Genomic DNA, 53,731 nt, shown 5'->3' with positions numbered 1-53,731 from the left:
GCGGTCCTCGGCCTTGTCGATGGCGTGGGCGTCGGCGCCGATCATCTCTACTTGGTAGCGCTCCAGCACGCCCATGCGGCGCAGCGACAGCGCGGTGTTGAGCGCAGTCTGGCCGCCCATGGTGGGCAGCAGCGCATCCGGGCGCTCCTTGGCGATGATCTTGGCCACCACTTCCGGCGTGATCGGCTCGATATAGGTGGCATCGGCCAGCTCCGGATCGGTCATGATGGTGGCCGGGTTGGAGTTGACCAGGATGACGCGGAAGCCTTCTTCTCGCAGCGCCTTGCAGGCCTGGGTGCCGGAATAGTCGAATTCGCAGGCCTGGCCGATGACGATGGGGCCGGCACCGATGATCAGGATGGATTTGATGTCGGTGCGTTTCGGCATGGGTAGGTTCCGTTCGTCTTTGGCTCTGCGCAAAACCCCGGCGCGGGAAGGACCGGCCGGTGCGCGAGCAAGATTCAACTGTCAGGCTAGGCGGGCCTTATAGGGGAGGAATCCGGGCGAGGGAACCCCCGCAATCGCGCTTTTGCGCGGTGAGAAGGCGTGGCGTTCATCCGCCCCTCGCGGGGAGGGTCGGCGAGCAATTGAAGCGAAGCGAAAATTGCGAGACGGGACGGGGGGCGGGAAGTTGCGGAAGCGACCCTCACCCAGCGTCCCAAAGAGCGCGTGCCGCGCCTTGCTCCGCGACCCTCCCCACGAGGGGGGAGGGTAAAGGCGGTGCCTCTTGCGCCGATCCGGCTTCGCTGTCTGGCTCGTTACCGGCTCGCTGCGCTCGTGACCTCGCCCCACGCATGGGCAAGAGGAAAGGTGTCGATCATTCTGCGGCTTTACCCTCCCCCTCGCGGGGAGGGTCGGCCAGCAATTGGAGCGAAGCGAAAATTGCGAGACGGGCGGGGGCGGGAAGTTGCGGAAGCGACCCTCACCCCGCGTCCCAAACCGCGCGTGCCGCGCGCCTTGTTCCGCGACCCTCCCCACGAGGGGGAGGGTAAGAGGCGATGCTGCCTATTTCAGCTTCCTGCGGCGCTCGATCTCGGCTTCGCTGGGCGTGTCCTGCCCGAACGAGCCGGTGCGGACCTCGCCGCCGCGCTCGTAGGTGGCGATGAGGGCCCCGGTCGAAGAGGTCTGCGATCTGGTCAGCTTGAGCCCGGCCGGCACGGTGCCGGAGCCGAACAGGCGTTTTCCCTTGCCCAGCGTCAGCGGGAAGATCATCAGGGTGATCTCGTCGATCAGGCCGGCGGGAAGCAATTGCTGGATCAGTTCGCTCGACCCCTGGATGACGAGATCGGGGCCATCCTCCTTCTTCATCTCGCGCAGGGTTGCGATCGGGTCCTTGCCCAGCCACTTGGTGTTGCGCCAATTCATCGTCTCCGGATCGTGCGTGGCGACATATTTGGTCACCGCGTTGAAGGATTTCGCGATCGGATGGTCCGCGGGCGCATAGGGCCAGTAGGCGGCGAAGATGTCGTAGGTGAAACGGCCGAGCAGCAGGTCGAACGGCTTGGCGAAGGTTTCGCCGATGGTGGCGCCTATGGTGTCGTCCGCATAGTGGAACATCCAGCCGCCATAGGCGAAGCCGCCGGTGGGGTCTTCCTCGGGGCCGCCCGGCGCCTGCATGACGCCGTCCAGGCTGACGAAGGTCGCCGCCTTGATCTTTCTCATCGTGTCCTCCGTGTAACCATGAAACACTCCAAGGACGTATGCCGAAGCGCGCGGCCGACAACGGGAGCGAAAAAAGCCGCGCGGCAATCAGGCGATGCCGACGAACGTGTCGTAGAGCAGCTTGAAGTTCAGCGACAGGATAAGGGCGGCCACGACCCAGGCCAGGATCGAGACGGCGCGCGGAATGGCGAAGGAGCCCATCTTCTTCCGGTCGGACACGAACTGCACCAGCGGGATGACGGCGAAGGGCAGTTGCATGGACAGGATGACCTGGCTGAGCACCAGCAGTTCCGCCGTGCCGCGCTCGCCATAGATGGCGGTGACGGCCACGACGGGCACGATGGCGATGCCGCGCGTGACCAGCCGGCGCGCCCATTGCGGCATGCGCAGGCGCAGGAAGCCTTCCATGACGATCTGGCCGGCCAGCGTGGCGGTGACGGTGGAGTTGAGGCCGGACGCCAGCAGCGCCACGGCGAACAGGGTCGAGGCGATGGACAGGCCGAGCAAGGGCGACAGCAGTTCGAAGGCCTGGCCGATCTCGGCCACGTTCCGGTGGCCGGTGCCGTGGAAGGCCACGGCGGCGACGATGAGGATGGCCGCGTTGACGAACAGCGCCAGCATCAGCGCCACGGTGGAATCGACCGTCGCCCATTTGATGGCGTCGCGGCGGCCCGCGTCGTTGCGCTCATAGGCGCGGGTCTGCACGATGGAGGAGTGCAGGTAGAGATTGTGCGGCATCACCGTCGCGCCGATGATGCCGATGGCGACATAGAGCATGGCCGGATTGGTGACGATTTCGGAAGACGGCACGAACATGGCGTGCAGGATCGAGCCGGCCGGCGGGGCGGCCACGAAGATCTGCACGGCGAAGCAGCCGAAAATGACGACCAGCAGGGCGATGACGAAGGCCTCGAGGAAGCGGAAGCCCTTGTTCATCAGAAGCAGCAGCAGGAACGCGTCCAGCGCCGTGATCAGCGCGCCGCCGATCAGCGGGATGCCGAACAGGAGCTGCAACGCGATCGCCGTGCCGATCACCTCGGCGAGGTCGCAGGCGATGATGGCCAGCTCGCAGGCGATCCAGAGCATGAAGGCGACGGGCTTCGGATAATAGGCGCGGCAGGCCTGGGCGAGATCGTGGCCGGTGACGATGCCGAGCCGGGCGGCGAGCGCCTGCAGCAGGATCGCCATCAGGTTCGACAGCATGATGATGAACAGCAGCGTGTAGCCGAACTGCGCGCCGCCGGCGAGGTCGGTCGCCCAGTTGCCGGGGTCCATGTAACCGACGGAGATCATGTAGCCGGGGCCGACGAAGGCCAGCAGGCGCCTGAACCAGACCGCGCCCTTGGGCACGGCGACCGAGGCGTGGACCTCCGGCAGGCTCGGCCGGCCGTCCTGCTGGACGCTGAGCAGGCGCCGGCCACGGGGACGGGTTATGGCTTCGGCGTCTGGCATGGAAACGTCCTGCTGGCTGGCTGCGGTTGCGTTTATTTATGCCTGTGCTCAACATTATGCAATAGGCTATATTTCATTGTCTCAGCTTTTTACGCTTGCGTCGGCGGGCGGCCTGTGGACGCAAAACAAAGCGGGTCGAAAAATCGAAGCCTGTGCTATGAATGTGAAATGCCGGTGCGATTTGCGCCGTTCCCGCATAGAGGAGACCAGCCCGTTGGCGCCCAGAAAGGCCCCCGTTCCGCGCGACCCGCTGCCCGACGCCGAAATCCATTCGGAAGGCTTCCGGCAGACGCGCGAGGCGCAGCGCAGCGCGTTGGCGGAGGACTATGTCGAACTGATCGCCGACCTGATCGAGGACGGCAACGAGGCGCGGCAGGTGGACATCGCCGCCAGGCTGGGCGTGGCGCAGCCCACGGTGGCCAAGATGCTGGCGCGGCTGGCCGCCGAAGGGCTGGTCTCGCGAAAACCCTATCGCGGCGTGTTCCTGACCGAAGCCGGCCGCAAGATGGCCGAGGAGGCGCGTGTGCGCCACCAGACGGTCGAGGCCTTCCTGCGCGCGCTCGGCGTCAGCGCCGAGACGGCGCGCATCGACGCCGAGGGCATAGAGCACCATGTCAGCGCCGAGACGCTGGAAGCTTTCCGCCGGGCGATGGCGAAATAAGGCTGGGGCGAAATAAGGCTGGGGGCGAAATAGGACCGGGACGAAATAAGGCTGGGTGAAATAGGGCCGGGGCCCGTCCTCCGGCCGGCTCGCGGGACTGATTCTCGGAACCATGTCGGAGGCTCCGCGTTGCCGCCTTTACCCCGCGCCGGGCCCCACGCCGGGCGGGGCGGTTTGTCGGGAGAGAACGGCCATGGGTATAGGGCAGGCACCTTCAGCGAAAGGAAAGCAGGCGGCGGCAGGGCTGAAGCGCGCGGCAGCGCGGGAGGAGCGGAAAACGGAGGCCGAGACGGGCCGTCCGCTCAAGAAGGGCGCCGAACGTTTCGAGGAACGCGCGAAAAGCTCGGACGGCAAGAGCGCCGGCACCAAGCAGAAATAGCTGGCGGATGCGCGCGGGTTGCGGCCGGACCGCGTTCGTGGTCGCTACCTGGCGTTGTCGCCCGGAAAAACCCTGTGACTTGGATAAGTCGTTGGGATAATTGTTGGGACAGTTGCCGGCTGCGCGGTGGCAGCCAAGGTATCGCGAGGGAAGAGACATGCTCTGGAGAGGCCGTCGCCAAAGCGACAATATCGAGGACGAGCGCGGCGACAGCGGCGGCTTCGGCGGCGGGCCCGGCCAGTTCCGCATCCCGGTCGGCGGGCGCCTCGGCGGCGGCGGCATTTCGGGCATCATCATCCTGATCGTGCTGTTCTTCGTGCTGAAGGCGATCGGCATCGACCCCTGGCAGGTGCTGGGCGACGGCGGCCTGGTGGACGAGGGCGGCGGGCAGGTGACCCAGTCGCAGCCGATGTCGCCTTCCGGCGACCAGTCCGGCACCAATGACGAGATGAAGCAGTTCGTGGCCACGGTGCTGGCCGAGACCGAGGACGTCTGGAGCGGCATCTTCAAGGCCAACGGCATGACCTATGAAGACCCGAAGCTGGTGCTGTTCTCGGGCCAGATCCGCTCGGCCTGCGGCTTCGCTTCCGCCGCATCGGGGCCGTTCTATTGCCCGAACGACCACAAGGTCTATCTGGACATGGCCTTCTTCCGCCAGCTCTCGCAGCAGTTCGGCGCCTCGGGCGACTTCGCCAACGCCTATGTGATCGCGCATGAGGTCGGCCATCACGTGCAGAACCTCACCGGCATCCTGCCTAAGTTCAACCAGATGCGCCAGAACATGAGCGAGGTGGACGCCAACCACATGTCGATGCAGGTGGAGTTGCAGGCGGACTGTTTCGCGGGGGTGTGGGGCCACTACACCGACCAGAAGGGCATCCTGGAAAAGGGCGACCTGCAGGACGCGCTGAACGCGGCCAAGCAGATCGGCGACGACACGCTGCAAAAGAAGATGCAGGGCTATGTGGTGCCCGAAAGCTTCAACCACGGCACCTCGGCGCAGCGCCAGAAATGGTTCGCCGCCGGCTTCAAGAGCGGCAAGCTGTCCGACTGCGATACCTTCAACAATCCGATCTGAGGCATGAAGAAAACGCGTGAGGGCGGGCTGCAAACGGCGGTTTCTGCGCTTCCGGTGCTCACGTACATAGACGTACGCTGCGCTCCGGTTCTCGAAACCACCATTTTCGCCTCGCCCTGACGCGTTTTCCCGGCCACCTCCGGCGGGAAAGTAGCCGCGCTCCCGTTTTCGACCGCGGTGCGTGCTCCATTGGCAAGGGGATCCGGGGCACAGGGGGATCCGGAAGGCGTTTCGCGCTGGCCCGGCAGCACATGTCAGCATGAAAACTATTGATGTGTTCGCCTATTGTTCCGCAGGGGCGATTCTTTTATAAGAGGCGTCCGCTTGGCGCCCCGGCGGAGAGGAAAGGGCAATCCGCCATCATGGACGCGACAATCGTCAGGCGCGGGCTCGCGCTCGTTTTCACCACGCTGCTGCTCGACGTCATCGGCTTCGGCATCATCATGCCGGTGCTGCCGGCCTATCTGGAGGAGCTTTCGGGCGTCGGCGTCAGCGAGGCGGCGATCGAGGGCGGCTGGCTGTTCTTCGTCTATGCCGCCATGCAGTTCCTGTTCGCGCCGCTGATCGGCAATCTGTCCGACCGTTTCGGACGCCGGCCGATCCTGCTGGCCTCGGTGTTCACCTTCGCCGTCGACAACTTGATCTGCGCCATCGCCTGGTCCTATCCGATGCTGTTCATTGGCCGGGTGCTCGCCGGCATCAGCGGCGCGTCCTATTCGACCGCCTCGGCCCTGATCGCCGACGTCAGCACCGACGAGAACCGGGCGAAGAATTTCGGCTTGCTCGGCATCGCCTTCGGCGTCGGCTTCATCATCGGTCCGGTGCTGGGCGGGCTGCTGGGCGAATTCGGGCCGCGCGTGCCGTTCTATTTCGCGGCCGCGCTCGCCTTCTGCAATTTCCTCGTCGGCTGGTTCCTGCTGCCCGAGACGCTGGCGCAGCGGCACCGCCGCCGCTTCGAATGGCGCCGCGCCAACCCGCTCGGCGCGCTGAGGCAGATGCGCAACTATCCCGGCATCGGCTGGATCGGGCTGGTGTTCTTCCTGATGACGCTCGGCCACATGGTCTATCCGGCGGTATGGTCCTTCGTCGGCAGCTACCGCTACGACTGGAGCCAGCGCCAGATCGGCCTGTCGCTCGGCCTGTTCGGCCTGTGCGCAGCCCTGGTCATGGCGTTCGTGCTGCCGCGCATCATTCCGCGCCTCGGCGAATGGCGCACGGCCGTCGTCGGCCTGTTCTTCACGGCGGTCGCGGCGTTCGGCTATGCCGCTTCGTGGCAGGGCTGGATGGTCTATGTCGTGATCGCGGCCACGTGCCTGGAGGCGCTGGCCGACCCGCCGCTGCGCAGCCTCGCCGCGGCCAAGGTGCCGCCCTCGGCGCAGGGCGAGTTGCAGGGGGCCATGACGAGCCTGTTCTCGATCACCTCGATCATCACGCCGCTGCTCTACACCGGCATCTTCGCCTGGTTCACCGGCCCGGACGCGCCGGTCGCCTTCGGCGGCGCGCCCTATGCGCTGGCCGGCGCCTTCATGGCGCTCGCCCTGGTGGTTCTGGTGCTGAAGGTCGGTCGGCCGGCGAAGGAAACGCCGCCCGCAGCCGCGCAGGAGGCGTGAAGGTTACGGACTAACCGTCGATCCAGTCCTTGGGCACCTGCAAAACGCCGGCCAGCTTCTCGACGGTTTCGGCGGAGGCCGTGCGGCGGCGGCTTTCCAGATCCGACAGGAAGCCCTGCGTCAGTCCCGCGCCGTCCGCCAACGCATCTTGGGTCATGCCGCGCCATTTGCGCAGAGCCCGCAGACGGCTTTCGCCCCGCAGCACGGCCAGCGAAAGCTCCGCCGGCAGCGGTTCGCCTTCCGACAATTCAGCCTTGCGCGCATCGTAGATGGCGACATCGGCCGCGTCCTCGGCGGCCTCTTCCGCCGCATGGAGAAGCGCTTCATAGTCGGCCTTCGACAGGACGACCAGTTCCTCGCCGCCGGGAGTTTTGATGATCTGAGGAGCGCCCATCTCGTCTTCTCCTTTCAGTTCCGGCGATAGGTCGTCGTTTCGCGCTTGCCGATATAGATCGCCAGGATCGTCGTCTTGTCTTCATCGAAGATGACGCGATAGCGGCCGATGCGCAGCCTGTAGCCATCGCGTCCGGCAAGGCGCTTCACATCCCCCTTGCCGTCGACGGCATAATCGATCAACGCCTCCGAAACCTGCCGACGCGGCTCCTCGGGAAGATTGTCGAGATCGCGAGCAGCCGAGGCGATCAGGACGATCGTCTTCACGGCGTGAATATAGCTATATTATAGCGGAAACTCAATGAGTATGATCAGCGCTCCGCCAGCGCCGGCTGACCCTTGCGCTCGCGCACCAGATTGGCGAAGCGGCGGAACAGGTAGTGCGAATCCTGCGGGCCGGGCGAGGCCTCGGGATGGTGCTGCACGGAGAACACGGCCTTGCCCGCCAGCGTGATGCCGCAGTTGGAGCCGTCGAACAGCGAAACGTGAGTCTCCTCAACACCTTCCGGCAGCGACTTGGAGTCGACGGCGAAGCCGTGGTTCATGGAGACGATCTCCACCTTGCCGGTGGTGTGGTCCTTGACCGGGTGGTTGGCGCCGTGATGGCCCTGGTGCATCTTCACCGTCTTGCCGCCGACGGCCAGCGCCAGCATCTGGTGGCCGAGGCAGATGCCGAAGAGGGGCAGGTCGGTCTTCAGAAGATCCCTGATGACCGGCACGGCGTATTCGCCGGTGGCGGCCGGGTCGCCGGGGCCGTTGGACAGGAAGATGCCGTCCGGCTTCATGGCGAGGATGTCTTGCGCCTTGCTCGTGGCCGGCACCACGGTGATCCTGGCGCCGAGCCCGGCCAGCAGGCGCAGGATGTTGCGCTTCACGCCGTAGTCCACGGCGACGATGTGCATGGTGGGTTCGTCCTGTTCGCCGTAGCCTTCGTTCCACACCCAGGGCGTTTCAGCCCACACGGACGACTGGCCCGAGGTGACTTCGCTGGCGAGGTCCAGTCCCACCAGCCCCGACCAGGCGGCGGCCTGCCGCTTCAGGTCCTCGACGTCGAACCTGCCGTCCGGCGCATGGGCGATCACGGCATTGGCCAGGCCCTTTTCGCGGATCAGCGCCGTCAGCGCGCGGGTGTCGATGCCGGCGAGCGCCACGATGCCGCGCCGCTTCAGCCATTCGTCCAGATGGCCGGCGGCGCGATAATTGGACGGGTTGGTGACGTCGGCCTTGAACACGGCGCCCACGGCTCCCGCGCGTGCGGCGGGGTGCAGGTCCTCGATGTCCTCGTCATTGGTGCCGACATTGCCGATATGGGGGAAGGTGAAGGTGACGATCTGGCCGGCATAGGAGGGATCGGTGAGGATCTCCTCGTAGCCGGTGAGCGCCGTGTTGAAGCACACTTCGGCGACCGCAGAGCCGGTGGCGCCGAGCCCTCGGCCCTCGATCACCGTTCCGTCTGCCAGCACCAGGAGCGCTGTTGGGACTTCGGTGGTCCAGGGGGCGGTGGCCATGGCGATGCTCCATCGGTTGCCGCGCCGGGCTGCGCATGCTGGCCCGTTCGCGCGGCAAAAGGCACGGTGCGGCGAAAGTCGCTGCCTCCGTGCACGATCAAAATTCAGTGCATGCAAGGCCCGCTTCATAAGTGAAGGCGTCCGGACGGTCAATTGCCGGGGCAAGGACATGCGGATATTTATCTTGCCTGGACAACGGGAACTGGCCGACAGGCAGGAGAATGCGATGCGCGACAGAATAGCCGACGACGTGAAGGCCGCGATGAAGGCGGGCGACAAGCCGCGCCTTTCGACGCTGAGGCTGATCCAGTCCGCGATCAAGGACCGCGACATCGCCAATCGCGGCACCGGCAAGGAGGCCGCGAGCGACGACGAGGTCGTGCAGCTGCTGGCCAAGATGGTGAAGCAGCGCGAGGAATCGGCCAAGGCCTTCGAGGATGGCGGCCGGCCGGAACTGGCGGACAAGGAGCGGGAGGAGATCGCCGTCATCCGCGAATTCCTGCCCAGGCAGATGGACGAGGCGCAGACGCAGGCGGCAATCCGCGCCGCGATCGCAGGGACGGGCGCGGCCGGCATCAAGGACATGGGCAAGGTGATGGCCGCCCTGCGGGAGCAATATGCCGGGCAGATGGATTTCGGCCGGGCAAGCGGCATGGTCAAGGCATTGCTGCAATAGCGGCCTTGTTCCGGCAGGGCGCGGACCCTGCCGGAACGGCAGACCGTGGATCAATAGCCTCCACCGGCGCCGGAGCTGCTGCCGCCGGCATTGCCGCCGGTGTTGTCCATCGGCGCCTGCGTCGTGTGCTTGACCTTGCGCTTGTGCGACGTCTTCCTGTGCTTCTTATGCTTTTTCACCACGGGCGCGGTCGTGGACATGCCCCCGGAAGCGGAGGAATCGCTCGAGGAGGACATGCCCGTGCCGTAACCGGCGGCGCTGGCGGTGCCGACGCCCGCTACCGGCATCGACACGGCGAAGGCGAACGCCATGGCGAGAGCGCTGAGGAGGGGCTTCTTCATGGGTCTTTCCTTTCGTTTCCCGGCCGGACGAGCGTTCCGGGCCGGATGCCCGGATCGCCATCGCGTGCCGCAGGCAATCGCCCCGTCTCGTGAAAACGAGGCGATTGCTGGAACTAACGGAAAAACGCGGCATATGTTTCCTGCCGCGCCCGCGGAGGGCGGCGACCGGCTGCGGATTTTTTTTGGGCGGCTCCTATCCGGCCGTGGCGGGCAGCGGCGGCTTGGCGCCGCTGCGCAGTTCCGCCATATAGGAGGCGATCGCGACCGCCACGGCCAGGACGATGGCCGCCGCGCCGAACAGCGGCAGGCTGCGATAGCCATAGCCGGCGTCGAGCACGGTTGCGCCGAGCGAGGCCGCCAGCGCGATGCCGACATTGAAGCCGGCGGGAATGAGCGAGGAGGCGAGGTTGGCGGCATCCGCCGTCCAGCCGAGGATGCGCGTCTGGACCGCCGTGCCGATCGAGAAGTTCAGCCCGCCCCATGCAAAGATCGCCGCGACCATCGGCAGCGGGTAGGGGGCGGCAAGGTAGAGCGCGGCAAGCATGAGGGCCTGCAGGGCGAGCATGACGGTGAGCGACGGCATCAGCTTCCAGTCCGACAGCCGGCCGCCGGCGAAGACGCCGGCGGTCGCGCCGACGCCGTTGAGCAGCAGCACCCACGGCACCCAGCGCGCGTCGAGCCCGGTGACCTGCTGCAGGAGCGGGGTGATGTAGGTGTAGGGGCCGAACTGGCCGATCATCAGCATCAGCATGACGATCAGCGAGGTCCAGACCTGCTGGCGGCCCAGCACCCGGACCTCCCCGGCAAAGCCGGCGGGATTGCGCGGCGCGCCGACCCTGCGCGGCAGCAGCGCCGCCATGGCGACGGCCGACAGGACACCCAGCGCGCCCATCACCCAGAAGGTGGCGCGCCAGCCGAAGGCGTTGCCGATAGCCGTGCCCGCCGGCACGCCGATGATATTGGATACGGTCAGTCCCGACAGGATCAACGCGATGGCGCGGCCGCGCTGGTTTTCCGCGACGAGCGAGACCGCCACCACCATGGCGACGCCGAAGAAAGTGCCGTGGGCCACCGCCACCGCCACGCGCAGCGCCAGCATGGCCGCGAAATCGGGCGCCAGCGCGCAGGCGACCTGGCCGACGGTGAACACCGTCACGAGGCCGAGCAGCAATGTCTTGCGCGTGAGCTTCGGGGTGGCGAGCGTCAGCAGCGGGCCGCCGATGGCGATGCCCAGCGCATAGCCGGAAACCAGATAGCCGGCGGTCGGGATGGTGACGCCGAGGCCGTCCGCCACTTCCGGCAGCACGCCGGCGATAACGAATTCCGTCGTGCCGAAGGCGAAGGCAGCCAGGAAGAGAGCGATGAGCGGAAGCGGCATGATTTGCGACCGGCGGCGAAACGGAACTGGCGTCAAACCACGGGTTCGGTTTCCAGGCAATCGAGAAATCGTGCAGGTGGATTCAGCTTTGCTGCATCGCTGCCGCCGGCTGCGCCCGGCCGGGCATGACGGCCTTGCGTTGGGACCGGCCACCGGGATTGAGCCCGGCCAAAAGCCAGGCAACCGGTGGCGAAAAGACGCTCAGCTCGCCTTCAGCCGCGTGCCGGAAAGCAGGCCCTGCTCCTCCAGCACCGGATAGGCGATGGAGGCCAGCAGCGAGTTGATCTGCTTGAGGTCGCGGATGGTGTCGAGGTGGATCGAACTGGTCTCGATCGATTGCGGCGTGCCGTCGCGCAGGCGCAGGAAATGGCTCTGGCTGGTTTCCTTCTCGCGGTCGCGCAGCAGGTCCTTCTCCAGCACGATCTGGCGCGCGGTTTCGGGATCGCGCGAGACCAGCACGTTGAAGGCCATGCGGGCATTGGCGAGCACCGAAGCGTGGAAGGCGGCCAGTTCGCGCCAGCCCTCGGGCGTGAACTCCAGCCCGTGCTCGAGCTTCTTGCGCACCTGGACGAGCATGTTGCGCACGATGATGTCGCCGACCTGTTCCAGCTTCACGCAGGCGCCGAGCAGTTCCTGGCAGCGCAGCGCCTCGGCTTCCGTCAGCGGGTTCCTGGTGATCTTGGCGAGATAGAGCTTCACCGCCGCGTGCTTGGCGTCGACGCGGTCGTCCAGCGCGGCCAGCGCCTTGATCCTGTCCTCGTCGGCGTCCTCGTAAAGCTCGATGATGCGCTTCAGCATGATCTCGACCGTCTCGCAGATGCGCACCACCTCGCGGGTGGCGTTGCCCAGCGCCTGCGTGGGCGTGTCGAGGGCCGATTCGTTGAGCGCCGAAAGCTCCGTCACCTGCAACGCGTCGGGCTTGTCCTGATTGCCCAGCGCCACGATGGTCTCGGAGGCGCGATAGACAAGGCCGGCCAGCGGCAGGCCGGCAAGCAGGATGATGACGTTGAACAGGATGTGGGCGTTGACGATCTGGTCGGAAGCGGTGGCGCCGATGAAGGCGACGTTCGGCTTGAAGGTCATGAACAGGATGAGCATGACCACCGAACCCGCGCCCCGCATCAGGAGGTTGCCGATGGGCACGATGCGGACCGCTGCGTCGGCCGTGCGCGTCAGCATCGGCGCGATGATCGAGGAGCCCAGATTGACGCCGAGCACCAGCACCACGCCGAGCTCGGGCGTGATCAGGCCGCGCCCGGCCAGGGTCGCCATCAGGAGCACGGCGGCGATGGACGACTGGAACAGCCAGGTGATGACCGCCGCCAGCAGGAAGGCGGTGACGGGATCGCCCGAGAAATAGTTGATGATGACCGGCATCAACTCGCTTTCGCGCAGCGGCTCGGACGCCTGGCCGATCATCTCCAGGGACAGGATCAGCAGGCCGACGCCGACGAGGATGCGGCCGATCTGGCGCCAGTCGCGCCGCTCGGTGGCCATGAACATGAAGGTGCCGGCGATCAGGCACAGCGGCACCAGCAGGGTGAGGTCGAAGGTGAGCAGCTTGGTGACGATGGCCGAGCCGATCTCGGCGCCGCGCACGGCGAGCTGGCCGGCCGCGCCGGAGACGATACCCGAGCCGGCGAAGGAGCCGACCAGCAGCGTGACGGCCGTCGAGCTTTGCAGGGCGATGGCGAGGCCGGTGCCGGTGAGCACGGCCATGATCGGATTGCGCATGGTGGCGCGCAGGCGATGGCGCAGCACGTCGCCATAGGCGCGCTCGACGCCGGTCTTGACCATGCGGGTCGCGAACAGCATCAGCGCGACCGCGCCGGCGAGGTGGATGAGGACGATGGAACCGCTGCCGCTCATGCCCCGCACCCCGGCGCCCGTGAGCCCGTCCCCAGCCCCCTGGACGATAGCCGGCTAAGGCCGCGCGCCGCGGAAAACGGCGAGGCGCAATGGTTGGGGAGGATACGAATCATTTGCAGGTACTGGCTTTCAGGCTCGCAGAACAGATTAGCCGGGAAATTGTTCCTGTCCAGTTTACGGGACATTTTTCACCGGGCGGACGGGCCTAACGGAAACGGCGCCGCGATGCAATGGCCGGCTGCCGCAGCGGCAGCCTTCCGGAACCGCGCGCAACGACGCCTTTTCAGCGTCCAGAGGCGCGGCGTACATTAATCAGCAGCCTCAAATATAGGGAATCATTACGAATTTGTAAGGGAGGCGTTCAGTTTCGGTTCATTCATCGGGCCTTATCCCTCGGGTCATCGACAACCGAGGAGTACCACTCATGAAACGTCTTGCCCTAGTCGCCGTCGCCGCTTCGATGCTGGCCATGCCGGTCATGCAGGCCGAGGCGGCCCCGCTGGCGCAGCCGACGATGCCGCAGTCGCACCTCGCCCAGGTCGACTGGAAGAAGTCCGACCATCGCGATTACCGCTCCGACAGGCGCGTCGTGGTCAAGAAGAAGGTGGTGACGCGCTCGCATTGGCAGCGCGGCCAGAAATATCGCGACTGGCGCCGCTACAAGGCCGTGCGCGACTACAACCGCTACGGCCTGCGCCGCCCCGGCCCCGGCCAGCACTGGATCCGCGTCGGCAACGACTACCTGCTGGTCAGCGCGCTGACGGGCATCATCGCCGGCATCACCGCCGCGCACTGATCGCAAGCCCTCCAGTCAGACGGGAAGGCGGCCCTCCCTGCGGGCCGCCTTCTCTTTTGTCGGGATACCCTGTGAAAACCGGGCATGGCCGGCGGGCGCATCGCTTTAGGAGTCGTGCTGGCGGCGCGGGGCGACTATATGGGTTCAAAAGAGTTGCCCATGCGCTTTCCGCCCGCCTTTCTCGACGAGATCCGCGACCGCGTGCCGATTTCGGCCGTCATCGGCACGCGCGTGTCCTGGGACCGCAAGAAGACCAACGCGTCCAAGGGCGATTTCTGGGGCTGCTGCCCGTTCCACGGCGAGAAGACGCCGAGCTTCCATTGCGAGGACCGCAAGGGCCGCTACCATTGCTTCGGCTGCAGCGTTTCGGGCGACCATTTCAAGTTCCTGACCGAACTGGACGGCCTGAGCTTCCCCGAGGCGGTGGAGCGCATCGCGGACATGGCCGGCGTGCCGATGCCGGCGCGCGACGTGGCCGAGGAGCGGCGCGAGCGCGAACGCGCCAGCCTGACCGACGTGATGGAAATGGCGACCGGCTTCTTCCAGGAGCGGCTGCAATCGGCCGACGGCGCCAAGGCGCGCGCCTATCTGCGCGACAGGGGGCTGACCCCGGCCACCCAGCAGTCGTTCCGGCTGGGCTATGCGCCCGACAGCCGCAACGCGCTGAAGGAGTTCCTGGCTTCGAAGGGCGTCGAGAAGACCCAGATCGAGGCCTGCGGGCTGGTCGTGTTCGGCACCGACGTGCCGGTCTCCTACGACCGTTTCCGCGACCGCATCATGTTCCCGATCCCGGATTCGCGTGGGCGTATCATCGCCTTCGGCGGACGGGCCATGTCGCCGGAGGTTTCGGCCAAGTACCTCAACTCGCCGGAGACGGAGCTCTTCCACAAGGGCAACGTGCTCTACAATTTCGCCCGCGCCCGCAAGGCGGTGGCGCGCGGCGGCCCGAACGGCGCGGGAACCGTCATCGCCGTCGAAGGCTATATGGACGTGATCGCGCTGGCGCAGGCCGGTTTCGAGAACGTGGTGGCGCCGCTGGGCACCGCGCTTACCGAAAACCAGATGGAGTTGCTGTGGCGCATGGCCGGCGAGCCGGTGCTGTGTTTCGACGGCGACGGCGCCGGGCTGAAAGCCGCATGGCGCGCGGCCGACCTCGTGCTGCCCGCGGTCCAGCCGGGCCGCACCGCGCGCTTCGCGCTGCTGCCGGAGGGCAAGGACCCCGACGACCTGGTCAAGGCCGAGGGGCCGGACGCCTTCCGCGCCGTGCTTTCGGAGGCGCGGCCGCTGGCCGATCTCCTGTGGATGCGCGAGACGTCGGGCGGCGTGTTCGACACGCCCGAGCGACGGGCGGAACTGGAGAAGACGCTGCGCGAGCTGACCGGGCGCATCCAGGACGAGAGCGTGCGCTTCCACTACAATCAGGAAATGCGCGAGCGCGTGCAGAGCTTCTTCGGCGCGCAGCGCAACGGCGGCCGCCAAGGCCAGAACGGCCGGGGGCAGGGCTTCGGCGACAAGCGGCAGGGCGGCGGCCAACGGGGCGGCCAATGGGGCGGGCAGTGGGCGCGCGGCGGCGCAGCGCACCGCAGCCCCATCACCGAAAGCCTCGGCCGCTCGGCGCTGGTCAAGCGCGCGGGGGAGGCGATGTCGGTGCGCGAGGCCTCCATCCTGGTGGCGCTGGTCAACCACCCGGCGCTGATCGACGAGAATTTCGAATATGTCGAGTTCCTCGATCTCGCCAACAGCGATCTCAGGAAGCTGCATGCGGTGCTGCTCGATGCGCTGGCGCACGACATGGCCGGCGACCGGGCGGCCGTGGTCGAGGCCATCGACCGGGCCGGCTGCCGCGACATCTGGGAACGGGCCGTGGCGCTGATGCACCGGGCGCGGCAGTGGCCGGCTCTGGAGGGCGCGGCGATCGAGGACGCGCGCGACGCCTTCGCCCAGGCGCTCCACTTGCACCGCAGCGCCCGCACCTTACATAGGGAGCTGAAACAGGCCGAGGCCGCGCTGGCCAGCGATCCGACCGACGAGAATTATCGTCATCTGGTCGAAGTCCAGGCGCAGTTCCGCGACGTGCAGGCCACCGAGGCGCTCATCGAGGGCTTCGGCGTGTCGTCGGGGCGCACGGGCCGAAGCTAGACCGATAGTCAGTGAATTGCCGATTCACGGCGGAGAGGGCAATTGATTCGCTTTTTTGGGGCGAATCATGCCAGAGGCGCTTGACCTTGCGCCAGATTGGCGGAATCAGGACGATTCGAGATTGTTGATAGCGGCATTGATTGCATCGACCGACGAGACGATGGACAACGCCGGCACTGGACGGGACGCGATGCCCGCCACAGATATCAGGGTTAATCTGGACTTAAGTGAGATGCGGTTAGTGGGCTGACAGGCGCGTTTTATGGCGAGCGAATGTGATTCGCCTGATCGGCAGCGAAGCGGCCCGGATGGATAGGCCGCCTGGAGAAGATAAAGAATGGCGACGAAGGAAAAGGAAGAGGTCGAGAACGAACGCGAGGGCACGACCGACGGCCCATTGCTCGACCTTTCCGACGATGCTGTCAAGAAGATGATCAAGGCCGCGAAGAAACGCGGCTATGTCACCATGGACGAACTGAACTCGGTTCTGCCCTCGGAGGAGGTGACCTCCGAGCAGATCGAGGACACCATGGCCATGCTTTCCGACATGGGCATCAACGTCGTCGAGGACGACGAGCAGGGCGAGGAAGCCGAAGGCGACAGCAACGACGGCGAGGAAGAAGCCAACGAGCTTGCCGAGCAGACCGGCACCGCGGTCGCGGCCGTCGCCAAGAAGGAGCCGACCGACCGCACCGACGACCCCGTGCGCATGTATCTGCGCGAGATGGGTTCGGTGGAGCTTCTGTCGCGCGAAGGCGAAATCGCCATCGCCAAGCGCATCGAGGCCGGCCGCGAGACCATGATCGCGGGCCTGTGCGAGAGCCCGCTGACCTTCCAGGCCATCATCATCTGGCGCGACGAGCTCAACGAAGCCAAGATCCTGCTGCGCGAGATCATCGACCTCGAAGCCACCTATGCCGGACCGGAAGCCAAGCAGGCGCCGGTGGTGGAGCGCGTCGAGGAAGACGCCAAGCCCAAGGCCGACGAAAAGCCGCGCCGCGCCTCTCGCGACGACGACGACATCACAAATGTCGGCGGCGACAACCGCGCGGAGGAGGAAGAAGAGGACGAGGACGAGGCCAACCTGTCGCTGGCGGCCATGGAAGCCGAGCTTCGCCCGCAGGTGATGGAGACGCTGGACGTCATCGCCGACACCTACAAGAAGCTGCGCAAGCTGCAGGACCAGCAGGTGGAAAACCGGCTGGCGGCCGCCGGCACGCTGTCGCCCAGCCAGGACCGCCGCCTCAAGGAGCTGAAGGACCAACTCATCAAGGCGGTGAAGTCGCTGTCGCTCAACCAGGCCCGCATCGAGGCGCTGGTCGAGCAGCTCTACGACATCAACAAGCGGCTGGTGCAGAACGAGGGCAAGCTGCTGCGGCTGGCCGAAAGCTACGGCGTGCGCCGCGAGGAGTTCCTGAGGGAATACCAGGGCTCCGAGCTCGACCCGAACTGGACGCGCTCCATCGCCAACCTGACCTCGCGCGGCTGGAAGGAATTCCACCAGAACGAGAAGGAGACGATCAAGGAGATCCGCTCCGAGATCCAGAACCTCGCAACCGAGACCGCGATCTCGATCCTGGAATTCCGCAGGATCGTGAACCAGGTGCAGAAGGGCGAGCGCGAGGCGGCCATCGCCAAGAAGGAGATGGTGGAGGCGAACCTGCGCCTCGTCATCTCCATCGCCAAGAAATACACCAATCGCGGCCTGCAGTTCCTGGACCTGATCCAGGAAGGCAATATCGGCCTGATGAAGGCGGTGGACAAGTTCGAGTACCGGCGCGGCTACAAGTTCTCGACCTACGCGACATGGTGGATCCGGCAGGCGATCACCCGTTCGATCGCCGACCAGGCCCGCACCATCCGCATCCCGGTGCACATGATCGAGACGATCAATAAGATCGTGCGCACCTCGCGCCAGATGCTGCACGAGATCGGCCGCGAGCCGACGCCGGAGGAACTGGCCGAGAAGCTCGCCATGCCGCTCGAAAAGGTGCGCAAGGTGCTGAAGATCGCCAAGGAGCCGATCAGCCTCGAGACGCCGGTGGGCGACGAGGAGGATTCGCACCTCGGCGATTTCATCGAGGACAAGGGCGCGATCCTGCCGATCGACGCGGCGATCCAGGCCAACCTGCGCGAGACCACCACGCGCGTGCTCGCCTCGCTGACGCCGCGCGAGGAGCGCGTGCTGCGCATGCGCTTCGGCATCGGCATGAACACCGACCACACGCTGGAGGAAGTCGGCCAGCAGTTCTCGGTGACGCGCGAGCGCATCCGCCAGATCGAGGCCAAGGCGCTCAGGAAGCTCAAGCATCCGAGCCGTTCGCGCAAGCTGCGCAGCTTCCTGGACAGCTGAGGCTTTACAGGAAAAGACAATCGCAAAGCCCGGCCTCGGCCGGGCTTTTCTTTTGCGCGGCCTTGCCGGTGGTTCTGCCCCGCCGGTGTCGTCTTCACCGTTCCGGCATGGATCCCGGCTCGCGCCTTCGCTTCGCTCATGATTGGCCGGGATGACGGGTCGGGACGGTGCTGGTCCGTGCATCCAAGCGTCAGCGTTGGAGAATGCGGTGGTGCTCCCTCCCGTCGACCTCGAAGCAAGCGTAGCGAACGCAGAGTGCCGGGAATCCATGCCGGAACGGAGAAGCTGCAACACGGCCACCGATGCAGTCTGCAACAGGCGGGTGATGGCGCTCGCGGCCCGACAGGTCCATAATCACCGGGTGCGAGGGGTGCTAGGACCGGCGCCGCGCAGGCGGCCTCATCCGCGTCACGGCACCGGAGGGAGGTGAGACGTGACAACCTACATCATGCTTCTGAACTGGACGGATATGGGCGTGAAGAACGTGCGCGAATCGCCCAGGCGGCTGGACGCCGTCCGCAAGCAGCTCGCCGAGATGGGCGGGGCCTTCAAGGAGTTCTACCTGACCATGGGAGAGTACGACATGGTGGCGGTGTGCGAGGCGCCCGACGATGCGGTGGCGGCGCGCTTCGCGCTGCAGATCGGCGCCGGCGGCAATGTGCGCTCGCATACGCTGAAGGCGTTCCCCGAAGGCGCCTACCGGGAAATCATCGCCTCGCTCGGCTGAGACATGATGGCGGCGCGCTGGCAAAGAGAGTCAACGCGCCGCCTTATGCTGTTGATCCTGAACGGTCCTGCCCGTTTCGGCAGCGGCGGCGTTGCGGCATTGCGCGCCGCTGTCTCGCCGGATAGGCTTGCCGGGCCGGGCGGTCCCGTTCGCAAGGACCGGACGGTCTCATTCGCAAGGGCCGCCATGTCGATCGAGTTCCTGCTGACCACGCTGATCATCGTCGCCTCGCCGGGCACCGGCGTCGTCTACACGCTGGCGGCGGGGCTGTCGCGCGGGGCGCGGGCCAGCGTGCTTGCCGCCTTTGCCTGCACGCTGGGCATCGTGCCGCATCTGGTCGCCGCGCTCACCGGCCTGGCAGCCCTGCTGCATGCCAGCGCGGTGGCCTTCGAGGTCGTGAAATATGCCGGCGTCGCCTATCTCCTCTACATGGCGTGGCAGAGCCTGCGCCAGCACGGCGCGCTGAAGATCGAGGACAGGCCAGATGCCCGCAGCGCCCGGCAGGTGGTGACCGACGGCATCCTCATCAACCTGCTCAACCCGAAGCTGTCGATCTTCTTCGTCGCCTTCCTGCCGCAGTTCATCGCACCGGGCGAGCCGCAGGTCCTGGCGCGCATGCTGGAACTGTCCGGCGTATTCATGCTGGCCACCTTCGTCATTTTTTCGATCTACGGGTTCTGCGCGGCCGCCATGCGCGACCGGGTCGTGGGCAGCCCGCGCGTCATGGCCTGGATGCGGCGCAGCTTCGCCGCGGCCTTCGTCGCGCTCGGCGCGCGGCTCGCCTTGCAGCAGCGCTGACGGGGAGGCGAAGCTGGCCGGCCTGCAGACGCTCCTCGCGCTGGCGACGGACGGGGCCGGGCTCTACGAGTTCACCGACCGGGCGGAGCGGTTCGTCGGCGGGGCGGGCATTGAAACGGGCCTGCTGACCGCCTTTGTGCGCCACACTTCCTGTTCCCTGCTGATCCAGGAAAACGCCGATCCTGACGTGAAACGCGACCTTGACGCCTTCTTCCGCCGGCTGGTGCCGCCGGCCGACGACCCGGCCATGGACTATCTCGTGCACAGGCTGGAAGGGCCGGACGACATGCCGGCCCATATCAAGGCGGCCCTGACGGCGACCTCGCTGTCGGTGCCGGTCACGGGCGGGCGACTGGCGCTCGGCACGTGGCAGGGCCTCTATCTGTTCGAGCACAGGCAGCATCCGCACCGGCGCGAGATCGTGCTGCATCTCGCTTGAGGGCCGCGGAAAGCTTTCCCCCTTCCGGGTGCCCCGCCATTTTCCGATTTCCGTGCGGATCGTTATTGCTGGCGTAGCTAAACAGCATTTCGATGCATCGTAAGATATATCTTGACTCCAGTCGCGGGCGAGCTTATTTGCGATATATCTTACGACATAACGAAAGGAGAATCGCATGCATGGACGACATCACTTCGCGGAGCATGGCGCGCGCGCTTTCTGGCTGATGGCCGGACGCGGCGGGCGAGGCGGGCCGTTCGGCGGGCCGGGCATGCGCGGCGGCGGTCGCGGCGGCCCCTTCGACCGGCTGCGCGCCGGGCGCATGCTGGGAGACGGCGACCTGAAGCTCATCGCGCTCTATCTGCTCGACGAGGCGCCGCGCCACGGCTACGACATCATCAAGGCGCTGGAGGAGCGCTCCAGCGGCATCTACAGCCCCAGTCCCGGCGTGGTCTATCCGACGCTCACCTTCCTCGAGGAAGCCGGTTACGCCTCGTCCTCGGCCGAGGGGGCCAAGAAGGTCTTTTCCATTACGGCAGAAGGGAAGGCGTATCTCGCCGAAAACCGCGAACTGGTGGAGCGCGTGCTCGCCCATCTGGAGCGCTTCGGCCGCAAGATGGCCGCCGCGCGCGAATGGTTCGGCTGGGACGATGCCGAGGAGCATCGCGGCCGCGGCGACAAGCGCAACCCCGAGCTTCGCGACCTGCGCCGCCGCCTGCGCGCCGCGCTGGCCGAAATCCTCGACGGGCCGGCCGAGCGGCAGGCGGAAGCGGCCGACATATTGCGGCACGCGGCCGAGGCGCTCGAGGCGCTTTCGCAGGACTGACGGCCGGAACGCGCGGTGCGACGATGGAGCGCCGCTCCGCCTCCCGGCCTTGCCGGAGCGCGAAAGGACCGGTACTGACAACCGTCCCGCCCTATATGTCATGGGAAGGGGCGGTTGCAGTCGCCCGAGGAGGTCGCCATGTCATTCCTGAAACGTCTTTTCGGCGGCGGTTCGTCCGAGGCAGCCGAGGCCGGTGCGTCCGCGCCCGCCAAGGCCGCAAAGCAGGTCGAGCACAAGGGCTTCACCATCGCCGCCACGCCCTACAAGGAAGAAGGGCAGTACCAGACCTGCGGCGTCGTCTCCAAGGAGATCGACGGCGAGGTCAAGGAGCACCGCTTCGTCCGCGCCGACCGTTTCGCCGGGCTGGACGATGCCGTGGAAGTTTCGATCCGCAAGGGCATCCAACTCGTGGACGAGCAGGGCGAGCAGATTTTCGGCGGCTGACCCGTTTCCAGGGCGGGGCCGGCCCGGCAGGGGCCTAGCCGTTCCTCGCCGTCGGCATCACCGTGATCTGGCTGACGCCGGTGCGGCGCAGCACCTTGCAGGCGGTTTCGCGGCCTATGCGCCCGGCATCGAGCAGCCGCACGAGGTCGTCCACGCCGGTGATCGCATGGCCGTCCATGGCGGCGATGATGTCGCCTTCCTTCAGGCCGGCCTGGGCTGCCGGTCCTTCCGGTTCGACGCTGCGCAGCCGCACGGCGCTCCTGCTGGAAACCTGCGCCAGCAGCGCGGCACGGCGCGGCAGCGCGACCGTATCGGCCGAAACGCCGATGAAGGCGCGGCGCACGCGGCCGAAGCGGATGATCTCCGAAATGACGAAATTGGTGGTGTTGGAGGCGACGGCAAAGGCGATCCCTTGAGCGCCCCGGATCATGGCGGTGTTGACGCCGATGACCTCGCCGCCCGAGGACACCAGCGGGCCGCCGGAATTGCCGGGATTGAGCGGCGCGTCGGTCTGGATCACGTCGTCGATCAGGCGGCCGGTCGCGGCGCGCATGGAGCGGCCGATGGCGGAGACGACGCCGGCGGTCACCGTCCATTCGAAGCCGAGCGGATTGCCGATGGCGATGGTGATCTGGCCGCGGCGCAGCAGCTTGGAATCGCCGAGCGGCGCGATGTCGGTGAAAGCGCCGTCGGCACGCACCAGCGCGATGTCCGTGTCCGGATCGCTGCCGAGCACGCGGCCCTCGCAGGACGAGCCGTCCGGCATGGCGACACGCACGGCGCGCGCGTCGCCCACGACATGGGAATTGGTGACGATCAGCCCGTCCGGCGAGATGACGAAGCCGGAACCCTGGCCGCCTGCCTGCCGCGCGCTGGCTGCGGGCGCGATACGCTCGATGCGGCAGACGGCCGGGCCGATGCGGTCGACCGCGTCGGCCACCGTCGCCGAATAGGCGTCCAGCAGCAAGGCATCGTCGGGGCGGGTGTCGGGGGCTGGCAGGGCCATGGCGGTCATCCCATGTCGAAAGAGGACAAGATGCCTATATGTGCGGAGCGCGCATGGGGGCTGCGACCTGACCGGATGGCCAGTTTCGGCCCGAACTGGCCGTCCGGCGAGTAGGAAGCGCCGCATCGCCGCGCAATATCCGGGTCATGACAGGACCCAGGAGACGATCATGAAAGATTTCAACCTTGCTGCCTTTTCCAATGCCGTGGCCGACCTTGCGGAGAAAGTTGGGCCCCTTACCGCCAGCCTGCCCATCCATCACGGCCGAACGGCGAGCGCCTTCCACTGGGGCGACGGCCTGTTCGTCGCCGCAGAGGAGGTCATCGACCCCGACGAGGAGATCGAACTGACCCTGGCGTCCGGCGAGACCGTGAAAGCGGAACTGCTCGGCCGCGACCCCTCCACCGGCGTGGCGCTGCTGAAGCCGGCGACGGGCGCGGCGGCATTGCCCTCGTTGCAGAAAGCGGGAGCGGTGCGTCCGGGCCACCTGGTGATTGCCGCAGGCCGCGACGGCGCAGCGCCGCTGGCGGTTTCCGGCACCGTCGGGGAGGTCGGGCCGGAATGGCATTCGCTACGCGGCGGCCGGATCGACCGGCGCATTCATCTGGCGCTGCCGGCGGGCGGCCGTTTCGAGGGCGGCCCGGTGCTCGATGCGGAAGGCAAGCTGGTCGGCATGCTGCTGTTCGGGCCGCGCCGGCGGGCGCTGGTCATGCCCTATGAGACGATCGAGCGGGCGGTGGCGACGCTGCGCGAAAAGGGGCATGTGGCGCGCGGCTATCTCGGCGCGGGGCTGCATCCCGTCCGCCAGGCCGATGTGGCCGGCGCGATGGTGATGAGCCTGGACGAGAACGGTCCGGCAAAGGCGGCCGGCCTCGCCCTCGGCGACATCATCACCGCCTGGAACGGCGAGGCGGTGAACGGCCCGCGCGGCCTGATCCGCCGACTGGGTCCCGACAGCGCGGGCGCCGCGGTGACGCTGGGCGTCGTGCGGGGGGGCGAGACGCGGGACGTCGCGGTGACCATCGGCGAGAAGCCGCTGAGCTGAGGTGCGGATGGCGCAAGGCGGGCAACTGACGGTGCTGATCGCGCTCGGCGATGCCGGGCGCGCCGAGCGGCTGGCCGCGGCGCTGGCCGAGGCAGGCGACTTCGTGGCCATCCCGGCGGGGAAAGGCGACGGCGGCCTTGTCGACGTCGTCGTCACCGACGGCGGCGTTCTCGACGCATCGACGCCGCATGTGCTGCTGTCGTCACGCTCCGGTTCGGCGGGAGGGGCGGCGGTCCTGGCGGTCTTGCCCTCGAATGCCGACGAGGCGTTGATCGCCGCGGCGATAAGACTGGCGGCGGCAGGTTACCGGGTTTCGCGCGACGCCGGCGCGCCGTCCGAAGTGCATGGCCGCTTGCTGGGGGACGATGCACCCGGCGGCGACGAACGGCACCAGGATCCTGCGCCTTCACCGAAACTGTCGGTGCGGGAGCAGGAGGTGTTGGCATTGCTGGCCGAAGGCGCGCCCAACAAGGTGATCGCGCGGCGGCTGGACATTTCGGTGCACACGGCGAAGTTCCATGTCGCCGCGATCCTGACGAAACTGGGCGCTGCCAACCGCACGGACGCCATCGCCATCGCCATGCGGCAGGGGCTGGTGCTGGTGTAGCCACGAAACGCGCCGGGGCCCGGCCGGCCGCGCGACCAGCAAATTTATCTTTACGTAAACGTCAATAAGCCTTGCGCTCGGCTTGCGCGGCGGGCAAGCTTGCCGGAGATCAAAATTCGGGAAGGCTGCGATGTCGCTTCAGGGAAAAACGCTGTTCATCTCGGGCGGATCGCGCGGCATCGGGCTTGCGATCGCGCTGCGCGCCGCGCGCGACGGAGCCAACATCACCATCGCGGCCAAGACGGCCGAGCCGCATCCGAAACTGCCCGGCACCATCTATACGGCCGCGGAGGAGATCGAGCGGGCGGGCGGCAGGGCGCTGCCTGTGGTCTGCGATATCCGCGACGAGGAGCAGGTCGGCAAGGCGGTCGCCGCCACGGCGGAAAAGTTCGGCGGCATCGACATCTGCGTCAACAATGCCAGCGCCATCCAGCTCACCGGCACGCTGGAAACCGACATGAAGCGCTACGACCTGATGCAGCAGATCAACGCGCGCGGCACCTTCCTCGTGTCCAAAACGTGCATTCCGCACCTGAAGTCGGCTGCAAACCCTCATATATTGAATCTTTCGCCGCCGCTGGACATGAAGGCCAAGTGGTTCAGGAACCACGTCGCCTACACCATGGCCAAGTTCGGCATGTCGATGTGCACGCTCGGCATGAGCGCGGAATTCGCCAGGGACGGCATCGCCGTCAATTCGCTCTGGCCGCTGACCACCATCGACACGGCCGCCGTGCGCAACCTTCTGGGTGGCGAGAGCGTGGCGGCGCAGAGCCGCTCGCCCGAGATCATGGCCGACGCGGCGCATGCCGTCTTCTGCCGCCCCGCGCGCGAGACCACCGGCAACTTCTTCATCGACGAGGAGGTGCTGCGCGCCGAGGGCGTGACCGATTTCTCCCGCTACGCCTTAGCCGAAGGCGCGCTTATCTCGGACTTCTTCGTGCCGGACGAGGTGTTCGAGCGCACGTCCACCGAGGTCAAGCGGGTGTTCTGAGCGCCGGGGCCGCCCATGACGCGGTCGACAGAGGCCGGCACCAGCGCCGGGACGACCAAGGCGAGGCGGAGGATGGTCGGCCACATGAGCCGGTCGGTGGAATAGGACGCGCGGTCCAGGAACAGTTCCAGCAGGCGGGAAGGATCGAAAAAAAGCCCGACCGGGGAAAACCTCGGCCGGGCCTCTTGTCCCGCTGGAGACGGGACGGGGCAGGGAACCCCGATTTCATTAGACACCGGGATCGTGGCGACCCCGTGGCGTGGACGGGGACCCGAACCGGGCCCCCGTGCCGTGGTCAGTTGGCGCTGACGGCCGGCGCCACCAGCGGCGTGATGCGGCGGATGGCGACGCGCCTGTTCTGGCGCTCCGGACCCTGCGTGTTCACCTTGAGATAGCGCTCGCCGTAGCCCTGCGTGGTCAGGTTCTCCGGCGGGATCTCGAACATGTTGCTGAGCGCTTCGGCGACCGCCTCGGCGCGCTGGTCCGACAGCGCCAGATTGGCGGTGTCCGAGCCGACGGCGTCGGTATGGCCCTCGATCAGGAAGGTTTCGGCCGGGTTCTTCTTCAGCAGGCGCTGCATGGCTTCGGCGACGCCTTCCAGCTTCTGCGCCTCGCTATCGGAGATGCTCGCCGAGCCGAAGTCGAAGTTCAGCGTGTCGAGGTCGATGCGGCGGGCGATGTCGCGCACGCGGGCGGAACGCTTCACCTCGTCGATCGAATAGAGGCGCTGCACCCGTTCGACCGGCGGCTGCTCGAGGAACTCGTAATAGTCGTCCGGCCCCTGCACGGATTCCGAATCCAGGATGTAGCGTTCGCGCGGGATGTCGAGTTGCAGCGGCGGCAGGTCGTCGCCCGGATCGCGCCAGTCGCGCACGTCCTGATAATGCTGCTCGTCAACGTAGTTCAGCACATATTCGCGCCCATCCGGCGTGACGCGCGAGCGACGGATCACATCGCCGTTGCGGTTGCGGATGGTGACGATCTGCACGCCGTTGTCGCGCACGATGGTCTCGCGGGTCTGGCCGCGCGGCAGGTCCTCGTAATAGACGTCCTTCGAACCGTGCCGCATGCGCGGACGTTCGTCGCTCTCGACCATCGTCTCGTTGTTGAACTGGATGATGACGCGGTCGCCGAACGACTTCAGCACGTCCGCGCCTTCGGGACGCGGACGTTCCCGGATGTCCCGGTTGGGTTCGCGGTCGATGCGCTTGCCCTTCAGCTCGGTCACCGGCTCGATCTTTTCGGGCCGGATGGCCTGCTGGGCAGCCTTGTCGTCGGCCGGCGGCGGTCCCTGATCGACGGGAGCGGGCCGTTGCGCCTCCTGGCCACCGGCCTGCGTTCCGGTCTGCGCGCCGCCTTCGGTGCCGGTCTCGCCGGGCTTCCTGCCGTTGCGGTCGCGCCGGTTCTTGGTGCCTTCACCGGCCGGCTGCTGCGCGTCCTTCTGGCTGTCCAGGATAGGCGCGGTCTTGCCCGACGCTTCGCCCTGCTGGGTCTGCTCGCCGCCGGCAGGCGCCTTCTGCTCGCCTGACTGTTCGGTGGCGGGCTGCTCGGGCTGCGCCTGCGCCGGCTGCTCGGCCGCCGGCTTCTTGCGGGTCGGCTGCGCTTCTTCCTGCTGCGGCTCGGCCTTCTTTTCGGGCACGGGCGCGCTTTCGGGAGCGGTCGTCTGCTCGCTCTCGGCCGGCTTGCGATGCTTGCCTTCCTTCGTCTTCTGTTCGGGCTGGGCGGCGGGCTTTTCAGCCTGCGTCGGCTTCATCCCGTTCTCGGCGGGAGCGTTCTCCGCAGGAGCCTTCTCGGCGGGCGCGGCCTCGTTCTGCTGCTCCTGCGCCTTGCGGCGCTCCTTGCGCAGCTTCTGTGCGGGCTCCTGCGCCGGCTGCTCGGCCTGCGCGGGGGCGGCTTCGGCGGGCGCGGCCTCGTTCTGCTGTTCCTGCGCCTTGCGGCGTTCCTTGCGCAGCTTCTGTGCGGGCTCCTGCGCCGGCTGCTCGGCCTGCGCGGGGGCGGCTTCGGCGGGCGCGGCCTCGTTCTGCTGCTCCTGCGCCTTGCGGCGCTCCTTGCGCAGCTTCTGTGCGGGCTCCTGCGCCGGCTGCTCGGCCTGCGCGGGGGCGGCTTCGGCGGGCGCGGCCTCGTTCTGCTGCTCCTGCGCCTTGCGGCGTTCCTTACGCGGCTTCTGTTCCGGTTCCTGAGACTGCTGCTCGGTCGGGGCGGATTCCTCCACCGCCTTGCGTTTGGGGGCTGCTTCGCCGGCAGGGGCTTTTTCGCCCTGCTGCTCTTCCTGCTTTTTGCGGCGCTCCTTGCGCGGCGCCTGTTCGTCCTGCGCGGGTGCGGCGCAGTCCTCGCCCTGGCAATCGGTCTGCGCCAGAATCATGGGCTTCGAGGCGATCGCCTCCTGCGCCTGCGCGATGCCCGTGAATGAAAAAGCGCCCAACGGCGCGGATGCCATCAGCAAGCCAAGCGCAGTGCCGGCAAGAATCCGTGGTTGGCGTTTCATGCGATCTCTCCTTTTCGCGTCCCTCGCGCTCCAATCCAAAACCTTGAAATTGGTTCCGGAATTGGTGCGATAGCCGTGCCGCGGGGCGATTGGCGGGCGGGGGACGGGCTATTCACGGGCAATTCGATGGCGAGATCGTGTCTGCCAAGTCGCCGCGGAACGGGTCCAACCGCTTGACCTGTGCCGGTCCGCGGGCCACATCGCAGCCATGGATGCACCGTTCTGGAAAACGAAGACGCTGGAGCAAATGAGCGCCGCCGAGTGGGAATCGCTCTGCGACGGCTGCGGCAAGTGCTGCCTGTCCAAGCTCGAGGACGAAGACACCGGCGACATCTACTGGACCAGCGTGGCCTGCCGCCTGTTCGACGCGGGCACCTGCCGCTGTTCGGACTATGCCAACCGGCTGTCGCGGGTCTCGGACTGCGTGGGGCTGACGCCGCAGAACGTGCCGACCATCGGCTGGCTGCCCAGCACCTGCGCCTACCGGCTGGTTGCGGAGGGGCGCGACCTCTACTGGTGGCACAGGCTGGTCTCCGGCAGCGCGGAAACCGTGCATGAGGCCGGCATTTCCGTGCGTGGGCGCGTACGCGCCAGCGAGGCCGACCTGGCCGAGCCGGAAGACTATTTCGACTATGTGCTCGACGACGAGCCCTGAGCGGAACCCGCATGGCGGCCTGGCGTTTGGCGAGCATGGTTAGCCGGCGCGATTCTGTCCTGTCGGGGCGACATCGGGCCTGAACCGCACATGAACGGGCAATTCCCGAACGGTTCATCGGCGCCGCGCTAGGTTGGCGTCATCGCTTCGGCGACAAGTTCAACGAGCCGCGCCATGCGGCCCAAGGAGAGAAGACCATGTTCAAGACGATCAGGACCGCCGCTCTGTCCGCCCTTGTCGGCCTCGGCGCGCTTGCCGCCATTCCCGCCGTGGCGCAGGCGGACGGCATCTATCTCAACTACGGCACCCGGCCCGATACCCGCCTCGGCGTCTATGTCGGCGACCGCGACGCACGCGATTGGGGCCGTGACCGCGACGCGCGCGGTTGGGGTCGCGACCGTGACCGGTACGGCGACCGCGACTGGCGCCGCTCCTGCTCGCCCGACCGCGCGCTCGACAAGGCCGAGCGCATGGGATTGCGGCGCGCCCGGGTCGTGGACATGAGCCGCCACACCATCAGGGTCGCCGGCTTCAAGTACAATTCGCGGGTGACGGTCGTGTTCGGCCGCGACCGCGGCTGCCCGATCGCCTATCGCTGATCCGCGCGTGCGGCCCGGCCGCAGAACAGGCCGCACATAAAACCGCGCGGGCCGCTCCTGAAAAAGCCCCGGAGGATGATCCTCCGGGGCTTTTTCAATTATGCGAGCCGCCGTTGCCGGCGGGACGAGACGAGGCTCATTTCAGCTCGAAGGTCACGTTGACCTGCACATGGTAGGCGTTCTCGCCGGGTTGCACCGGCACCTTGGCGGCGGACGCGTCGAAGCTTCTGGCGCTCATCGGCATGGGCACGGGCCGGGTGGCCTGATCGCTGATCTCCAGCACCTTGCCGATATTGCCGCCCGCCGCTTCCGCCAGCGTCTTGGCCTTGGCGATGGCGTTGGCCACGGCCTTCTTGCGCGCTTCGGTCATGGCGCTTTCCGGGTTCTGGTTCGTGAAGGCGATGCCGCCGCCCTGGTTCACGCCCAGCGAGACGGCCTTGTCGAGGATATCGCCGGCCTTGTCGAGGTTGCGCACGCGCACGGACAGGGTGTTGGTGACCTGGTAGGCGACCAGCCGGGCTTCCTGGCTGCCGTCGGGCTTGTTGTTGTAATCGTAGCGGGGGCTGATCTGGATGCCGTCTGTCTGCAGGTCGTTCTCGGCGATGCCGGCGGACTTCATTGCGGAGATGACGGCGGCCATGGCGTCGTTGTTGGCGTCGAGCGCCTCGCGGGCGGTCTTTGCCTCGCGCATCACCGACAACGAAAGCATGGCGACGTCCGGGGCCATGGTCGCCTCGCCTTCGCCCGAGACGACGATGCGCGGCGGGCGAGGGGTCTCGGCGGCCGAGGCCATGGCGGGAAGGGCGATTGCGGCGGCAGCTGCTGCAAGCGTGACAAGATGTTTGGTCATGAAAAACTCCGTGTGTGGTCCCGTCAGGTTTCGCCTATGGCGCGAATATGGGCTGATTTGGGCGATCTTGTCTCGCCCTGCGGGAAAGCCTTGTGCGGGCAGAAGAAAAACACTATCCAGCCCGCGTGGGGCCTGTAGCTCAATGGTTAGAGCCGGCGGCTCATAACCGCTTGGTTGGGGGTTCGAGTCCCTCCGGGCCCACCATCGCACAAGGCTTTGTGAGACGACAAATCAGCGCTGACGCTTGCCACAATCTCGACTGACGCAGCTTTGGCAGAATTTAACGATAAGCCCTTGTGATAATTGAGAACATAAAAATTTTCTCTGGCGTTGAATCCGCGTCTGCCCCGAAAAAGCCATAGAATTGCCGCTGTCGCACTCGCTGATTCACAACTCATCTTGATTCATTCACAACTCACGCTGATTCCCGAGCGAAACCCTTCTGTCGGCGGACAGAATCAGGGTTCTTAACGAGAATGGGCCAGCTGGGAGTCTCGGCTTAGGCGCGAAGTCGACTAGACTGAACCGCCGAAGGACTGATCGAATGCTGGTTACTGCATGACATTCCGCCTCACTAAGTTCGCGCCGGCGATGCAGCAGATCCGTGTCGGCGACTTAGTCCGCGGAAATCTGGAATCCGATCTTCTTGACGACGTTCTTGCCGACCCGCATCGACGGGCCGTGCGATTTGGTCTCGGGGAGGAATTCGACGCCGAACTCCTCCAGCGCTTTCTGCACCCTCAGGCTGATTTCCAGGCCGACAGGTTCGCGCGCTTCTATGCGGACGATCGATCGCTTGCTCACCTTGGCCTTTTCGGCGAGTTGCGCCGGGGTGATGTCCAGGAGGGCGCGTGCGGCGCGCAGAAAGTCGTAGGATGCCTGCATGGGAATGTTCTAGCCGGAGCGATGGGGGAACGCCAGCCTTCAGGTAATGAGGCGTCGCGACGCCTGTAATGACCTGTGGACGCCCGATGCCCGACGCCGTATGCCTGTCCTGCTGATTCCAGCGAATCGCAAGGATCCAACTGCAACGGATCCTTTGCCGGACAGACGGAGGCTTGCAGATGCTGCTGTTCAACGAGGGATGCGGAGCCGGAGAACAGCTTGCCGCGGAAACCGCGCGAATCGGGGCACTGCTCTCCGACATGGAGCGAATCCTGGAAGGTGTGCTTCCGGATACGCTCGTCAACGAGGAGCCGCCGCTTCTCGACCGCTGGCTTCTCGGGAATGTGTTGACACCGGCTTTGGTGGGACTGTCGACGGGGCATCCGGCACTTCCGGGGACCAACCGTCCGATCGCCACGTCTCAGGTCTTTTTGATGTCGGCCGACATGAGCTGGGCGCGGACTCTGTCCCGCTGGTATCGACTTGGCCGCCCGGCCGAGCGCTCCGGCCTGGACGCGTGAGTGGTTGCGGCGATGACCATCTCCGGCAAGGATTCACGCGGCGGTCGGGACCGGCACTTCGAACGCCATCTCAAGGCGGCTCAGGCGGGAGTGCACCTGCCGACGGAGATCGAACTGCTTCGAGGCATGCCGTTCCTGTTCGACGACATGGCGAGCGACATCAGGGAGTTCGGCGAGCGTCTGTCGCGCAGGCTGAAGCACAAGCCGAAGTTCGATATCGCTCCCCTGGTCGCATCCCTTGATGACCTCGCGGTTGACCAGAGCGACGAGGCGCTGCGCTGTGTCGAAGCGGCGATGGAAGCCGCAGGCGGCTTCAATACGATATTCGCCTTCGATGCCAGGCTGCGTGTCAAATTCTATCTTGCGTCGCTCGGCGATCCGGACGCGGTCGCCGTGATTGCGGGCAGGATGGCATCCGTTGCGCTCGGTGACGTTCGTGATTCCTGTGACTTCAGCCTTCTGCCACGGGCACTCGCCTGGTCCGTATTGGCGAATGACTATGGCCACATGCGCGACAACGGGATTGTCGGCATTCCCCGAGGCCGGGTGAGCCGCGATTTGCGCATCCATGCGCGGGAGTTCGAAGCGGCGATCCAGCTACCGGAACGGGAGACAAAACAGCCGGAAGACGAAACTCCTTCTGCCTGTAGGGTTGAGGATGTTGCGAGGGTTACCGCGACAGAGCCTCCCCCAGTCGCCAAGCCGAAAGGCACCGTCGTCGTCTTCACCTCGATCGGCAACGACAGCACCTCCGAAGGCAAGCGGGTCGTCAAGGAGTTCGAGAAGCTTCTCAACATTGCCTTGCCGCTGCCGCTAGTCCCCGATCTCTCCCTGGTACGAGAGCGGCTGGTCGAAGAATTCCCCTATGCGGTGGCCGTCGTCGACGAATTGCTGAACCGCCTCGTCGGCCGGGATCATGTCCATATCCGGCCGACTGTCCTGGTCGGCACGCCCGGCTGCGGCAAGACAAGGCTGGCGCGACGGTTGTGCGAAGAACTCGCCGTTCCTTTTGAACTGGTATCGTGTGGCGGGCTGAACGACAGCTCGATCGGCGGGACGGCCAGGCGCTGGTCGTCGGGCGAGCCGAGCATCGCCGTGCTGTCGATCCGCCGCCATCGCTGCGCCGGTCCCGTCATTATCCTGGACGAGATCGAGAAAGTCGGCACCTCGCGGCACAACGGCAATGTCCATGATGTGCTGGTCGGCCTGTTCGAACGGGAGACCTCGCAACGCTGGTTTGACCCCTATGTCGAATCCCCCTGCGACCTGTCCCACGTCTCCTGGCTGATGACGGCGAATACGCTAACCACCGTTCCTTCGGTGCTGCTGGATCGCTGCCGGGTCATCGCCTTTCCGGAACCAGGGCCGGAACAGCTCGAGGTGCTGGCCCCGCGTCTCGTTGAACGGATCTATGTCGATGCCGGGCACGATCCGCGCTGGGCGTCGCCGCTCGAACGGTTTGAGCTTGCGGTACTCGCCGACCATTGGCGTGGCGGTTCCATCCGCAGGCTCCAGCAACTCGTGGAAACGCTGGTCGAGGCACGCGAGCGGCACAGGGTGAGGCAATGAACGGGAGCCACCGATGAAACGCCGGAAGAAACGGAGTCGTCATGTTCAGCCCGAGCAACACGACCAGGCAGGAAGCGGCATGAACGAGCGGCTCGCACGTCATCTCCTCGATCGGCTGCGGCGCAAGGCGGCGGCGCTTGCGCTTGCGGATGCCGTCGAAGCGGGAATCCTTTGCCAGGAGGATGTCGAGAGCCATGGCCGGGTGGTGTCCGTTTATCGCCGCCATCCAGATGCCGTCCGTGCGATGTCGCCGTCTCAGGCCGTCGCCATGCTGTCGCGTCACCGGCGCAGGCTCCCCGACGAAACGACGCATCCAATCCTTGGGTCGGACGAGTTTGCCTTCGATACGGAAATGGACACGACACCAACAGCAGAGGCTCAGATGGCGATCCCCGGCGATCCTCTTTCCTCCGAACAGGCACGATGCGGTGACCTCGCTTTGGTGAAGGCGATACGCGGGGCGGCGGAACCGCCGTCCGCCGCCGACGTCGCCGTCATGCTTCTTCTGGCGCAGGCCGTTCCAGACGATGAGGCCGCCCTTGCCGACGTCCTGCAGGCGCTCAGGCTGCGGCGACCTATCGTGACCTTGCTCGGCGAGACCAAAGGATTTGAGCGGACCTTTCTGGAACTCCTGAAGCGCGGTCATATCCTGCCTGGCGCGGTCGAGCGCTCGAACGGCTATGACATACGCTACGAGAACGTGCGTTTCGAGCATGTCGCCGCCGCCCGTCGGCGCGTTGTCGTCTTTGTCGGGAGCGACCGTGGCGAGGAGGAGGATGACCGGCAATACGGTGCGGCAGCCATCAGTCCCTATCCGATCCTTGCCGTCGCCGAGCGAAAGGAAGCGCTCGCGCCAAAGCTGGTCCAGGCATCGCAACTCAATGTCGCCTGCGGCACGCTGACAGTCGACATCGTCCGCCGCACCATCGAGACGGTTCTCGGCGCGTCGCCCTCGGTCGGTAAACTGGAAGGAATAATCTTCGAGCGGCTGGGCCTCGGCGACATCGCGATCGCCGTCCGTCCCGGTGTCGCCGCCGACATGGCCGCCGACAGCCTGCGCCGGTTGGCGGAAGCGGCCGTCGATGCCGAAGGCGGCGAGAAGGACGACTGTGGTAGAAAGGCCCTGAAGGGAAACTCCCGATCGTCAGACACGCCGTCGTCCCGCCGGAATGCCGACCCCGGCTCCGGCAGCGACATCATCCAGCCGGAAGCACCTGCTGAAGCCAGCGCTGGTCGCCCTCCGCCGACCATCGAGACCCTGTCCGGCTATGGCGATGCCAGGGATTGGGCCTTGCAGATCCGGGACGTACTGCCGCTCTGGCGTGCCGGCGATCTTGCCTGGATCGACATGAGCACCAAGGTCCTGCTGTCCGGCCCGCCGGGAGTCGGCAAGACGCATTTTGCCCGCGCGCTTTGCAACACCCTGCAGATTCCTTTGCTCGCGACATCGGTCGCGCGCTGGCTAGAGCCTTCCCATCTCGGCGACGTGCTGAAGCGCATGAAGCGGTCGTTCGAAGAGGCGGAGACGCAAAAGCCCTGCATTCTGTTCGTCGACGAGTTCGACGGCATCGGCCGTCGCGTCGATCTTTCCAGGGACTACGCCGACTACTGGAACTCGGTGGTCAACTGCTGCCTGGAACTTCTGGACGGGGTAGCTCGCACCAGCGGTGTCGTCGTGGTCTGTGCCACCAACAACCCATCCGTCATCGATCCGGCATTGCTGCGCTCCGGTCGGATCGACAGGCAGATCGAGATCCCCTTGCCCGATGCCGAGGCGCGGCTGGCGATCCTGCGCCATCACCTTGGCAAGGACATCGAGACGGTCACGGCCAGCGTCTCAAAGGCCGTCCTGGTCGAGAACGACCTTCGGAAAGTCCTGGAGGAAGGATTCGAGATGATGTCGGACAAACCCTATGCCGGGCTGGTGCAGGCCGCCATTCCAATCCGAACTGAGGCTCCTCGGCCATGACGATCGCGCAATCCATGGCATCGTCAGGACAGACATTGGCTTCCACCGCCCTGAAGGCGCTTGCCCGCAGAGCGCAAGGCATGACGGGCGCCGACATCGAGCGATGGGTGCGGGAGGCAAGGCAGAGTGCCCGACGTGACCGCCGTCCGCTCTCCTACACCGATCTCGAAACCCAGCTTGGCGGGACAAGACCGTCGCGCTCGACGGCATTGCGACTGCGCATCGCCACGCATGAGGCGGGTCATGCCGTCGCCCGCATGCTGGTTGGCTTCGGCCCCATTGCCGAAATCACAGTCGACGCCAAGGCTGGCGGTGGCTTCGTGATCGGAAGCACAGGTCAGGACGAAATGACCGAGAGCTGGCTTACTGCCGTCCTCGTCGAAACGCTCGCGGGACGCGCGGCCGAGGAAATCATGCTGGAGACTTTTTCGGCGAATAGCGGCGGCGTGGATCATAGCGATTTGGCGTCAGCCACGAAGCTTGCGGTCGAGATGGAAACGATCCTTGGCCTCGGCGGCAGATGGCCCCTGATCTACCGCAAGGCGACCGACATCGCCGCCACGCTTGCCGCCAATCCGGAACTCGCCGCCCGCGTCAACGAGCGGCTCGAGCGGGCCTACCAGGCAGCCTGCACCATCGTGCGCGAACAAACCGACGCCATCGACTTCCTGGCCGAGCAACTGTTCGATGCCGGAACGCTCGACGGTCCGGAACTCGACGCCGTCCTGACCGAAACCCGAAAACGCATCCGCGAGCGCCCCGGCTGAGCCGGAAACGCGCCCAGACAAGCATTCAATCCTTCAGCCGGGGCCCAAACCCCGGCCGGACAGGCACGCCCATACGCCACCCAAAGGATTCAACCCCATGAAACTCTGGCTGTTCTCCGACCTGCATCTCGAAGTCGCCGATCTTCGAGCGCCGCTCGCCATTCCCGATGCCGACGTCTGTGTCGTCGCCGGCGATCTCTGCCGAGCGCCCGCCAACGGCGTCCATTGGCTGGCGGAAAACATCGCGCATGCGATGCCCTGCGTCTATGTCGCCGGCAATCACGAATTCTACAAGGGCGGAATCCGAGAAGGACTCGAGGATGGCAGGGCAGCGGCCGCACGCTTCCCCGTCGTTCATTTCCTCGAAAACCAGTCGGTCGTCATCGATGGCGTCCGCTTCCTCGGCACCACGCTCTGGACCGACTACCGGATCGAAGGCTCTCCGGAACTGGCGATGCGTTACGCGCGCGAGCGCATGAACGACTACCGCCAGATCGCCGCCCAGAGAAATCCCTGGCAGCGCTTCCTTCCGCAGACAGCCTACCGAATGCACCAGGATTCACGGCGCTTCATTGAAACGGCCCTGAAATCCGACCCGATCCCCACCGTCGTCGTCACCCATCACCTGCCGCATGCGCGTTCCGTTCCGGCAAGGTTCAAGGGTGATTTGCTGAATGCCGCCTATGCGTCGGACCTGTCGCAGATAATTGAACAGCAGCAACCGGCGCTATGGATTCATGGGCACACGCACGACAGCTGCGATTACTATGTCGGCGCCACGCGGGTTGTGTGCAATCCGAGAGGGTATGAGGATGAAAACGCGTTGTTCGATCCGGGGCTGGTGGTAGCCGTGAATGATCACGCAATCTAGCAGTCGCTGAACGGCTGCTTCGCGCCCTCAACCTGGTCGTTCAGCTTGCCGCTATGCAATCCTGAAAGCTGCCGTCCGACGAATAATGCGTCTACCATGCTCGCCTTTCCATGCAATCGGGCGTAGGTTGCGCGATGGACGTCAAAAAATTTCGAGTTCCCGTGGTCGTCTATATCGCCGGTCCACTGGGGTTCGTGCTCATTGAATCCATGCAACAGGCCTCGGATTTTCTGTTTGACCATTGGCCTGGAAACGACAGCCTGGCCTGGACCGACGCGATGAGGTGCTGCGCCGAAGAGGGTGCTGCCGATGATGCGAGTGCCGCATTCCTCTCCGCACTAAAGGGTGCTGGGATCAGTTACGATCGCACGGTCGAAATTTACTGACGACGGCCGCTCACAACCGCAGGCTGAATTGCATGCGCTGGCGAGACCGGAACCCGCCGTTTCAATTTCTGCGGACATTCGCCTGATGAAGCATACCATCTATCCGAACGGAGAGCTCGAATGGCGATGAAGCCGAACTATCGATACGAGCGTAGTCAACGGGACAAAGCCAAGGCGGCCAAGAAAGAAGCGAAGCTTGCCGCGAAAGTGGCAAAGGAGAAACCTTCATCCACGGAGCAGGAAGAAGCGCGGGAGCCCGCTGCTGGCGAAAGCTGAGGCGGCCTGGAATGGTCTCGGAGTTGCCATGACAAAGCGCGAGACGGACGACTTCGAAATCGATGTGGAATGCCCCCGTTGCCATCATCAGGCAAAGACGCGCGTCGGCTGGATTCGTACGCACACCCAGATGGAGTGCCTGAACTGTGGCGATATCATCGACATCGAGAGCAAGAATTTCAGGTCGCACGAGCAGCGCTAGACTATCGCAAGGACGCCCGCCTTTTTCGAGCCTCTGATAGAAAGCCTTGCACAGGATCAAGGACCAGCCGATCCCGTGCCGTGACCGCTCCCGGAGCCGGATCGCCGGTCTTTTTCCTCGATCGTCGATTAAGCCGGCCTGTCTTTTGAAAAAAGATGGATCGATACCTGCCTTGAGGCGTTCCGCACTATCTTCCTCAAGCGGCCAGACCAGATCGGTCATTTGCAATGGATGTCCGGACCGCCGTTCTGGTCGTCGAGGACGAGACACTCGTTCGTTTCGATATTGTCGATCATCTGGCCAATGAAGGCTTTGTTGTTCGCGAGGCCGCCAACGCTGACGAAGCGATCGCCATCCTGGAGACCGACCCGGATATCCGGTTGCTGTTCACCGATATCGACATGCCAGGCAGTATGGACGGACTGAAACTATCGGTCGCGGTGCGCGATCGATGGCCGCCGGTCAAGATTATCATTACATCCGGACACCGATCCGTCCGGTCGTCAGCCCTTCCGGACGGAGCGCGTTTCTTTTCCAAACCTTACAAGCACGCAGACATCGTGGACTCCATGCGCAAACTTCTGGCAGGGTAGATGATGAGGCTGAGACATCAGCGCAAGTCGCGGATCGTTATGACGTAGTTCGTTTGGCGGCCGCGCGAATAGAGCTTGCGGGCAACCTCGTAAATCGAGGAGCGCGCCCGATCGAACGCGGCAAGACAGGCCGCCTCCGTTACCTCTGTCCTGCTTGTCCTGGCGCGGGTTCCTGCCAGCGCATCGGCTTCGACAAAGAAGCGGACCTCGAACATGCCGTCGTGGCCGATAAAGCGAACCGCATTGCGTACTTCGTCGAAACTGCGGCTCGGATTGGGGAAGTCGAGCGTCACGGCTGACAAGCCGAGCCCTCCTGGCCGGGCAACCGGCGGGCCAGCGACCTACCGTGCTCACGCCGACGGGCCTCGTTGCGACGATTGAGGTAAAGCATGCCTTCGGTGGCCCGACCAAGGCTCATGCCGGTCATGACAAGGCCCTGGATTTTCGCCGGGATCCCCGTGAAGACGTGATAGATGCTCCAGGAACCGTCCCGTTCGACCCGACGGCCATACTGGTAGTCGATGGTGTCATGGCAGGCCGCTTCGCTCCTGTTTTCCTGCCGGGAATCTGCCGGGGCGTGCTGTCCGATCTCGTGAGCATTCATGATAACGTCCTTTCTTCGTGTCTGCGGCGCTGCACCGGCAGAAAGCCATCGGGCATAGGAGGTCGATTGGAACCCGAAGGCCGGGACCCGATCCCCACGGCTCATCAGTTCCTGGCTTTACCGCTCGACGTGTTGGCGGCGAGCCTGAGCTGGCTGCCCAAAGGGTTATCAGCGTTTGTCGGCGCTTTTGCCTGTTTCGGTTTCCGAATCTCGCGATTGCGGCGTTTTTGTCCCTTGGCCATGGCCGAACGTCCTTTCGAGCAGGGTTGCGTTTTCGCTTTCCGACGATTGCCGTACCAGGTCGAGGCTGTCCTGTGTGGTCACCCTCTCGTGCCGCTCTTGGTCGTTGCGGATGCGGTATTGCGGTGAGTCACCCCTCGCAGGGAGCATGCCGGTGATGTGGTAGATTTCCGCTGTCTTCGGGAATGTGCCGAAGTTGCCCTTCAACCTGACGGCCTGTCCTACGGCATAAAGGTGGGTTGCGACCTCGCGGCGGAGCGGACGCGGATTGCGGTGCACGAAGCTTGTCGTGGTCATGATTGTCTTTGGTCCCGTTCCAGCGCGGCTTCGAGGAAAGCCGGGTCGATCGGCACCATCTGCTGGGTGGTTGCCCTTATCGAGATGGCCGGCAGATGGATGAAGGTTGCAACACGTCGCCAAGCGAGGCTTGAACCGCTCTCGATAGGCTCTTCGTCTTGGTCGACGAGATAGTCGCCCGGCGGCTGCGGCGCATCAAACCCCGGCAGCGAAAACGCCGACAGGAAGCGAACGACCTTCTGCGTGGTGCGGTTGTCCATGACTGCCACCCTTTCGGAGATGCCGCTGCCCGAACCGCAGATGAAGTTCCGCCTGTCAGATCCATGCGCTGTCGGCGCGGCGTTCGTTTCCAGGCTTCGAGCAGACGCGGCCGGTTGCGCCCGGTCGACACAACCATATCGTTATCGAAAATTCGGAATAAACTGGCGGGTCTCTGATACCGCGCAAGCCAAATCGGCCAAATCAACGAGGTCTATCTATGCGCCTTAATTGAGTTGCAAACAAGGCGTTCCCGTTTTTGTTTTTCTCTTGAAGAGAATTCGTGGCTCGGCGGCCAAGGAAGACTTCAAGCATAGACACTTCGACATCGAGACCACTCGGAGGGCAGAGCCGCCGCTTGCGGGCGAGGCTTCGATCTGGTCCCCTGCTTATGGCGGGTGTTGTCCTGATTCGCAGCGCGTGGCGCCGGTCCCGGACCGGCAAGCGAGCCTCTGGGAGGAAGACGGCAATGAACGCCAGACCGGCAATCACCGAGATGAAGCCGAAGATCACCGTGATCGGCGTAGGCGGTGGCGGCGGCAATGCCGTCAACAACATGATCGCCGCCGGGTTGCAGGGCGCGGAATTCCTTGTCGCCAACACGGATGCACAGGCCCTTGCCATGTCGAAGGCATCGAAGCTGATCCAGCTTGGTGCCGGCGTCACCGAAGGACTTGGGGCCGGCTCGATACCGGATGTCGGTCACGCGGCCGCGCAGGAGTCGATCGATGAGATCATGGACCACCTTGCGGGAACGCATATGTGTTTCGTGACGGCCGGCATGGGCGGCGGAACGGGGACGGGCGCCGCTCCCGTCATCGCGCATGCAGCGCGGCAGGCCGGCATGCTGACGGTTGCCGTCGTCACCAAGCCGTTCGTCTTCGAGGGCAAACGCCGCATGCAGTCGGCCGAGGAAGGCATCGCGCGGCTGCGCGAATGCGCGGACACGGTGATCGTCATCCCGAACCAGAACCTCTTCAGGGTCGCCGATACCAGGACGACATTCGCCGATGCCTTCGCCATGGCCGATCGTGTCCTCTACGCGGGCGTCGGTTGCATCACCGACCTCATCGTGAAGGAAGGATTGATCAATCTCGACTTCGCCGACGTGCGCGCGGTGATGCGCGACATGGGCCGGGCGATGATGGGGACGGGCGAGGCCTCGGGCGAAGGCCGGGCCAAGGCGGCCGCCGAAGCGGCGATCGCGAACCCGCTCCTGGACGAGGCGTCGATGGGTGGGGCGAGAGGCGTGCTCGTCTCGATCTCCGGCGGACCGGACATGACGCTGTTCGAGGTCGACGAGGCGGCAACGCGCATCCGCGAGGAAGTCGATGCCGACGCCGACATCATCGTCGGCGCCATATTCGATGCCGCGTTGGAAGGAAAATTCAGGGTATCCGTCGTCGCCACGGGCCTGCGGCAGAAGACGCAGGTGATCGAATTCGAGCAGAGACTGGGCTAAGGAACTGCGATGCCATCCGAACCCCGCTCGCCGCGCCTTGCCATTCTCATTGATGCCGACAATGCTTCGGCCAAGATAGCCGACGGCCTGTTCGAGGAGATCGCCAAGATCGGCGAGGCCAGCGTCCGGCGCATTTATGGCGATTTTTCCAGCTCACGCTCGAAGGCTTGGGCCGACGTGCTGTCGAGGCACGCGATCATTCCGCAGCAGCAGTTCGCCTATACGACAGGTAAGAACGCCTCCGACATTACGCTCGTGATCGACGCGATGGATCTTCTTCACAGTGGTCGTTTCGACGGTTTCTGTCTGGTTTCCTCTGACAGCGATTTTACCCGTCTTGCCGCCCGCATCCGCGAGCAGGGCATCGATGTGTTCGGCTTTGGCGAGCAGAAGACGCCCGAGAGTTTTCGGCAGGCTTGCCGCAGGTTCGTCTATACGGAGAACCTGCTTGCGTCCGCTCCGGCGAACGAACCGGAGGCTGCACCGAGCGCAAAGCCGTTGCAGTCGCCCTCCGCCGCCGTGCCGATCATCCGCAAGGTGATCGCCCAGATGGAAAGCGAGGACGGCTGGGTTCCGCTCGGCGCGGTCGGCACGCAGCTTGCCAATCTGGCTTCCGATTTCGATCCCCGCACCTTCGGCTTTCGCAAGCTGAGCGATCTCGTACGCAAGACCAACGCCTTCGAGATCGACCATCCTGAAGGAGGGATGCTGCGGATAAGGATCAAACCGGAGGCCGCGAGAAAGGGACGGCGGAGGGCGTGAGGGCCTGCAAAGACGTAGCAGTCCTCCCTCCGGCCGAGACGATCCGTTCTGAGCCGGAAAGATTTATCCCCGACCTTGCCTTGTTTCGAACACCGAATAGGCCTACGTTCTAAATATCGATCTTGGCTGTCGAACTTTGTTTCTGACGCGAACTGCGTCTTCGGCGATCTTCTCCTCTCAAAATCGATCTGAACCGTTTGTCGTGCATCTTGCGCGGCAAGCAATTTTCTATGGATGATTGAAAGGAAATCGTAATGAATACTGGAACAGTCAAGTTCTTCAATTCGACCAAAGGTTTTGGCTTCATCGAGCTCGGCAATGGCCAGCCCGACGTGTTCGTCCACATCTCCGCTGTCGAGCGGGCCGGCATGCGCTCCCTCGTCGAGGGCCAGAAGCTCAGCTTCGACGTCGTGAAGGACGATCGCAACGGCAAGAGCGCGGCCGAGAACTTGCAGGCCGCATAACGATTGCGCTGGCCTTTGACCACGGATGTACTGGCGCTGGCCACAGAGCGCAGACGAGAGAGGCCGGGCAAGTCCCGGCCTTTTTTCTTTTCATGACTGGAGACCCGCACATGCGACACCCTGAAATGCCGCAAGGGATATTCAAGCCCAAGCCGACCGCCATCGAAACGAAGCAGGACGCCACCACCAGGGCTGCCCGCCAGATCATCGACGGCGAAGCGGCCGTGCGGGAACAGAAGACCGAACGGCTGAGGCTGGCAAGGCTTGCTATGGAAGCAATGAACACGAACACGCCGCCCTTGCAGAAGCGGCCGGTCAGGCGCAAGCGCGCATAGCCGGATCGACCAGGTACAAACGCGAAAACAGAGGCAAGACGAACGCCGAATTCTAACGGGAAGGATGATGAAAATGCCCTCCACCTATCTCGCTTGTCGGCACGCCATGGCAAGGTTCTACGACAGGTATTTCGGACGACCGCCTGTTGTGACGACACGCTTGAAGCCTGCCAGGTTGGAGACGCGACCCGACGAGGCGCGACGTTGCAGGCAGGGCGATACCGACGGCTCGCGTCGCAGGGCGGCTCAAACGAAGCTCAGGCACCAGATGCACTGAACCGCCTGCTGGACGTCCTGTGACTGCAAAGCACGCATATCGGAAATTTTCGATAGGTCCGCGATGAACAACCAGAACTTCAGGATGCCTTTGGTGATCTACGATGACCGGACGGGCTTCAGCCTGATCTCCTCGGTGTCGCAGGCGGCTGATTTCCTGTTTGCCTATCACAAGGAATACGGCAGCCCGGCATGGTCGGATGCAATGAACTGCTGCTCTGAAGTCAAGCTGGGAACTTCCACCCCTGAGCAGGTCAGTGCGGCCTTTATCGCCGCCGTGACCGGTGCCGGGATCAGGATCGATCCCACGCTGCGCCTGTATTGATTTCGGCAACGGACTTCTCATCCCCGATCGAAAATCTTGGTCGCTACGGAGCGCAGATGAACAACGTGATCAATCTCCACGGCGAAAAGCGCTGGAAGGCAGTCATCGAATACCGCACCGAGGATGGGCCGAAGAGCGTCGAGCACTATTTCGAGGAGATTTCAGATCTCCATCTCATCATCGAGCACGGACCCGACTGGAATTTCCTCATCCGCTGCACGGTGACGCTCAATCGATCCGATGACGGTGCGGAACAGAACAGTTCCAAAAAGGCGCTGAGAGAGGAGCGACCGTATTGACGGCTTGACCGAACGGTCGGACGAGTCGCTTGTTGGACCCGCGACGCGCTTACGCGTTTTTGGTCATCGTTCCATGATTGAGATCGATGCTTTCGGCGTTCGCTATCTGCCTTGCGAAGTCTCGCTGCAGTTCTCCCCAAAGGCCAAGATAGCCGCCGCAATTGCTGCAATGAATAGGCGTTTCTTCATCTGCATTGTCGGGGATCGTCATCTGGATCCTGCCACATCGCTTGCAGTCCAGCATGTCGTCCAGCCGCGCCTTTGTCATCGAAAACGCCTCCCACATGGACAATTGAGCCCGTGCTCGGAACAAATGCCGACCCGGCGGTTTTTATTCTAGCACCGCCCCAAGCTCCTTGCGACGGTCTCGAAGCGGCAAGGTGAAATACGTTGGCGAGACCATCGAAAAATTGCGGCGCTACATTGCTGAGAAAGACAGCCGCCACGTCCTCGAAGAGGTCGACACACTGTTGTTTGTCGCGTCCGGGAGGCGTACGACGGAAATTGGCGAAAGAAGTGGCTCGGAGGGCCAGGAACGCAAGGTCTGCCGTTTCCATCGCAACAGCCCCTGCGACCACATAACCCTTTAGCCCCGTTGTGGTGCGCCACCATAGGATATCGGCCACACCTTGTCGCATCACGTTATAAATCGCCCGCTCGGTTCACGGCTGGCGGGAGATTTATTTCTTCTGAGGACGTAACGAACTCCCCCGAAGCGGTGCGGGTGGTCCGTTCTGGCAAACTATGCAGCTCGTGACGCTGGGCGGGGAAGAATAGGCTTCTTCTTGGGCGCGGGCAGGAGACCTTCGCGCTGCGCTTGTTTTCTCGCTAGTTTTTTCGCACGCCTGATCGCTTCGCCTTTTTCCCGGACGCGGCGTTCCGAAGGTTTTTCATATGCCTTCCGTGCTTTCATTTCTCGAAAGAGCCCTTCGCGTTGCATTTTCTTTTTGAGCACCCTTAGTGCCTGATCAACATTGTTATCTCTCACCAGAACTTGCAACGTATCTCCTGACGCCTTTATGGCTTTCCGGTCAACCGAGGCGGTAGACCAAGCTGCGCACCATACAGGCTTCTTACCCCAGCGCATCCCCTTGGTCGCAAAAAGTCCGAGCTATGAAAGGCCTGGAAGGAAACTTTGGCGAGGCGGTCTAAACCAGCATGGGAGCTTCTGACGGCTCGTTCGATCGAGCCACCTGCTTTTTGCTCAGCAGCCGGATGTGCATCTCCTCAACTGCGTCCTTTAGCCCCGCGATGTCTTCATGAGCAGGGCCGCATGGCGTAGCTCGCTCGATATTTCCTCATCCGACAAGGTATCGATCCGCAAGGGCATTTCCGGCCATCGGTAAACCGCCGGCCCTTGCCAGCGGCTGTTTGCCGGGGTCCCGGAGTAATCGATCTTGCAATGGTAAACCCGATGAAGCGTGGCGGCAGCACGCTGCAATAGCCTGGCGCACTGCAACTTTGTCAGATTGCCCGTCTCGCCCGCTGCATGAGTGAGTTCAGAAATGAAGGCGTCCGTGTCATGCTCTTGAGGCATGGAAAGACCATCCCACCTTTCCTGTTCTCTCACAACCGTCCGTCGTCGGCTCCATCCGCGTGCCTCCATGAACGTTCACATCCGCACCAAGTTGCTAGATGCAGTGGTAAGTAGTGCTGCCGAAGCGGCCTTGAATGCCCGACACGAGGTTGAGGTGCCCGTCCGGCTACTCCCGGGCGGGCTTTCCTGGTTTCGAGGGGCTAGACGAAGAAACGTTGAGGGTGTGGCTGCTACCTGAGCAGAACCTGCCAGCGGCCGTCGTATACATTGTCCCTGCAGCGATTATGCCGGTCGGCACAGGCTGGTCATTGATACGTGTGGTCACGTGATTGTCATGTCTTCAGTGGCCGTGACGCCCAGTCGATAGGCTTGCCCCTCAGCGTATGCCTTGGCAAACTGTTTGGTTGGATATCGAAGATCGAGGGTTCGCCCGTTTTCCGTGATGCGCACACACCAGCCGCCGGGTGCCTTCGAGAGAACCACGGTTTTGATATCGTCCATGCTCAGAAGGTAATGCTGGTCAGAACGACGTACACGATACTGCCCAAAATGCCGACCACGAGCGCCAACAGCCAGCCAGCGGGATCAGCGGCCCAGCGGGCAAGATTTTTCATGCTATCCATTTGAAGTCCTTTGCCGGTCGTCCCCACAGAAGCTTCGTCAATGCATCTGATGGCGGCTTTTGACCTCGTTCTCGCGGCGATGCCGGCCGTCTGTATCATTGTCAATTCGACACTGAACTTCGTCTCGGGCGACCCGGAACGCGAGTTTTTGGGCAACAATCTGCGGCGCCTCGCGATCCGAGAACCTGGATCCGAACAAAGCGCCGACGGCTCGGCTAACCACACTTCGTTGCGAGGAGTCGCTCCCCTTGACCTCGCGCACATTGAGCACCGAGCGCAGGTCAGCCTCCGCTGTGACGCCGCCTTGGAATTGATCAATCAGGAACCTTGCCCTCATCGTTTCCTGACTTCTGTTGCGTGGAACGGCTCGAACTTCGAGCAGTAACCGTTCGATCATCGTCATGTTCTTGGAAGTCAGATAGGCGGAAGACATGGAGTCCTCCTTTCGTTGGGGCTAGGGCACGATGGCCGCCCTCAACCGACGGTGCCCTAAAAATGGCCGTCGACAATTGACCCTACTCTCTTCGTACTACGTTAGCGAGAAGATTCCGGTGGGGTTCGCCGAGGGCTTCCAATACCTCATCGGTCGCCTCTTCCTCGTCCTTGGGAATTCGAGTGGAAGAGGAAGCAGCTAGGGGGCAAGCCGGAAGGGCAACTCGTCTTTAACGACCTGATCGTGGCGGCAGCCGTCTCGGGGCAGGGAATCGCTTTCACGCTCGAAGACCATGTGAGGCGATACTTGGCCGACGGAACGCTGATTCGAGTGCTGAAGGACGGTGCGAGCGATTCGACAGCTATTATTTGTATTATCCCAGCAGGAGATCACTTTGCCTTCAGCCTAGTTCTAGATGCGCTGCGTCATCGTAGTTGAGGGCTTGCAGCCAGCGTATGACGAGCGGAGCGTGCTGAACGTACGGCAGCTAACGGGACCGCAGGAACGGGTTTGGAATGGCAATGAAAGATCGGTTGCTTAACGACAGCTATCCGCTGGACGCAACCCGGAAATGGCCAGCCCGCAAGCGGCCCCCTCCCTATTTCTTCATTGGCCATCTTGGCCAAAAGGAGAAATGTCATGGGTATCTCAAAATACGATCCGGCCGCCAAAGGTCGGCCAGCCTGGAATGCGGGCAAGCAGGTCGGCGCCAAGCGAGCGCTCAAAGTAAAACAAATTTGGCTGATCCGCTTCTTCTTGGATCGTGAAGAGCGGATGCGCGACCGGGCATTGTTTGACCTCGCGATCGACAGCAAGCTTCGCGGTTGTGACCTCGTCAAAATGAAGATCGGATCGCTTGTCGCCGGCCCGGCGATACGCGCCCGATCAATGGTGATCCAGCAGAAGACTGGCCGGCCCGTCCAGTTCGAGATTACCGCAGACACGAGGGCAAGCCTGCTTGCGTGGCTCGAACGCCGCGGTGGCAGTATCGATGACTACGCGTTCCCGAGTCGGGTCGACCACGAAGGGCACCTGAGCACTCGACAGTACGCGCGATTGGTTGGTGAATGGGTTACTGCGATTGGACTGCGTCCCGAGGAATACGGAACACATTCACTCCGTCGTACCAAGGCCGCGTTGATCTACAAGGCTACCGGCAATCTTCGAGCTATTCAGATATTGCTTGGACACACCAAGATCGAAAACACCGTTCGATACCTTGGCGTGGATATCGATGATGCGCTTACGCTTGCCGAGACAACTGAAATCTGATCTGCGCGGCCTCGCTTAACATTGCGGGGCCGCGTTCAGCAACGCGCCCTTAATGGCGACATTGATAACGCCTTCGCTGGTGCACAAAAGCAGACATTGCCGAAGGCCAAGCTATAGGTCGAGGTTGCACCATTCCCCGGACTCTCTAGCAGAGCGAGTCAACATCGGCATTTCGTGCCGGGATGCGCTCCTCCACGTATATCTATCTCCAGAAGGAGGAGGCGACGACATGCGGGCTACGCAGTCAGAGCTGATACCTCATAGGTCCAGACCCGGAACGCCTTCAGGACATGCGGGCCGAATGAATTGATCAACGGGATGTCTGCCGCGTCGCGGCCGCGTGCAACGACGATCCTGCCGATCCGCGGCATGTTGTTGCGCGGATCGAATGTGTACCATTCGCCATCGAGGAAGACCTCGATCCAGGCGCTGTAGTCCATCGGATCGACGACCGGCACGCCGATGTCGCCGAGGTGGCCGTTGACATAGCGGGCGGGAATGTTGAGGCAGCGGCAGAACGCGAGAGCAAGGTGGGCGAAGTCGCGACAGACGCCGACGCGCTCGTGATAGGTCTCGAAGGCCGTTCGCGTCGAGCGGGCCTGCATGTAGTCGAAGCGGATATGATTGTGGACGAAGTCGCAGATCGACTGCACGCGGCTCCATCCCGGCGCAACGGCGCCGAAAATATCCCAGGCGATCTGGCTGAGTCGGTCGGTTTCGCAATAGCGACTGCCCATGAGGTAGACGAGGCTGTCGTCTGGAAGGTCAGGCACCGCTAGTTCACGAGCATTTAGTACCACCTTGTCCAGCCTGCCGTCGTCCTCAATCGTGGCGTCGCCCCATATCGTCAGGTCTCCGGCCGGCGCGACGAGGCGGCGACAACGGTTGCCGAACAGATCGCGATAGGTCGATACCGGTATGTCGGGATTAGTGAATGTCGTTTCCGGCACCCTGATGTCGGCCGCGCGGTCCTCATGGACCGATAGCAGGCAGACCAGGGCCGTGGGCTGCTGGCATGCCAACGTGATCTCATAGCCATAGCGGATCAGCATGGAAAACCGCCTAGCGGAAATCCGCGGCGGTCAGCGTGTAGGAATCGCGGCGGCCGTGCGAATAGGCCTTGCACGCGACATCGTAGATGGTTGTGCGCAAGGCGTCGAAAGCCGACAGGCACCTGGCTTCCAGCATCCCCGCCTCGCGTCTAGCGGCATCCGACTTCGTCAGCGCACCCGCCTCGATAAAGAAGCGGATCTGGAACATGCCGTCGTGGCCCATGAAGCGCACGGCGTTGCGCGCTTCGTCGAAGCTGCGGCTTGGGTTGGGAAAGGCCAGCGTCATGACCTGCGCTCCGCCGGTTTCGGGATTGTTCTGAAGGGCGAGAGTTCAATGCGTTCCCTGCGGCGCTCGGCGTTGCGAAGGTTGAGACACAACATGCCGCTGGTTGCATCCAGACGGCTCAGGCCGGTCATGGCATCGCCGCCGAAGCGCGCCGGAATGCCGGTAAAGACATGATAGATCGTCCAGGAACGGTCGGCTTCGATACGGCGGCCATATTGATGGTGCATGGAATCCTGACCGGGCGCGCCGCCTTCGTTTTCCCAGACGCTGATCGCGGCTGCAATTCGCTTCCGTTCAGTCTCCTTGAGGTGCTGCATATTCATGGTCATTGCCTTCCTTCGTCCACCGCTTCCGAGCCGATGATGCCGCAGTAGTGCATTCTGCCGTTCGGGTCGGTGATCGTCATGGAGTCGGGACGCTGTGGCATGTCGAGGGTCCGCGCCAACAGCCGCGCGGCTGCGATGGCGCCGTCGAGATCGTCGAGTTCCACGGTTTCACGACCGATGACGGCATGTGCATCGTCCGCGTCGCGGGTCCTGTAAAACTCGATCATGATCTTCATCGTTCCTGCCCACCGGTCTCGCCGATCGCGGTTATCAGCCCTTGCCGCGCGAAGCGTTGCTGTTCGCGGCGAGCTTTATTTGTTTACCGAACGTGCTTTCAGGCTTGGGCGGCGCCTTTTCCTGCTTCGGCTTCCTGATTTCGCGATTGCTGCGTTTCTGTCCCTTGGCCATGGCCGAACGTCCTTTCGATGAGGGTTGCGCCTTCGCTGAATTGCGAGGCGCGGGCCGGTTCGAGGCTATCCGCGCGTCCCGATGCTCGGCAAGTGGATGAAAGCGCCGATACGCCGCCAAGCAAGCCAGGAGGCACCCTCGATTGCTTCCTCGTCATGGTCGACGCGATAGTCTCCGGCCGGGTGCAGTGTATCGAGGTCCGGCAGCCGGAACGGCGCGGAAAAATGGACGACGGTCTGTGTGGTACGGCTGGCCATGGTTGCGATTTCCGCAGGAGCACGCAAAGGCGCCTCCTGCATTGTTCCCATCCGAACCGGAACGATGCCAACGCTGCCAGTACATCCGTGGTCAGCGCCGGCGTTCATTCCGAGGTTCGAACGGAACGACACATGCGCCGGATTGGCGCAATAAAGCCGCTATCGAGAATTCGGTGGTGAATGGCGGGTCTCTGACACCGCTAAAGCCAAATCGGCCAAATCAACGAGCCACGTATATGCGCTTCAATTGAGCTGCGAACAAGGCGCGGAATAATTTTTATTTATGGACACGAATTAAAAATCTCAATTTACGTAAAATAAACAATCGCTTGAAATCAAAATACAGCCCTTGAAAAGTGATAATTTCTGAAAATTATTTCAGATAGTCAGAGAGATATTTTGAAATACGCAAGAATTAATTTTGGCAGTCCTATCAATCGAGTGCCAAACGCCCTATGTTGGTGACGTGGCAGCCCTACGCGCGGCCGCAGAAAGATCCCAATGAAATTCCGGCCACTCCACGACCGCGTCGTCATCCGGCGTGCGGAAGGTGATTTGAAATCCAGAGGCGGGATCATCATTCCCGACACGGCAAAGGAAAAGCCGCAGGAAGGCGAGGTGGTCGCCGCGGGACCTGGTTCTCGGGACGAAAACGGCACCCTGATCCCGCTCGACGTCAAGGCGGGCGACTTCATCCTGTTCGGCAAATGGTCCGGCACCGAGGTCAGGATCGACGGCGAGGACCTCCTGATCATGAAGGAGGCTGACATCATGGGCATCGTCGAAAAGGCCGGAGCCGCCGCCGACAAGGCCGCCTGACCGCGCTCATTCAAGATCGGCCTCATTCAAGAATCGATTGGACAAACATCATGTCTGCCAAGGAAATCAAATTCTCCACCGATGCCCGCGACCGAATGCTGCGAGGTGTCGAACTGCTCAACAATGCCGTCAAGGTGACGCTGGGACCGAAAGGCCGCAACGTCGTCATCGACAAGGCCTATGGCGCGCCGCGCATCACCAAGGATGGCGTCACGGTCGCCAAGGAGATCGAGCTCGCCGACAAGTTCGAGAATATGGGCGCGCAGATGGTGCGCGAGGTGGCCTCCAAGACCAACGATCTGGCCGGCGACGGCACCACGACCGCGACAGTGCTCGCCGCTTCCATCCTGCGCGAGGGCATAAAGTTGGTCGCCGCGGGCATGAACCCGATGGATCTCAAGCGTGGTATCGACCTCGGCGTCATCGCCGTCGTCAAGGAAATCCAGGCGCAATCGAAGAAGGTCAAATCGTCCAGTGAGATCGCCCAGGTCGGAACCATCGCAGCCAATGGCGACGCGTCGGTCGGTGAAATGATCGCCAAGGCCATGGACAAGGTCGGCAATGAGGGCGTCATCACGGTCGAGGAAGCCAAGACGGCCGAGACCGAACTCGACGTCGTCGAGGGCATGCAGTTCGACCGCGGCTATCTTTCGCCCTATTTCGTCACCAATACCGAAAAGATGCGCGTGGAATTGGAGGAGCCCTACATCCTCATCCACGAGAAGAAGCTCGGCAATCTCCAAGCGATGCTGCCGATCCTGGAGGCCGTCGTGCAGAGCGGCAAGCCGCTGCTGATCATCTCGGAAGATGTCGAGGGCGAGGCTCTCGCCACGCTCGTCGTCAATAAGCTGCGCGGCGGGCTCAAGGTCGCTGCAGTCAAGGCGCCGGGCTTCGGCGACCGCCGCAAGGCCATGCTGGAAGACATCGCCGTTCTGAGTGCCGGTCAGATGGTCTCCGAGGATCTCGGCATCAAGCTGGAAAACGTCACGCTCGACATGCTCGGACGCGCCAGACGTGTCGTGATCGAGAAGGATACGACCACGATCATCGACGGCGCCGGCGATAAGGCAGGCATTGCCTCGCGCATCGCCCAGATCAAGGCGCAGATCGAGGAAACGACCTCGGATTACGACAAGGAGAAGCTGCAGGAGCGGCTGGCCAAGCTGGCCGGCGGCGTCGCGGTGATCCGCGTCGGCGGCGCGACCGAGACCGAAGTCAAGGAGAAGAAGGACCGCATCGACGATGCGCTGAACGCCACGCGCGCGGCGGTCGAGGAAGGCATCGTTCCGGGTGGCGGCGTCGCGCTGTTGCGCGCCAGGACCGCGCTGGCCTCGCTGACGGGTACCAATGCGGACATCAGCGCCGGTGTCTCGATCGTGCTCAGGGCGCTGGAAGCGCCGATCCGGCAGATCGCCGAAAACGCCGGCGTCGAGGGCTCCATCGTCATCGGCAAGCTCGCGGACAGCAAGGATCACAACCAGGGCTTCGACGCACAGACCGAGACCTATGTCGACATGATCAAGGCCGGCATCGTCGATCCCGCCAAAGTGGTGCGCACCGCCTTGCAGGATGCCGGCTCGATCGCCGCCCTGCTGATCACAGCGGAAGCGATGATCGCCGATATCCCGGCGAAGGAGTCCGCCGCCTCGGCAGCCGGAAACGGCGGAATGAGCGGAATGGGCTACTAGGCGCATCGACAGTCGCGGATGCCAGGGACGGCGTCTCCCAATTTCGCATTTCGTTTCAGGCCATCGCGCCCGAACCGACAAGCGAAGGCAGTGCCTCAACCCTCCGCCGGCGGCGGAGGGCAATCGGAACTTCAATCGGAAAGGATTGATACCATGGCCATGCAAAGCACGACGAAACGATCCCTCTCACGGCGCTGGGAAGACTATCAGCCTTCGAAGGCCATGCTCGCCTGGGCGTGCATCGCGGCGGTCGTCGCCACGATGGTCGTCGGCTTCAGCTGGGGCGGCTGGGTGACCGGCGGCACCTCGCAGGCGATGGCCGCGACAGCAGGTGACAACGCGCGCGGAGAACTGGCCTCCGCCATATGCGTCGAACGATTCAACGCGGCACCGGACAAGGCGGCGAAACTTGCCGAGTTGAAGGCCCTGAGCGACAGCTACACGAAACGGCAGTTCATCGAAGCCGGCGGCTGGGCGACCATGCCCGGGCAGACCAGCCCCGACAGGCTGGGCGTTCAAGGCTGCGCCACGGCTCTGGCCGCATAGCCTTCGAGGCAAGATACCCCTGATCGCCGGGCAGGTTTCCGGCGATCTCTTTCGTCATCCACCAAAAGGAGTCCATTCGATGACCGACTCTGTCAGGAAAACCGATCCGAAGCCGGCAACGGAAGAGAACGAACAGAACCGCTTCGAAAGCATCCGCAAGGCGGCTGCCGAACGGCGCCGGAAAGCCGACACCGACGGCACACGCCGGCGTGCCCGCCAGACGGCCGAGGACAACCGTCTGCTATGAAAACGCAAGCGTGACCGCTTCCCCACACCATGACTCCTGCTTGGCGGATCGCTCCGCGCAGCAGTCTCTAGACAAATCGAGGCCCGACCATTGTCGTTGACGCAAGCCGCCACAGCCATCTCCCCGCTCCAGGGCAGCGAACGGGCTTGGCCCAAGGTTCTCGCCAGCTATCGGGAGCCGCACAGGGGGCGCAGCCTGCTTGAACTGACAGTCACCCTTGTCCCGTTCGTCAGCCTTTGGACGCTCGCCGCGATAGCGGTGGGTCATGGCGTCTGGTTGGGAATGGTGCTGACTGTTCCGGCGGCTGGCTTCCTGCTTCGCCTGTTTATGATCCAGCACGATTGCGGTCACGGTTCCTTCTTCGCCCACCGCAAGGCGGATGACTGGACCGGTCGCGCGATCGGCGTCCTGACGTTCACGCCCTATGATTACTGGCGCCGTGCGCATGCGGCGCATCATGCCTCGGCCGGCAATCTCGACGAGCGCGGCGTCGGCGACATCACGACCCTGACCCTCGCGGAATACTACTCGCTGTCGCGCTCGCACCGGCTCGCCTACAGGCTCTACCGCAATCCTGCCGTGATGTTCGGCATCGGCCCCATCTGGCTTTTCCTCTTCAAGCAAAGACTGCCGTTCGGCATGATGCGCTCAGGGTTGGAACCGTGGGTCTCGACCATGACGACCAACTTGGCGATCCTGTTCCTGGCCCTCGGCCTCGTCTGGCTGGTCGGCATCGGATCGTTCATGCTCGTGCAACTGTCGGTCGTGGTGATGGCCGGATCAGCCGGTATCTGGCTGTTCTACGTCCAGCATCAGTTCGAGGAAACGCACTGGTCGCAAAAGCCGCAATGGCAGTTCCAGGACGCTGCCCTGCACGGTTCCTCATATTATGAACTGCCCTTGGTCCTGCGATGGCTGACAGCCAACATCGGCATTCACCACGTCCACCATCTTTCGAGCAGGGTGCCGTATTACCGGCTGCTAGAGGTGTTGAGGGATTATCCGGAACTGCGCGGCATCGGCCATATCACCATCATGGAAAGCCTCCGCTGCGTGAAGCTCGTCCTCTGGGATGAAAGCAGCCAGCGCCTCATCTCGTTTCGGGA

At 64.0% G+C, this 53,731-nt stretch carries 66 protein-coding genes, 1 tRNA gene and 1 pseudogene (2 of these 68 cut by a window edge); 39 read left to right on the top strand and 29 right to left on the bottom strand.

Annotation, left to right across the window (positions count from 1 at the left end; translation table 11 throughout):
* The 3 genes from carB to QU595_RS17690 form a co-directional block, all read right to left on the bottom strand.
* A protein-coding gene (carB, locus tag QU595_RS17700) for a carbamoyl-phosphate synthase large subunit (RefSeq protein ID WP_315924261.1) crosses the window boundary here: on the bottom strand, nt 1-387 show its 5' end (the start). It extends 3,087 nt beyond the left edge of the window; the window shows 387 of its 3,474 coding nt (coding positions 1-387); it begins with the start codon at nt 385-387; its stop codon lies off the left edge, out of view.
* 618 nt (nt 388-1,005) lie between these two features.
* Complete coding sequence (locus QU595_RS17695; protein ID WP_315924259.1) at nt 1,006-1,662, bottom strand: dihydrofolate reductase family protein; 657 nt, start codon at nt 1,660-1,662, stop codon at nt 1,006-1,008.
* An 87-nt stretch (nt 1,663-1,749) separates the two neighbouring features.
* Complete coding sequence (locus tag QU595_RS17690) at nt 1,750-3,114, bottom strand: Nramp family divalent metal transporter (RefSeq protein ID WP_315924257.1); 1,365 nt, start codon at nt 3,112-3,114, stop codon at nt 1,750-1,752.
* A 214-nt stretch (nt 3,115-3,328) separates the two neighbouring features.
* Here QU595_RS17690 and mntR point away from each other — a divergent pair, with 214 nt between their 5' ends.
* From mntR to QU595_RS17670, 4 genes are all read left to right on the top strand, one after another.
* Complete coding sequence (mntR, locus tag QU595_RS17685) at nt 3,329-3,775, top strand: manganese-binding transcriptional regulator MntR (RefSeq protein WP_315924255.1); 447 nt, start codon at nt 3,329-3,331, stop codon at nt 3,773-3,775.
* Nucleotides 3,776-3,968: 193 nt separating this feature from the next.
* Nucleotides 3,969-4,154, top strand: a complete 186-nt coding sequence (locus tag QU595_RS17680; RefSeq protein ID WP_315924253.1) for a hypothetical protein — start codon at nt 3,969-3,971, stop codon at nt 4,152-4,154.
* 157 nt (nt 4,155-4,311) lie between these two features.
* Nucleotides 4,312-5,232 carry a neutral zinc metallopeptidase gene (locus tag QU595_RS17675; RefSeq protein WP_315924251.1) on the top strand — a complete coding sequence of 307 codons (921 nt, stop codon included), beginning with the start codon at nt 4,312-4,314 and terminating at the stop codon, nt 5,230-5,232.
* Between the two features lie 362 nt (nt 5,233-5,594).
* On the top strand, nt 5,595-6,842 hold the full coding sequence (locus QU595_RS17670; protein WP_315924249.1) for a TCR/Tet family MFS transporter: 1,248 nt from the start codon (nt 5,595-5,597) through the stop codon (nt 6,840-6,842).
* Nucleotides 6,843-6,852: 10 nt separating this feature from the next.
* Here QU595_RS17670 and QU595_RS17665 read toward each other — a convergent pair whose 3' ends face one another.
* From QU595_RS17665 to carA, 3 genes are read right to left on the bottom strand one after another with little or no spacing between them, the layout of a single operon-like run.
* Nucleotides 6,853-7,236 (bottom strand): helix-turn-helix transcriptional regulator, encoded by a 384-nt coding sequence (locus QU595_RS17665; RefSeq protein WP_315924247.1) that lies wholly within the window; start codon nt 7,234-7,236, stop codon nt 6,853-6,855.
* Between the two features lie 14 nt (nt 7,237-7,250).
* Nucleotides 7,251-7,502 carry a plasmid stabilization protein gene (locus tag QU595_RS17660; RefSeq protein WP_315924245.1) on the bottom strand — a complete coding sequence of 84 codons (252 nt, stop codon included), beginning with the start codon at nt 7,500-7,502 and terminating at the stop codon, nt 7,251-7,253.
* A gap of 44 nt (nt 7,503-7,546) precedes the next feature.
* A complete protein-coding gene (gene carA, locus QU595_RS17655; protein ID WP_410000523.1) occupies nt 7,547-8,749 on the bottom strand; it encodes a glutamine-hydrolyzing carbamoyl-phosphate synthase small subunit in 1,203 nt (400 codons plus the stop codon).
* Between the two features lie 220 nt (nt 8,750-8,969).
* Between carA and QU595_RS17650 the strand changes: the two genes are divergently transcribed.
* Complete coding sequence (locus QU595_RS17650) at nt 8,970-9,419, top strand: GatB/YqeY domain-containing protein (protein ID WP_315924241.1); 450 nt, start codon at nt 8,970-8,972, stop codon at nt 9,417-9,419.
* Between the two features lie 50 nt (nt 9,420-9,469).
* Here QU595_RS17650 and QU595_RS17645 read toward each other — a convergent pair whose 3' ends face one another.
* From QU595_RS17645 to QU595_RS17635, 3 genes are all read right to left on the bottom strand, one after another.
* On the bottom strand, nt 9,470-9,760 hold the full coding sequence (locus QU595_RS17645; protein WP_315924239.1) for a hypothetical protein: 291 nt from the start codon (nt 9,758-9,760) through the stop codon (nt 9,470-9,472).
* 193 nt (nt 9,761-9,953) lie between these two features.
* The gene (locus tag QU595_RS17640; protein WP_315924237.1) at nt 9,954-11,138 is read right to left on the bottom strand and encodes an MFS transporter; all 1,185 of its coding nucleotides are present in this window, start codon (nt 11,136-11,138) and stop codon (nt 9,954-9,956) included.
* Nucleotides 11,139-11,339: 201 nt separating this feature from the next.
* Complete coding sequence (locus QU595_RS17635; protein WP_315924235.1) at nt 11,340-13,007, bottom strand: Na/Pi cotransporter family protein; 1,668 nt, start codon at nt 13,005-13,007, stop codon at nt 11,340-11,342.
* A 424-nt stretch (nt 13,008-13,431) separates the two neighbouring features.
* Between QU595_RS17635 and QU595_RS17630 the strand changes: the two genes are divergently transcribed.
* The 9 genes from QU595_RS17630 (at nt 13,432) to QU595_RS17590 (ending at nt 21,529) form a co-directional block, all read left to right on the top strand.
* The gene (locus QU595_RS17630; protein ID WP_315924233.1) at nt 13,432-13,803 is read left to right on the top strand and encodes an RcnB family protein; all 372 of its coding nucleotides are present in this window, start codon (nt 13,432-13,434) and stop codon (nt 13,801-13,803) included.
* Nucleotides 13,804-13,962: 159 nt separating this feature from the next.
* Nucleotides 13,963-15,942 carry a DNA primase gene (gene dnaG, locus QU595_RS17625; RefSeq protein WP_315924525.1) on the top strand — a complete coding sequence of 660 codons (1,980 nt, stop codon included), beginning with the start codon at nt 13,963-13,965 and terminating at the stop codon, nt 15,940-15,942.
* 67 nt (nt 15,943-16,009) lie between these two features.
* A complete protein-coding gene (locus tag QU595_RS17620; protein WP_315924231.1) occupies nt 16,010-16,192 on the top strand; it encodes a hypothetical protein in 183 nt (60 codons plus the stop codon).
* Between the two features lie 87 nt (nt 16,193-16,279).
* Nucleotides 16,280-18,295, top strand: a complete 2,016-nt coding sequence (gene rpoD, locus QU595_RS17615; protein WP_315924229.1) for an RNA polymerase sigma factor RpoD — start codon at nt 16,280-16,282, stop codon at nt 18,293-18,295.
* 433 nt (nt 18,296-18,728) lie between these two features.
* Nucleotides 18,729-19,022 (top strand): GYD domain-containing protein, encoded by a 294-nt coding sequence (locus QU595_RS17610; RefSeq protein ID WP_315924227.1) that lies wholly within the window; start codon nt 18,729-18,731, stop codon nt 19,020-19,022.
* Between the two features lie 186 nt (nt 19,023-19,208).
* The gene (locus QU595_RS17605) at nt 19,209-19,820 is read left to right on the top strand and encodes a LysE family translocator (protein ID WP_315924523.1); all 612 of its coding nucleotides are present in this window, start codon (nt 19,209-19,211) and stop codon (nt 19,818-19,820) included.
* Between the two features lie 22 nt (nt 19,821-19,842).
* Entirely contained in the window at nt 19,843-20,259 is a 417-nt protein-coding gene (locus QU595_RS17600) for a secondary thiamine-phosphate synthase enzyme YjbQ (protein WP_315924521.1), read from the top strand.
* 175 nt (nt 20,260-20,434) lie between these two features.
* On the top strand, nt 20,435-21,085 hold the full coding sequence (locus tag QU595_RS17595) for a PadR family transcriptional regulator (protein ID WP_315924225.1): 651 nt from the start codon (nt 20,435-20,437) through the stop codon (nt 21,083-21,085).
* A gap of 138 nt (nt 21,086-21,223) precedes the next feature.
* Nucleotides 21,224-21,529 carry an HlyU family transcriptional regulator gene (locus tag QU595_RS17590; protein WP_315924223.1) on the top strand — a complete coding sequence of 102 codons (306 nt, stop codon included), beginning with the start codon at nt 21,224-21,226 and terminating at the stop codon, nt 21,527-21,529.
* 34 nt (nt 21,530-21,563) lie between these two features.
* Here QU595_RS17590 and QU595_RS17585 read toward each other — a convergent pair whose 3' ends face one another.
* Complete coding sequence (locus QU595_RS17585; RefSeq protein WP_315924221.1) at nt 21,564-22,535, bottom strand: S1C family serine protease; 972 nt, start codon at nt 22,533-22,535, stop codon at nt 21,564-21,566.
* A 169-nt stretch (nt 22,536-22,704) separates the two neighbouring features.
* Between QU595_RS17585 and QU595_RS17580 the strand changes: the two genes are divergently transcribed.
* From QU595_RS17580 to QU595_RS17570, 3 genes are all read left to right on the top strand, one after another.
* Nucleotides 22,705-23,580, top strand: a complete 876-nt coding sequence (locus QU595_RS17580; protein WP_315924219.1) for a S1C family serine protease — start codon at nt 22,705-22,707, stop codon at nt 23,578-23,580.
* A 7-nt stretch (nt 23,581-23,587) separates the two neighbouring features.
* A complete protein-coding gene (locus QU595_RS17575) occupies nt 23,588-24,187 on the top strand; it encodes a helix-turn-helix transcriptional regulator (protein ID WP_315924217.1) in 600 nt (199 codons plus the stop codon).
* Between the two features lie 130 nt (nt 24,188-24,317).
* Nucleotides 24,318-25,181 (top strand): NAD(P)-dependent oxidoreductase, encoded by an 864-nt coding sequence (locus tag QU595_RS17570; protein ID WP_315924215.1) that lies wholly within the window; start codon nt 24,318-24,320, stop codon nt 25,179-25,181.
* Between the two features lie 295 nt (nt 25,182-25,476).
* Here QU595_RS17570 and QU595_RS17565 read toward each other — a convergent pair whose 3' ends face one another.
* Nucleotides 25,477-27,666, bottom strand: a complete 2,190-nt coding sequence (locus QU595_RS17565) for an OmpA family protein (protein ID WP_315924213.1) — start codon at nt 27,664-27,666, stop codon at nt 25,477-25,479.
* A gap of 208 nt (nt 27,667-27,874) precedes the next feature.
* Between QU595_RS17565 and QU595_RS17560 the strand changes: the two genes are divergently transcribed.
* Together QU595_RS17560 and QU595_RS17555 are read left to right on the top strand one after the other, a co-directional pair.
* Entirely contained in the window at nt 27,875-28,321 is a 447-nt protein-coding gene (locus QU595_RS17560; protein ID WP_315924211.1) for a YcgN family cysteine cluster protein, read from the top strand.
* 197 nt (nt 28,322-28,518) lie between these two features.
* Entirely contained in the window at nt 28,519-28,920 is a 402-nt protein-coding gene (locus QU595_RS17555; protein WP_315924209.1) for a hypothetical protein, read from the top strand.
* A 136-nt stretch (nt 28,921-29,056) separates the two neighbouring features.
* Here QU595_RS17555 and QU595_RS17550 read toward each other — a convergent pair whose 3' ends face one another.
* Nucleotides 29,057-29,770, bottom strand: coding sequence for an SIMPL domain-containing protein (locus QU595_RS17550; protein WP_315924207.1), 714 nt, complete (start codon nt 29,768-29,770; stop codon nt 29,057-29,059).
* Between the two features lie 128 nt (nt 29,771-29,898).
* Here QU595_RS17550 and QU595_RS17545 point away from each other — a divergent pair.
* Nucleotides 29,899-29,974: transfer RNA gene (locus QU595_RS17545), tRNA-Ile, on the top strand.
* Nucleotides 29,975-30,385: 411 nt separating this feature from the next.
* Here the strand turns inward: QU595_RS17545 and QU595_RS17540 are convergent.
* Nucleotides 30,386-30,655, bottom strand: a complete 270-nt coding sequence (locus QU595_RS17540; RefSeq protein ID WP_315924205.1) for a helix-turn-helix transcriptional regulator — start codon at nt 30,653-30,655, stop codon at nt 30,386-30,388.
* Nucleotides 30,656-30,834: 179 nt separating this feature from the next.
* Between QU595_RS17540 and QU595_RS17535 the strand changes: the two genes are divergently transcribed.
* The 6 genes from QU595_RS17535 (at nt 30,835) to QU595_RS17510 (ending at nt 36,738) form a co-directional block, all read left to right on the top strand.
* Nucleotides 30,835-31,176, top strand: a complete 342-nt coding sequence (locus QU595_RS17535) for a DUF6634 family protein (protein ID WP_315924203.1) — start codon at nt 30,835-30,837, stop codon at nt 31,174-31,176.
* Nucleotides 31,177-32,745, top strand: coding sequence for an AAA family ATPase (locus QU595_RS17530; protein WP_315924201.1), 1,569 nt, complete (start codon nt 31,177-31,179; stop codon nt 32,743-32,745).
* A 79-nt stretch (nt 32,746-32,824) separates the two neighbouring features.
* A complete protein-coding gene (locus QU595_RS17525; RefSeq protein ID WP_315924199.1) occupies nt 32,825-34,714 on the top strand; it encodes an ATP-binding protein in 1,890 nt (629 codons plus the stop codon).
* A complete protein-coding gene (locus tag QU595_RS17520) occupies nt 34,711-35,481 on the top strand; it encodes an ATP-dependent Zn protease (RefSeq protein WP_315924197.1) in 771 nt (256 codons plus the stop codon). The genes QU595_RS17525 and QU595_RS17520 overlap by 4 nt, the downstream gene beginning before the upstream one ends.
* A gap of 97 nt (nt 35,482-35,578) precedes the next feature.
* Nucleotides 35,579-36,352: a metallophosphoesterase gene (locus QU595_RS17515; protein ID WP_315924195.1), complete on the top strand. Its 774-nt coding sequence runs from the start codon at nt 35,579-35,581 to the stop codon at nt 36,350-36,352.
* A 134-nt stretch (nt 36,353-36,486) separates the two neighbouring features.
* On the top strand, nt 36,487-36,738 hold the full coding sequence (locus tag QU595_RS17510; RefSeq protein ID WP_315924193.1) for a DUF982 domain-containing protein: 252 nt from the start codon (nt 36,487-36,489) through the stop codon (nt 36,736-36,738).
* Nucleotides 36,739-36,799: 61 nt separating this feature from the next.
* Here QU595_RS17510 and QU595_RS17505 read toward each other — a convergent pair whose 3' ends face one another.
* Nucleotides 36,800-37,438, bottom strand: a complete 639-nt coding sequence (locus QU595_RS17505; protein WP_315924191.1) for a hypothetical protein — start codon at nt 37,436-37,438, stop codon at nt 36,800-36,802.
* 5 nt (nt 37,439-37,443) lie between these two features.
* Here QU595_RS17505 and QU595_RS17500 point away from each other — a divergent pair, with 5 nt between their 5' ends.
* Nucleotides 37,444-37,809: a response regulator gene (locus QU595_RS17500; protein ID WP_315924189.1), complete on the top strand. Its 366-nt coding sequence runs from the start codon at nt 37,444-37,446 to the stop codon at nt 37,807-37,809.
* 17 nt (nt 37,810-37,826) lie between these two features.
* Here QU595_RS17500 and QU595_RS17495 read toward each other — a convergent pair whose 3' ends face one another.
* The 4 genes from QU595_RS17495 to QU595_RS17480 all read right to left on the bottom strand — a co-directional run bounded on the left by QU595_RS17495 (nt 37,827) and on the right by QU595_RS17480 (nt 39,210).
* Nucleotides 37,827-38,102: a DUF1488 domain-containing protein gene (locus QU595_RS17495; protein WP_315924187.1), complete on the bottom strand. Its 276-nt coding sequence runs from the start codon at nt 38,100-38,102 to the stop codon at nt 37,827-37,829.
* Nucleotides 38,099-38,413, bottom strand: a complete 315-nt coding sequence (locus tag QU595_RS17490; protein ID WP_315924186.1) for a hypothetical protein — start codon at nt 38,411-38,413, stop codon at nt 38,099-38,101. Before QU595_RS17490 ends, QU595_RS17495 begins: the two co-directional genes overlap by 4 nt.
* A 168-nt stretch (nt 38,414-38,581) precedes the next feature.
* Complete coding sequence (locus tag QU595_RS17485; RefSeq protein WP_315924184.1) at nt 38,582-38,950, bottom strand: hypothetical protein; 369 nt, start codon at nt 38,948-38,950, stop codon at nt 38,582-38,584.
* Nucleotides 38,947-39,210: a hypothetical protein gene (locus QU595_RS17480; RefSeq protein ID WP_315924182.1), complete on the bottom strand. Its 264-nt coding sequence runs from the start codon at nt 39,208-39,210 to the stop codon at nt 38,947-38,949. The genes QU595_RS17485 and QU595_RS17480 overlap by 4 nt, the downstream gene beginning before the upstream one ends.
* A 467-nt stretch (nt 39,211-39,677) precedes the next feature.
* On the opposite strand from QU595_RS17480, the gene ftsZ reads away from it, so the two are divergent.
* The 6 genes from ftsZ to QU595_RS17450 all read left to right on the top strand — a co-directional run bounded on the left by ftsZ (nt 39,678) and on the right by QU595_RS17450 (nt 43,131).
* Entirely contained in the window at nt 39,678-40,670 is a 993-nt protein-coding gene (gene ftsZ / locus QU595_RS17475) for a cell division protein FtsZ (protein ID WP_315924180.1), read from the top strand.
* A gap of 9 nt (nt 40,671-40,679) precedes the next feature.
* Complete coding sequence (locus tag QU595_RS17470; RefSeq protein WP_315924178.1) at nt 40,680-41,432, top strand: NYN domain-containing protein; 753 nt, start codon at nt 40,680-40,682, stop codon at nt 41,430-41,432.
* 254 nt (nt 41,433-41,686) lie between these two features.
* Nucleotides 41,687-41,896, top strand: coding sequence for a cold-shock protein (locus QU595_RS17465; RefSeq protein ID WP_292841499.1), 210 nt, complete (start codon nt 41,687-41,689; stop codon nt 41,894-41,896).
* 110 nt (nt 41,897-42,006) lie between these two features.
* Entirely contained in the window at nt 42,007-42,231 is a 225-nt protein-coding gene (locus tag QU595_RS17460; protein WP_315924175.1) for a hypothetical protein, read from the top strand.
* 340 nt (nt 42,232-42,571) lie between these two features.
* On the top strand, nt 42,572-42,832 hold the full coding sequence (locus tag QU595_RS17455) for a DUF982 domain-containing protein (RefSeq protein ID WP_315924173.1): 261 nt from the start codon (nt 42,572-42,574) through the stop codon (nt 42,830-42,832).
* A 56-nt stretch (nt 42,833-42,888) separates the two neighbouring features.
* Nucleotides 42,889-43,131 (top strand): hypothetical protein, encoded by a 243-nt coding sequence (locus QU595_RS17450; RefSeq protein ID WP_315924169.1) that lies wholly within the window; start codon nt 42,889-42,891, stop codon nt 43,129-43,131.
* A gap of 49 nt (nt 43,132-43,180) precedes the next feature.
* Here the strand turns inward: QU595_RS17450 and QU595_RS17445 are convergent, their stop codons facing one another.
* The 5 genes from QU595_RS17445 to QU595_RS17425 form a co-directional block, all read right to left on the bottom strand.
* Nucleotides 43,181-43,399, bottom strand: coding sequence for a hypothetical protein (locus QU595_RS17445; protein ID WP_315924168.1), 219 nt, complete (start codon nt 43,397-43,399; stop codon nt 43,181-43,183).
* Between the two features lie 474 nt (nt 43,400-43,873).
* A complete protein-coding gene (rpsU, locus tag QU595_RS17440; protein WP_315924166.1) occupies nt 43,874-44,131 on the bottom strand; it encodes a 30S ribosomal protein S21 in 258 nt (85 codons plus the stop codon).
* Between the two features lie 240 nt (nt 44,132-44,371).
* The gene (locus QU595_RS17435; protein ID WP_315924164.1) at nt 44,372-44,668 is read right to left on the bottom strand and encodes a hypothetical protein; all 297 of its coding nucleotides are present in this window, start codon (nt 44,666-44,668) and stop codon (nt 44,372-44,374) included.
* A 321-nt stretch (nt 44,669-44,989) separates the two neighbouring features.
* Nucleotides 44,990-45,169 (bottom strand): hypothetical protein, encoded by a 180-nt coding sequence (locus tag QU595_RS17430; protein WP_315924162.1) that lies wholly within the window; start codon nt 45,167-45,169, stop codon nt 44,990-44,992.
* Nucleotides 45,170-45,328: 159 nt separating this feature from the next.
* Nucleotides 45,329-45,724, bottom strand: a complete 396-nt coding sequence (locus QU595_RS17425) for a hypothetical protein (RefSeq protein ID WP_315924160.1) — start codon at nt 45,722-45,724, stop codon at nt 45,329-45,331.
* Between the two features lie 639 nt (nt 45,725-46,363).
* Here QU595_RS17425 and QU595_RS17420 point away from each other — a divergent pair.
* The gene (locus QU595_RS17420) at nt 46,364-46,996 is read left to right on the top strand and encodes a tyrosine-type recombinase/integrase (RefSeq protein WP_315924157.1); all 633 of its coding nucleotides are present in this window, start codon (nt 46,364-46,366) and stop codon (nt 46,994-46,996) included.
* Nucleotides 46,997-47,232: 236 nt separating this feature from the next.
* On the opposite strand, the gene QU595_RS17415 is transcribed toward QU595_RS17420, so the two are convergent.
* The 6 genes and pseudogenes from QU595_RS17415 to QU595_RS17390 all read right to left on the bottom strand — a co-directional run.
* Nucleotides 47,233-48,048, bottom strand: a complete 816-nt coding sequence (locus QU595_RS17415; protein WP_315924156.1) for a transglutaminase family protein — start codon at nt 48,046-48,048, stop codon at nt 47,233-47,235.
* Between the two features lie 10 nt (nt 48,049-48,058).
* Nucleotides 48,059-48,334, bottom strand: a complete 276-nt coding sequence (locus tag QU595_RS17410; protein WP_315924154.1) for a DUF1488 domain-containing protein — start codon at nt 48,332-48,334, stop codon at nt 48,059-48,061.
* Entirely contained in the window at nt 48,331-48,657 is a 327-nt protein-coding gene (locus tag QU595_RS17405) for a hypothetical protein (RefSeq protein WP_315924152.1), read from the bottom strand. Before QU595_RS17405 ends, QU595_RS17410 begins: the two co-directional genes overlap by 4 nt.
* A 2-nt stretch (nt 48,658-48,659) precedes the next feature.
* Entirely contained in the window at nt 48,660-48,896 is a 237-nt protein-coding gene (locus tag QU595_RS17400; RefSeq protein WP_315924150.1) for a hypothetical protein, read from the bottom strand.
* 34 nt (nt 48,897-48,930) lie between these two features.
* Complete coding sequence (locus QU595_RS17395) at nt 48,931-49,068, bottom strand: hypothetical protein (protein ID WP_315924148.1); 138 nt, start codon at nt 49,066-49,068, stop codon at nt 48,931-48,933.
* A 71-nt stretch (nt 49,069-49,139) separates the two neighbouring features.
* Nucleotides 49,140-49,325, bottom strand: a pseudogene (locus QU595_RS17390) (hypothetical protein); the annotation flags it as partial.
* Between the two features lie 501 nt (nt 49,326-49,826).
* On the opposite strand from QU595_RS17390, the gene QU595_RS17385 reads away from it, so the two are divergent.
* From QU595_RS17385 to QU595_RS17365, 5 genes are all read left to right on the top strand, one after another.
* Nucleotides 49,827-50,144, top strand: coding sequence for a co-chaperone GroES (locus tag QU595_RS17385; RefSeq protein ID WP_315924146.1), 318 nt, complete (start codon nt 49,827-49,829; stop codon nt 50,142-50,144).
* A 50-nt stretch (nt 50,145-50,194) separates the two neighbouring features.
* Nucleotides 50,195-51,832 (top strand): chaperonin GroEL, encoded by a 1,638-nt coding sequence (gene groL / locus QU595_RS17380; protein WP_315924144.1) that lies wholly within the window; start codon nt 50,195-50,197, stop codon nt 51,830-51,832.
* 153 nt (nt 51,833-51,985) lie between these two features.
* Nucleotides 51,986-52,378 (top strand): hypothetical protein, encoded by a 393-nt coding sequence (locus QU595_RS17375; RefSeq protein ID WP_315924142.1) that lies wholly within the window; start codon nt 51,986-51,988, stop codon nt 52,376-52,378.
* A 79-nt stretch (nt 52,379-52,457) separates the two neighbouring features.
* On the top strand, nt 52,458-52,625 hold the full coding sequence (locus QU595_RS17370; protein WP_315924140.1) for a hypothetical protein: 168 nt from the start codon (nt 52,458-52,460) through the stop codon (nt 52,623-52,625).
* Nucleotides 52,626-52,715: 90 nt separating this feature from the next.
* Nucleotides 52,716-53,731 carry the 5' portion of a fatty acid desaturase gene (locus QU595_RS17365; RefSeq protein WP_315924138.1) on the top strand. The gene runs 28 nt beyond the window's last position, so the window shows 1,016 of its 1,044 coding nt (coding positions 1-1,016); it begins with the start codon at nt 52,716-52,718; the stop codon falls past the right edge of the window.

This window comes from Mesorhizobium sp. SP-1A, assembly GCF_032460275.1.
Taxonomy (GTDB): domain Bacteria; phylum Pseudomonadota; class Alphaproteobacteria; order Rhizobiales; family Rhizobiaceae; genus Mesorhizobium.
This window is presented reverse-complemented; position numbering and strand designations above follow the sequence as displayed.

Bases quoted from the DNA above. Each gene is read 5' to 3' on its own strand.
- QU595_RS17675 (WP_315924251.1), top strand. From the start codon at position 4,312: ATGCTCTGGAGAGGCCGTCGCCAAAGCGACAATATCGAGGACGAGCGC.
- QU595_RS17540 (WP_315924205.1), bottom strand. From the start codon at position 30,655: ATGCAGGCATCCTACGACTTTCTGCGCGCCGCACGCGCCCTCCTGGAC.
- QU595_RS17465 (WP_292841499.1), top strand. From the start codon at position 41,687: ATGAATACTGGAACAGTCAAGTTCTTCAATTCGACCAAAGGTTTTGGC.
- QU595_RS17585 (WP_315924221.1), bottom strand. From the start codon at position 22,535: ATGGCCCTGCCAGCCCCCGACACCCGCCCCGACGATGCCTTGCTGCTG.
- QU595_RS17480 (WP_315924182.1), bottom strand. From the start codon at position 39,210: ATGGACAACCGCACCACGCAGAAGGTCGTTCGCTTCCTGTCGGCGTTT.
- QU595_RS17395 (WP_315924148.1), bottom strand. From the start codon at position 49,068: ATGGCCAAGGGACAGAAACGCAGCAATCGCGAAATCAGGAAGCCGAAG.
- QU595_RS17580 (WP_315924219.1), top strand. From the start codon at position 22,705: ATGAAAGATTTCAACCTTGCTGCCTTTTCCAATGCCGTGGCCGACCTT.
- QU595_RS17490 (WP_315924186.1), bottom strand. From the start codon at position 38,413: ATGAATGCTCACGAGATCGGACAGCACGCCCCGGCAGATTCCCGGCAG.
- QU595_RS17410 (WP_315924154.1), bottom strand. From the start codon at position 48,334: ATGACGCTGGCCTTTCCCAACCCAAGCCGCAGCTTCGACGAAGCGCGC.
- QU595_RS17510 (WP_315924193.1), top strand. From the start codon at position 36,487: ATGGACGTCAAAAAATTTCGAGTTCCCGTGGTCGTCTATATCGCCGGT.
- QU595_RS17680 (WP_315924253.1), top strand. From the start codon at position 3,969: ATGGGTATAGGGCAGGCACCTTCAGCGAAAGGAAAGCAGGCGGCGGCA.
- QU595_RS17385 (WP_315924146.1), top strand. From the start codon at position 49,827: ATGAAATTCCGGCCACTCCACGACCGCGTCGTCATCCGGCGTGCGGAA.
- QU595_RS17430 (WP_315924162.1), bottom strand. From the start codon at position 45,169: ATGGACGATATCAAAACCGTGGTTCTCTCGAAGGCACCCGGCGGCTGG.
- QU595_RS17445 (WP_315924168.1), bottom strand. From the start codon at position 43,399: ATGACAAAGGCGCGGCTGGACGACATGCTGGACTGCAAGCGATGTGGC.
- QU595_RS17575 (WP_315924217.1), top strand. From the start codon at position 23,588: ATGGCGCAAGGCGGGCAACTGACGGTGCTGATCGCGCTCGGCGATGCC.
- QU595_RS17375 (WP_315924142.1), top strand. From the start codon at position 51,986: ATGGCCATGCAAAGCACGACGAAACGATCCCTCTCACGGCGCTGGGAA.
- QU595_RS17535 (WP_315924203.1), top strand. From the start codon at position 30,835: ATGCTGCTGTTCAACGAGGGATGCGGAGCCGGAGAACAGCTTGCCGCG.
- QU595_RS17455 (WP_315924173.1), top strand. From the start codon at position 42,572: ATGAACAACCAGAACTTCAGGATGCCTTTGGTGATCTACGATGACCGG.
- QU595_RS17570 (WP_315924215.1), top strand. From the start codon at position 24,318: ATGTCGCTTCAGGGAAAAACGCTGTTCATCTCGGGCGGATCGCGCGGC.
- QU595_RS17670 (WP_315924249.1), top strand. From the start codon at position 5,595: ATGGACGCGACAATCGTCAGGCGCGGGCTCGCGCTCGTTTTCACCACG.
- QU595_RS17460 (WP_315924175.1), top strand. From the start codon at position 42,007: ATGCGACACCCTGAAATGCCGCAAGGGATATTCAAGCCCAAGCCGACC.
- QU595_RS17605 (WP_315924523.1), top strand. From the start codon at position 19,209: ATGTCGATCGAGTTCCTGCTGACCACGCTGATCATCGTCGCCTCGCCG.
- QU595_RS17485 (WP_315924184.1), bottom strand. From the start codon at position 38,950: ATGACCACGACAAGCTTCGTGCACCGCAATCCGCGTCCGCTCCGCCGC.
- QU595_RS17555 (WP_315924209.1), top strand. From the start codon at position 28,519: ATGTTCAAGACGATCAGGACCGCCGCTCTGTCCGCCCTTGTCGGCCTC.
- QU595_RS17370 (WP_315924140.1), top strand. From the start codon at position 52,458: ATGACCGACTCTGTCAGGAAAACCGATCCGAAGCCGGCAACGGAAGAG.
- QU595_RS17435 (WP_315924164.1), bottom strand. From the start codon at position 44,668: ATGCCTCAAGAGCATGACACGGACGCCTTCATTTCTGAACTCACTCAT.
- QU595_RS17400 (WP_315924150.1), bottom strand. From the start codon at position 48,896: ATGAAGATCATGATCGAGTTTTACAGGACCCGCGACGCGGACGATGCA.
- QU595_RS17645 (WP_315924239.1), bottom strand. From the start codon at position 9,760: ATGAAGAAGCCCCTCCTCAGCGCTCTCGCCATGGCGTTCGCCTTCGCC.
- QU595_RS17450 (WP_315924169.1), top strand. From the start codon at position 42,889: ATGAACAACGTGATCAATCTCCACGGCGAAAAGCGCTGGAAGGCAGTC.
- QU595_RS17695 (WP_315924259.1), bottom strand. From the start codon at position 1,662: ATGAGAAAGATCAAGGCGGCGACCTTCGTCAGCCTGGACGGCGTCATG.
- rpoD (WP_315924229.1), top strand. From the start codon at position 16,280: ATGGCGACGAAGGAAAAGGAAGAGGTCGAGAACGAACGCGAGGGCACG.
- QU595_RS17595 (WP_315924225.1), top strand. From the start codon at position 20,435: ATGCATGGACGACATCACTTCGCGGAGCATGGCGCGCGCGCTTTCTGG.
- QU595_RS17650 (WP_315924241.1), top strand. From the start codon at position 8,970: ATGCGCGACAGAATAGCCGACGACGTGAAGGCCGCGATGAAGGCGGGC.
- QU595_RS17640 (WP_315924237.1), bottom strand. From the start codon at position 11,138: ATGCCGCTTCCGCTCATCGCTCTCTTCCTGGCTGCCTTCGCCTTCGGC.
- QU595_RS17420 (WP_315924157.1), top strand. From the start codon at position 46,364: ATGGGTATCTCAAAATACGATCCGGCCGCCAAAGGTCGGCCAGCCTGG.
- QU595_RS17630 (WP_315924233.1), top strand. From the start codon at position 13,432: ATGAAACGTCTTGCCCTAGTCGCCGTCGCCGCTTCGATGCTGGCCATG.
- ftsZ (WP_315924180.1), top strand. From the start codon at position 39,678: ATGAACGCCAGACCGGCAATCACCGAGATGAAGCCGAAGATCACCGTG.
- QU595_RS17470 (WP_315924178.1), top strand. From the start codon at position 40,680: ATGCCATCCGAACCCCGCTCGCCGCGCCTTGCCATTCTCATTGATGCC.
- QU595_RS17520 (WP_315924197.1), top strand. From the start codon at position 34,711: ATGACGATCGCGCAATCCATGGCATCGTCAGGACAGACATTGGCTTCC.
- QU595_RS17590 (WP_315924223.1), top strand. From the start codon at position 21,224: ATGTCATTCCTGAAACGTCTTTTCGGCGGCGGTTCGTCCGAGGCAGCC.
- QU595_RS17690 (WP_315924257.1), bottom strand. From the start codon at position 3,114: ATGCCAGACGCCGAAGCCATAACCCGTCCCCGTGGCCGGCGCCTGCTC.
- QU595_RS17515 (WP_315924195.1), top strand. From the start codon at position 35,579: ATGAAACTCTGGCTGTTCTCCGACCTGCATCTCGAAGTCGCCGATCTT.
- dnaG (WP_315924525.1), top strand. From the start codon at position 13,963: ATGCGCTTTCCGCCCGCCTTTCTCGACGAGATCCGCGACCGCGTGCCG.
- QU595_RS17665 (WP_315924247.1), bottom strand. From the start codon at position 7,236: ATGGGCGCTCCTCAGATCATCAAAACTCCCGGCGGCGAGGAACTGGTC.
- QU595_RS17560 (WP_315924211.1), top strand. From the start codon at position 27,875: ATGGATGCACCGTTCTGGAAAACGAAGACGCTGGAGCAAATGAGCGCC.
- QU595_RS17635 (WP_315924235.1), bottom strand. From the start codon at position 13,007: ATGAGCGGCAGCGGTTCCATCGTCCTCATCCACCTCGCCGGCGCGGTC.
- QU595_RS17415 (WP_315924156.1), bottom strand. From the start codon at position 48,048: ATGCTGATCCGCTATGGCTATGAGATCACGTTGGCATGCCAGCAGCCC.
- QU595_RS17565 (WP_315924213.1), bottom strand. From the start codon at position 27,666: ATGAAACGCCAACCACGGATTCTTGCCGGCACTGCGCTTGGCTTGCTG.
- QU595_RS17500 (WP_315924189.1), top strand. From the start codon at position 37,444: ATGGATGTCCGGACCGCCGTTCTGGTCGTCGAGGACGAGACACTCGTT.
- groL (WP_315924144.1), top strand. From the start codon at position 50,195: ATGTCTGCCAAGGAAATCAAATTCTCCACCGATGCCCGCGACCGAATG.
- QU595_RS17620 (WP_315924231.1), top strand. From the start codon at position 16,010: ATGCCAGAGGCGCTTGACCTTGCGCCAGATTGGCGGAATCAGGACGAT.
- QU595_RS17505 (WP_315924191.1), bottom strand. From the start codon at position 37,438: ATGACCGATCTGGTCTGGCCGCTTGAGGAAGATAGTGCGGAACGCCTC.
- QU595_RS17550 (WP_315924207.1), bottom strand. From the start codon at position 29,770: ATGACCAAACATCTTGTCACGCTTGCAGCAGCTGCCGCCGCAATCGCC.
- QU595_RS17405 (WP_315924152.1), bottom strand. From the start codon at position 48,657: ATGAATATGCAGCACCTCAAGGAGACTGAACGGAAGCGAATTGCAGCC.
- QU595_RS17525 (WP_315924199.1), top strand. From the start codon at position 32,825: ATGAACGAGCGGCTCGCACGTCATCTCCTCGATCGGCTGCGGCGCAAG.
- QU595_RS17425 (WP_315924160.1), bottom strand. From the start codon at position 45,724: ATGTCTTCCGCCTATCTGACTTCCAAGAACATGACGATGATCGAACGG.